52 protein-coding genes, 1 pseudogene and 1 riboswitch (2 of these 54 cut by a window edge) are annotated in these 57,671 nt (G+C 63.0%); of the genes and pseudogenes, 29 read left to right on the top strand and 24 right to left on the bottom strand.

Features of this window, described 5'->3' with window-relative positions; all coding sequences use genetic code 11:
* The 9 genes from JOE60_RS05345 to glyA all read right to left on the bottom strand — a co-directional run.
* Positions 1-336, bottom strand: partial view of a 2'-5' RNA ligase family protein gene (locus JOE60_RS05345; RefSeq protein ID WP_167264604.1) — the 5' end (the start) only. 342 nt of this gene lie to the left of the window's left edge; only the first 336 of its 678 coding nucleotides appear in the window; the start codon lies at positions 334-336; its stop codon lies off the left edge, out of view.
* Positions 337-340: 4 nt separating this feature from the next.
* Positions 341-1,462: a tryptophan--tRNA ligase gene (trpS, locus tag JOE60_RS05340; RefSeq protein ID WP_167264603.1), complete on the bottom strand. Its 1,122-nt coding sequence runs from the start codon at positions 1,460-1,462 to the stop codon at positions 341-343.
* Between the two features lie 12 nt (positions 1,463-1,474).
* Complete coding sequence (locus JOE60_RS05335; protein WP_167264602.1) at positions 1,475-2,317, bottom strand: exodeoxyribonuclease III; 843 nt, start codon at positions 2,315-2,317, stop codon at positions 1,475-1,477.
* A 10-nt stretch (positions 2,318-2,327) separates the two neighbouring features.
* Positions 2,328-2,891 (bottom strand): hypothetical protein, encoded by a 564-nt coding sequence (locus tag JOE60_RS05330; protein ID WP_167264601.1) that lies wholly within the window; start codon positions 2,889-2,891, stop codon positions 2,328-2,330.
* Positions 2,892-2,955: 64 nt separating this feature from the next.
* Positions 2,956-3,789 carry an ABC transporter permease gene (locus JOE60_RS05325; protein ID WP_167264600.1) on the bottom strand — a complete coding sequence of 278 codons (834 nt, stop codon included), beginning with the start codon at positions 3,787-3,789 and terminating at the stop codon, positions 2,956-2,958.
* Positions 3,786-4,649, bottom strand: a complete 864-nt coding sequence (locus tag JOE60_RS05320) for an ABC transporter permease (RefSeq protein ID WP_204814845.1) — start codon at positions 4,647-4,649, stop codon at positions 3,786-3,788. Before JOE60_RS05320 ends, JOE60_RS05325 begins: the two co-directional genes overlap by 4 nt.
* A 7-nt stretch (positions 4,650-4,656) precedes the next feature.
* Positions 4,657-5,637 carry an ABC transporter ATP-binding protein gene (locus JOE60_RS05315; RefSeq protein ID WP_390905109.1) on the bottom strand — a complete coding sequence of 327 codons (981 nt, stop codon included), beginning with the start codon at positions 5,635-5,637 and terminating at the stop codon, positions 4,657-4,659.
* Positions 5,638-5,851: 214 nt separating this feature from the next.
* On the bottom strand, positions 5,852-6,745 hold the full coding sequence (locus tag JOE60_RS05310; protein ID WP_167264598.1) for a bifunctional methylenetetrahydrofolate dehydrogenase/methenyltetrahydrofolate cyclohydrolase: 894 nt from the start codon (positions 6,743-6,745) through the stop codon (positions 5,852-5,854).
* A 156-nt stretch (positions 6,746-6,901) separates the two neighbouring features.
* A complete protein-coding gene (gene glyA / locus JOE60_RS05305) occupies positions 6,902-8,197 on the bottom strand; it encodes a serine hydroxymethyltransferase (protein WP_167264597.1) in 1,296 nt (431 codons plus the stop codon).
* 115 nt (positions 8,198-8,312) lie between these two features.
* Positions 8,313-8,398, bottom strand: a riboswitch (ZMP/ZTP riboswitch).
* Between the two features lie 35 nt (positions 8,399-8,433).
* Between glyA and purU the strand changes: the two genes are divergently transcribed.
* The 5 genes and pseudogenes from purU (at position 8,434) to JOE60_RS05275 (ending at position 11,788) form a co-directional block, all read left to right on the top strand.
* The gene (purU, locus tag JOE60_RS05300; RefSeq protein WP_167264596.1) at positions 8,434-9,285 is read left to right on the top strand and encodes a formyltetrahydrofolate deformylase; all 852 of its coding nucleotides are present in this window, start codon (positions 8,434-8,436) and stop codon (positions 9,283-9,285) included.
* Between the two features lie 91 nt (positions 9,286-9,376).
* Entirely contained in the window at positions 9,377-9,895 is a 519-nt protein-coding gene (locus tag JOE60_RS05295; protein ID WP_167264595.1) for a gamma carbonic anhydrase family protein, read from the top strand.
* 39 nt (positions 9,896-9,934) lie between these two features.
* Positions 9,935-10,579 (top strand): annotated as a pseudogene (locus tag JOE60_RS18300) (Pr6Pr family membrane protein).
* Positions 10,580-10,694: 115 nt separating this feature from the next.
* Positions 10,695-11,081, top strand: coding sequence for a PadR family transcriptional regulator (locus JOE60_RS05280; protein WP_167264593.1), 387 nt, complete (start codon positions 10,695-10,697; stop codon positions 11,079-11,081).
* Complete coding sequence (locus tag JOE60_RS05275; protein ID WP_167264592.1) at positions 11,078-11,788, top strand: hypothetical protein; 711 nt, start codon at positions 11,078-11,080, stop codon at positions 11,786-11,788. The genes JOE60_RS05280 and JOE60_RS05275 overlap by 4 nt, the downstream gene beginning before the upstream one ends.
* 79 nt (positions 11,789-11,867) lie before the next feature.
* Here the strand turns inward: JOE60_RS05275 and JOE60_RS05270 are convergent, their stop codons facing one another.
* Together JOE60_RS05270 and JOE60_RS05265 are read right to left on the bottom strand one after the other, a co-directional pair.
* Positions 11,868-13,571 carry a flavin monoamine oxidase family protein gene (locus JOE60_RS05270; RefSeq protein ID WP_204814843.1) on the bottom strand — a complete coding sequence of 568 codons (1,704 nt, stop codon included), beginning with the start codon at positions 13,569-13,571 and terminating at the stop codon, positions 11,868-11,870.
* Positions 13,568-14,998, bottom strand: a complete 1,431-nt coding sequence (locus tag JOE60_RS05265) for an amino acid permease (protein ID WP_239528975.1) — start codon at positions 14,996-14,998, stop codon at positions 13,568-13,570. Before JOE60_RS05265 ends, JOE60_RS05270 begins: the two co-directional genes overlap by 4 nt.
* Positions 14,999-15,192: 194 nt before the next feature.
* On the opposite strand from JOE60_RS05265, the gene alr reads away from it, so the two are divergent.
* The 3 genes from alr to sigK all read left to right on the top strand — a co-directional run bounded on the left by alr (position 15,193) and on the right by sigK (position 18,828).
* Positions 15,193-16,425 (top strand): alanine racemase, encoded by a 1,233-nt coding sequence (alr, locus tag JOE60_RS05260; RefSeq protein ID WP_208381254.1) that lies wholly within the window; start codon positions 15,193-15,195, stop codon positions 16,423-16,425.
* Positions 16,415-18,037: a PucR family transcriptional regulator gene (locus tag JOE60_RS05255; protein WP_167264589.1), complete on the top strand. Its 1,623-nt coding sequence runs from the start codon at positions 16,415-16,417 to the stop codon at positions 18,035-18,037. Before alr ends, JOE60_RS05255 begins: the two co-directional genes overlap by 11 nt.
* A gap of 68 nt (positions 18,038-18,105) precedes the next feature.
* A complete protein-coding gene (gene sigK, locus JOE60_RS05250) occupies positions 18,106-18,828 on the top strand; it encodes an ECF RNA polymerase sigma factor SigK (protein ID WP_167264588.1) in 723 nt (240 codons plus the stop codon).
* Positions 18,829-18,853: 25 nt separating this feature from the next.
* Here the strand turns inward: sigK and JOE60_RS05245 are convergent, their stop codons facing one another.
* Complete coding sequence (locus tag JOE60_RS05245) at positions 18,854-19,693, bottom strand: carbon-nitrogen hydrolase family protein (RefSeq protein WP_167264951.1); 840 nt, start codon at positions 19,691-19,693, stop codon at positions 18,854-18,856.
* A gap of 231 nt (positions 19,694-19,924) precedes the next feature.
* Between JOE60_RS05245 and JOE60_RS05240 the strand changes: the two genes are divergently transcribed.
* The 7 genes from JOE60_RS05240 (at position 19,925) to JOE60_RS05210 (ending at position 28,837) form a co-directional block, all read left to right on the top strand.
* On the top strand, positions 19,925-21,115 hold the full coding sequence (locus JOE60_RS05240; protein WP_167264587.1) for an ROK family transcriptional regulator: 1,191 nt from the start codon (positions 19,925-19,927) through the stop codon (positions 21,113-21,115).
* Positions 21,116-21,246: 131 nt separating this feature from the next.
* A complete protein-coding gene (gene mmsA / locus JOE60_RS05235) occupies positions 21,247-22,803 on the top strand; it encodes a multiple monosaccharide ABC transporter ATP-binding protein (protein ID WP_167264586.1) in 1,557 nt (518 codons plus the stop codon).
* A gap of 45 nt (positions 22,804-22,848) precedes the next feature.
* On the top strand, positions 22,849-24,117 hold the full coding sequence (gene mmsB, locus JOE60_RS05230; RefSeq protein WP_167264585.1) for a multiple monosaccharide ABC transporter permease: 1,269 nt from the start codon (positions 22,849-22,851) through the stop codon (positions 24,115-24,117).
* Positions 24,118-24,170: 53 nt separating this feature from the next.
* Positions 24,171-25,268, top strand: a complete 1,098-nt coding sequence (locus JOE60_RS05225) for a substrate-binding domain-containing protein (RefSeq protein ID WP_167264584.1) — start codon at positions 24,171-24,173, stop codon at positions 25,266-25,268.
* Between the two features lie 293 nt (positions 25,269-25,561).
* Positions 25,562-27,040 carry an FtsX-like permease family protein gene (locus tag JOE60_RS05220; RefSeq protein ID WP_167264583.1) on the top strand — a complete coding sequence of 493 codons (1,479 nt, stop codon included), beginning with the start codon at positions 25,562-25,564 and terminating at the stop codon, positions 27,038-27,040.
* 2 nt (positions 27,041-27,042) lie between these two features.
* Positions 27,043-27,735: an ABC transporter ATP-binding protein gene (locus tag JOE60_RS05215; RefSeq protein WP_167264582.1), complete on the top strand. Its 693-nt coding sequence runs from the start codon at positions 27,043-27,045 to the stop codon at positions 27,733-27,735.
* 13 nt (positions 27,736-27,748) lie between these two features.
* A complete protein-coding gene (locus JOE60_RS05210) occupies positions 27,749-28,837 on the top strand; it encodes a Gfo/Idh/MocA family protein (RefSeq protein WP_167264581.1) in 1,089 nt (362 codons plus the stop codon).
* A gap of 34 nt (positions 28,838-28,871) precedes the next feature.
* Here JOE60_RS05210 and JOE60_RS18480 read toward each other — a convergent pair whose 3' ends face one another.
* Positions 28,872-29,312, bottom strand: a complete 441-nt coding sequence (locus JOE60_RS18480) for a DoxX family membrane protein (protein ID WP_167264580.1) — start codon at positions 29,310-29,312, stop codon at positions 28,872-28,874.
* 165 nt (positions 29,313-29,477) lie between these two features.
* On the opposite strand from JOE60_RS18480, the gene JOE60_RS05200 reads away from it, so the two are divergent.
* Positions 29,478-30,587 carry an FAD-dependent oxidoreductase gene (locus tag JOE60_RS05200; RefSeq protein ID WP_167264579.1) on the top strand — a complete coding sequence of 370 codons (1,110 nt, stop codon included), beginning with the start codon at positions 29,478-29,480 and terminating at the stop codon, positions 30,585-30,587.
* A 63-nt stretch (positions 30,588-30,650) separates the two neighbouring features.
* Here the strand turns inward: JOE60_RS05200 and JOE60_RS05195 are convergent, their stop codons facing one another.
* On the bottom strand, positions 30,651-32,873 hold the full coding sequence (locus JOE60_RS05195) for an NADP-dependent isocitrate dehydrogenase (protein WP_167264578.1): 2,223 nt from the start codon (positions 32,871-32,873) through the stop codon (positions 30,651-30,653).
* A 137-nt stretch (positions 32,874-33,010) separates the two neighbouring features.
* On the opposite strand from JOE60_RS05195, the gene JOE60_RS05190 reads away from it, so the two are divergent.
* Entirely contained in the window at positions 33,011-33,613 is a 603-nt protein-coding gene (locus JOE60_RS05190; RefSeq protein WP_167264577.1) for a hypothetical protein, read from the top strand.
* Positions 33,614-33,694: 81 nt separating this feature from the next.
* On the top strand, positions 33,695-34,801 hold the full coding sequence (locus JOE60_RS05185) for a trypsin-like serine peptidase (RefSeq protein ID WP_167264950.1): 1,107 nt from the start codon (positions 33,695-33,697) through the stop codon (positions 34,799-34,801).
* A 122-nt stretch (positions 34,802-34,923) separates the two neighbouring features.
* Here the strand turns inward: JOE60_RS05185 and purH are convergent, their stop codons facing one another.
* The gene (gene purH, locus JOE60_RS05180; RefSeq protein WP_167264576.1) at positions 34,924-36,594 is read right to left on the bottom strand and encodes a bifunctional phosphoribosylaminoimidazolecarboxamide formyltransferase/IMP cyclohydrolase; all 1,671 of its coding nucleotides are present in this window, start codon (positions 36,592-36,594) and stop codon (positions 34,924-34,926) included.
* A 344-nt stretch (positions 36,595-36,938) separates the two neighbouring features.
* On the bottom strand, positions 36,939-37,868 hold the full coding sequence (locus JOE60_RS05175; protein WP_167264575.1) for an endonuclease domain-containing protein: 930 nt from the start codon (positions 37,866-37,868) through the stop codon (positions 36,939-36,941).
* A gap of 247 nt (positions 37,869-38,115) precedes the next feature.
* Here JOE60_RS05175 and JOE60_RS05170 point away from each other — a divergent pair, with 247 nt between their 5' ends.
* The 3 genes from JOE60_RS05170 to JOE60_RS05160 are packed head-to-tail and all read left to right on the top strand — an operon-like array spanning position 38,116 to position 41,372.
* The gene (locus JOE60_RS05170) at positions 38,116-39,054 is read left to right on the top strand and encodes an N-acetylglucosamine kinase (protein WP_167264574.1); all 939 of its coding nucleotides are present in this window, start codon (positions 38,116-38,118) and stop codon (positions 39,052-39,054) included.
* Positions 39,029-39,979, top strand: a complete 951-nt coding sequence (murQ, locus tag JOE60_RS05165; RefSeq protein WP_167264573.1) for an N-acetylmuramic acid 6-phosphate etherase — start codon at positions 39,029-39,031, stop codon at positions 39,977-39,979. The genes JOE60_RS05170 and murQ overlap by 26 nt, the downstream gene beginning before the upstream one ends.
* Before the next feature lie 40 nt (positions 39,980-40,019).
* Positions 40,020-41,372 (top strand): MFS transporter, encoded by a 1,353-nt coding sequence (locus JOE60_RS05160; RefSeq protein ID WP_167264572.1) that lies wholly within the window; start codon positions 40,020-40,022, stop codon positions 41,370-41,372.
* Here the strand turns inward: JOE60_RS05160 and purN are convergent.
* Positions 41,369-41,956 (bottom strand): phosphoribosylglycinamide formyltransferase, encoded by a 588-nt coding sequence (gene purN, locus JOE60_RS05155; RefSeq protein WP_167264571.1) that lies wholly within the window; start codon positions 41,954-41,956, stop codon positions 41,369-41,371. The genes JOE60_RS05160 and purN overlap by 4 nt on opposite strands.
* Before the next feature lie 11 nt (positions 41,957-41,967).
* Here purN and JOE60_RS05150 point away from each other — a divergent pair, with 11 nt between their 5' ends.
* Positions 41,968-42,417, top strand: coding sequence for a hypothetical protein (locus tag JOE60_RS05150; RefSeq protein ID WP_167264570.1), 450 nt, complete (start codon positions 41,968-41,970; stop codon positions 42,415-42,417).
* Between the two features lie 45 nt (positions 42,418-42,462).
* On the opposite strand, the gene JOE60_RS05145 is transcribed toward JOE60_RS05150, so the two are convergent.
* The 4 genes from JOE60_RS05145 to JOE60_RS05130 form a co-directional block, all read right to left on the bottom strand.
* The gene (locus tag JOE60_RS05145) at positions 42,463-43,794 is read right to left on the bottom strand and encodes a cell division protein PerM (protein ID WP_167264569.1); all 1,332 of its coding nucleotides are present in this window, start codon (positions 43,792-43,794) and stop codon (positions 42,463-42,465) included.
* A gap of 298 nt (positions 43,795-44,092) precedes the next feature.
* The gene (locus JOE60_RS05140; RefSeq protein ID WP_167264568.1) at positions 44,093-44,470 is read right to left on the bottom strand and encodes a hypothetical protein; all 378 of its coding nucleotides are present in this window, start codon (positions 44,468-44,470) and stop codon (positions 44,093-44,095) included.
* On the bottom strand, positions 44,467-44,862 hold the full coding sequence (locus JOE60_RS05135) for a J domain-containing protein (protein WP_338112524.1): 396 nt from the start codon (positions 44,860-44,862) through the stop codon (positions 44,467-44,469). The genes JOE60_RS05140 and JOE60_RS05135 overlap by 4 nt, the downstream gene beginning before the upstream one ends.
* Positions 44,863-44,950: 88 nt before the next feature.
* Positions 44,951-45,373, bottom strand: coding sequence for an Hsp20/alpha crystallin family protein (locus JOE60_RS05130; RefSeq protein WP_167264566.1), 423 nt, complete (start codon positions 45,371-45,373; stop codon positions 44,951-44,953).
* Between the two features lie 230 nt (positions 45,374-45,603).
* Here JOE60_RS05130 and JOE60_RS05125 point away from each other — a divergent pair, with 230 nt between their 5' ends.
* Together JOE60_RS05125 and JOE60_RS18575 are read left to right on the top strand one after the other, a co-directional pair.
* Entirely contained in the window at positions 45,604-45,936 is a 333-nt protein-coding gene (locus JOE60_RS05125; protein WP_239528969.1) for a MerR family transcriptional regulator, read from the top strand.
* Positions 45,937-46,061: 125 nt separating this feature from the next.
* A complete protein-coding gene (locus tag JOE60_RS18575) occupies positions 46,062-46,613 on the top strand; it encodes an HNH endonuclease (protein ID WP_204814837.1) in 552 nt (183 codons plus the stop codon).
* A gap of 67 nt (positions 46,614-46,680) precedes the next feature.
* Here the strand turns inward: JOE60_RS18575 and JOE60_RS05115 are convergent, their stop codons facing one another.
* Entirely contained in the window at positions 46,681-48,561 is a 1,881-nt protein-coding gene (locus tag JOE60_RS05115) for an FG-GAP-like repeat-containing protein (protein ID WP_167264564.1), read from the bottom strand.
* Between the two features lie 156 nt (positions 48,562-48,717).
* Between JOE60_RS05115 and JOE60_RS05110 the strand changes: the two genes are divergently transcribed.
* Entirely contained in the window at positions 48,718-49,884 is a 1,167-nt protein-coding gene (locus tag JOE60_RS05110) for a glycosyltransferase (RefSeq protein ID WP_167264563.1), read from the top strand.
* On the top strand, positions 49,881-51,269 hold the full coding sequence (locus tag JOE60_RS05105; protein ID WP_239528821.1) for a UDP-glucose dehydrogenase family protein: 1,389 nt from the start codon (positions 49,881-49,883) through the stop codon (positions 51,267-51,269). The genes JOE60_RS05110 and JOE60_RS05105 overlap by 4 nt, the downstream gene beginning before the upstream one ends.
* Positions 51,270-51,465: 196 nt before the next feature.
* Here the strand turns inward: JOE60_RS05105 and JOE60_RS05100 are convergent, their stop codons facing one another.
* Together JOE60_RS05100 and JOE60_RS05095 are read right to left on the bottom strand one after the other, a co-directional pair.
* Positions 51,466-52,722 (bottom strand): amino acid permease, encoded by a 1,257-nt coding sequence (locus JOE60_RS05100; protein WP_167264562.1) that lies wholly within the window; start codon positions 52,720-52,722, stop codon positions 51,466-51,468.
* A 71-nt stretch (positions 52,723-52,793) separates the two neighbouring features.
* Positions 52,794-55,373: a LuxR C-terminal-related transcriptional regulator gene (locus tag JOE60_RS05095; RefSeq protein ID WP_167264948.1), complete on the bottom strand. Its 2,580-nt coding sequence runs from the start codon at positions 55,371-55,373 to the stop codon at positions 52,794-52,796.
* A 611-nt stretch (positions 55,374-55,984) separates the two neighbouring features.
* On the opposite strand from JOE60_RS05095, the gene JOE60_RS05090 reads away from it, so the two are divergent.
* The 3 genes from JOE60_RS05090 to JOE60_RS05080 all read left to right on the top strand — a co-directional run.
* On the top strand, positions 55,985-56,449 hold the full coding sequence (locus tag JOE60_RS05090) for a hypothetical protein (RefSeq protein WP_239528820.1): 465 nt from the start codon (positions 55,985-55,987) through the stop codon (positions 56,447-56,449).
* A gap of 63 nt (positions 56,450-56,512) precedes the next feature.
* Entirely contained in the window at positions 56,513-57,136 is a 624-nt protein-coding gene (locus JOE60_RS05085) for an ABC transporter ATP-binding protein (RefSeq protein ID WP_275588122.1), read from the top strand.
* A gap of 1 nt (position 57,137) precedes the next feature.
* Positions 57,138-57,671, top strand: the 5' portion of a protein-coding gene (locus JOE60_RS05080; RefSeq protein ID WP_338114742.1) for a hypothetical protein. It continues 411 nt past the right edge of the window; 534 of the gene's 945 nt are visible here — the first part of the coding sequence; the start codon lies at positions 57,138-57,140; its stop codon lies off the right edge, out of view.

The following is a 57,671-nucleotide window of genomic DNA, read 5'->3' as shown; positions in this document are numbered from 1 at the left end:
GCGGAACGAACCCGTACCGGAAATGGTGATGTTGAACGGTTGCTGGGTCTTTGCCACGCCACGAACATGCTCGCGGGTAGCCTCCCAGTCCTGGGTGGGGGTAGTGGTGATCAGGGTGATGTGGGCCGGAATGACCTCGGCCATGGGATCCCCAAAGGAGGCCCGCCATTCCTGGAGCTCCCGCGCAATGTCCGGCGGGAAACCGAGGATCACGCCCACGCACATAATGTCACCGGCGCCGCAATCGACGCCGGTGACCGCAGGCTGGCGAGAATCATCCGGACCGGAGCCCTTCCGGGCGTCGGTCTGGACGTTGAGCTGGCCAGCAGAGCACATGGGGTTAGCGGACTCCTTGCTGGCCCTGGGAAGCGAGTCCCCGGTACGGGAGGAATCCCACCTTGGCGTAGACGTCGGCGAGGGTAGCTGAAGCGATCCCACGGGCCTTGTCCGCCCCGAGTGCCAGCAACCGGTCCAGCTCAGCGGGGTCCGCCAACAGTTCATTGGCGCGTTCACGGATGGGTGCCAAGTGGCCGGACACCAGTTCTGCAAGATCCACCTTGAGGTGGCCGTACATCTTTCCTTCGTAATCGGCCACGATCTTTTCCACCGGGGTGCCGCTGATGGCCGAGTAGATGGACAGGAGATTGGACACGCCCGGCTTGTTCTCGCGGTCGTAGCGGATCTCTGTTTCGGTGTCAGTCACAGCGGACTTGATCCGTTTGGCAACAGTCTTGGGATCGTCCAGGAGGTTGATCAGCCCGGCCGGGGACTCAGCCGATTTGGACATCTTGGCCGTGGGGTTCTGGAGATCGTAGATCTTGGCCGACTCCTTCTGGATGAAGGCCTCCGGCACCTGGAACGTTTCCCCGAACCGGCTGTTGAAGCGGTTTGCCAGGTCCCTGCTCAGCTCCACGTGCTGGCGCTGGTCCTCGCCTACGGGAACGCCGTGGGGCTGGTACAGGAGGATATCGGCTGCTTGCAGGATGGGGTAGGTAAACAGGCCCACGCTTGCGTGGTCCGAGCCCTGCTTCTGGGCCTTGTCCTTGAACTGGGTCATCCGGCTGGCTTCGCCCATGCCGGTGATGCAGTTCAGGACCCAGGCCAGCTGTGCGTGCTCCGGTACCTGGGACTGGACGAACAGCGTGCACTTGTCCACGTCCACGCCACCGGCAATGTACTGGGCTGCGGTGACCCGCGTTCGGCGGGCAAGTTCGGCAGGATCCTGGGGAACCGTGATGGCATGCAGGTCCGGGATGAAGTAGACGGCATCGTACTCGTCCTGCATCCGGACCCAGTTGACCAGGGCGCCCAGGTAATTGCCCAGGTGCAGGGAGTCAGCCGAGGGCTGCATTCCGGAGAGGACACGGGGCTTGGTGCCGGGCGCCAGCTTGGTGGAGGTGGCGGCGGCTGCTGATGGTGCGGCGGCGCCTGGGCCCGTTTCGGTAGCGGTGGAACTGGTCATGGAGGAAATACCTTAGGAAGCTTGGAGCTGGTAGTCGACTACCAGCGGTGCGTGGTCGGAGAAGCGGGTGTCCCACGAAGGCGCCCGGTCCACTACAGCGGATGTGGCTGCTGCCGCGAGGCCGGGAGTTGCCAGGTGGTAGTCGATGCGCCAGCCTGTGTCGGTGTCAAAGGCCTTACCGCGCTGGGACCACCAGGTGTAGGGGCCGGCGACATTTCCTGCCAGGCCCCTGTGGACATCCCTCCATCCGATGTCTTCGCCGAGGAAGCGGTCAAAGTACGCGCGCTCCTCCGGGAGGAAGCCGGCACGCTTGACGTTGCCCTTCCAGTTTTTGATATCCAGCTCGGTGTGTCCCACGTTGAGGTCGCCCACCACCAAGGCATGGTCGCTGTGTTTGGCAAGCTCCGGGAGACGGACAGCCATGGCGTCCAGGAAGCGGAATTTGTCGTCCTGCTTGGGGGTTCCCACTTCTCCGGAGTGCACATAGGCACTGACCACGGAAAGGGTTGCGGGTTCGCCTGCAGCGTCCCTGACGGAAAAATCCGCCTCGACCCAGCGGCCGGAAGTATCGAAGTAATCGTCGCCAATTCCCACGCGGGTTGCGGTGGGTTCCGTCCGGGAAGCGATGGCAACCCCGGCCCGGCCCTTTGCTTCGGCCTCTGTGTGAAGGATGTGCCAGCCTTCGCCAATCAGCTTCCGGACAATGTCATCGGGAGCGCGGACTTCCTGCAGGCAGAGAATGTCCACTTCGCGTGGCTCCAGCCATTCCGCCATGCCATTCTTGTAGGCAGCCCTCAGGCCGTTGACGTTGACTGACGCGATGCGAAGGAAGTCCTTCTTCAATGCCGTACTCACCCGCTCTACTCTAGTCGATGATGGTGCCGGCCACTGGCTCTTCGGGACCCCCGGAAGACTTGATCATGTCCCGGGCATTGGTGGCAGTAATGGCAATGGTTTCCAAGGCGCGGTTGATGGTGTCCTGGTCAGCCCCGGCACCCTTGGCGCGCTCGTCATCAACAACGCGGACCTGGACCTGGACGATCTTGAAGGAATGGTCCAGTTTGAGGTCGCGGACCTCGTCGGCCTGGTTGCGCTCGGACACTACTCGGGTGCCGCCGTTGTCAGCAACGCCCGACGGCGCGCGGCCGGTTGCGGAGTTAAACGCAGCCTGCGCTTCGCTCAGCTTGGCACCGGCACGCTGCGCGGCCTTGCGGATGCTCACCACCACGAAGGTGGCCAACGCCAGCCAGCCAAAGGCAACCACTGCCACAACCCAGCCAACAACATCGTTCTGGTTGGCAGCGAAGATAACGGCCACCAGGAAGGCGATGATGACCACGGCCATCCCCAGGCCACCGATGCGGAAGCCTCTGAACATGCCTTTGCCGGCGCTGGACGTGGACGGGTGCGGGTCACCGAGAGATTGCATGCCTCCATTCTCTCAAATGCGCAAAGGTGCCTTGTCCCGCTTCCACGGATGGCGAACACCGGAATCATTTGAGGAACAGCTGGCGCAGCCTCCCGGTGGTCAGCATAATGCCGAGGGCGATCATCACCACGTAATACCCCACGTGGATGGCGGTGGCCGGACTGAAGGAGCCCACGCTGATCTGCCGCAGCAATTCAACCCCGTGCCACAGGGGCATGGCCTGGATGAACCACTGGATCACCTGCGGGTAGACGCTCAGCGGATAGAACGTGGCGCTGAACAGGAACATGGGCAGCAGGAAGAAGTTGATCCAATCCATTTGCTGGAAGGTCTTCATGAAGCTGGTGATGCCCATGCCGAAGCTCGCGAACCCGAAAGCGATCAGGACCGATGCCGGAATGACCAGGATGGCCCACCAACTGGTGATCAAGCCCATCACCCCCATCACGGCAGTGAATCCCGTGGCATAGAGCAGACCCCTGAGGAGTGCCAGGAAGATCTCGCCAATGGCCACATCCAGCGGCCCCAGGGAGGTGTAGAGCATCCCCTGGTAGAGCTTGGCGAAGTTCATCTTGAAGAACACGTTCCATGTGGAGTCGTAGATGGCTCCGTTCATGGCCGAGACCGCAAGGAGGGCCGGGGCTATGTACGCGGCATAGCTGATTTCTTCGCCGCCGGGCCCTTGGACTGTTCCCACGATGGATCCCATACCCACGCCCATGGCCAGCAGGAACAGCACGGGCTCGAAGAACCCGGATACCAGCACCAGCCACGTACTGCTCTTGGCTGCCATGAGCCCACGGCCAACCACGGCTTTGGCATTACGGGAATAGAGCGAACCGAACTTCCGCCCGCGGGCAGCATCCGTGGCGCTGTGGCCACCCGTGAGGACACTCATGAGCCCATCCTTTTGACGAACTGCCGCCGGACCAGGATCCAGCCCACTCCGGCTGTCACCACCAGGAACAGGATATGGATGATGGTCAGCAACGGCTCCTGGTCCATGCCGTAGGTGAACACCCGGCCCAGCTCGGTTCCGTGCCACACCGGGGAAATCCAGCCAATCCAGCGGACGGCCACCGGCAGGGTGTCCAGCGGGAAAAACGTCCCGGAGAACAGGAACAGCGGCATCACAATGAAACGCTGCACCAGCGCAAACTGGCCCTTGTCCTGGGTAATGCTTGCGGCGTAGGCCATCAACGGCAGCCCGAAGGACAACGCCGCCACGGTTGCCACGATCGCAGACACCCAGCCCCACGGCCCAGGCGAAGCACCGAACATGGCCACCACCGCGAAATACACCACCGACTGCAGCAGGAACCGCACAGAGCTGGCCATGATGTGGCCGCTGGCGATTTGTTGCGGGGTCAACGGCGAGGCGTGCGGTCCGTAGAACACGCGACGCCACTTGAAGCCGTCCGTGACCGGGTACGAGAACTCCCCGGACGCGGTCATCACCGCCGCGGAGACCAACAGTGCCGGAGCCACGAACTCCAGGTAACTGACTCCGCCAAAGACAGCCCCGCTGTTGGCGTCCACCAAGCTGGCCAACCCAACACCCATGGCGAACAAGTACGCCACCGGTTGACCCACGCTGTACAGGATCACGGACCAGCCATAGTTCCGCATGACGCGGAGTACCTGCTCCGCGTAGAAGAAGGCACCCCAGCGCCGCGCCCGGGCAGCCGAAACCTCCGGCGAGTGGGCCCGCAGCGGCTGCACCGCCGTCGAGGGTTGTTTGCTCCCTGGGTCAGTCATCCCTCCCCTAGTCAACAAGGCTCCTGCCGGTCAGTCGCAGGAATACGTCTTCCAACGAGGATCGGCGCACCAGCGATGTCACGGGCCGTAGACCCCGCGAGGTGACGTGCTCCAGTGCGGCCTCGCCGTCATGGGCGTAGATGAGCACGCGGTCGGGCAGCGTTTCTAGCCGCTCTCCAATGCCTTGGAGTTCGTCGCCGATGGTCGCGTTCCGCTGGGACCCGAACCTGAGCTCCAGGACTTCACGGGACGAATGCTCCCGGATCAGCGCGGCCGGGGAACCTTCGGCCATGATCCGGCCCTTGTCCACCACGATCAGGCGGTCACAGAGTTGTTCGGCCTCGTCCATGTAGTGCGTGGTGAGGATCAGCGTCACACCGTTTTCCTTGAGCCGGAACAACCGGTCCCACAGAATGTGGCGCGCCTGCGGGTCCAGGCCCGTGGTTGGTTCATCAAGGAGGAGTATCCGGGGCTCATTGATCAGGGATCGGGCAATGGTCAACCGCCGCTTCATGCCGCCGGACAGTGCATCCACCTTGGAATTGGCTTTGTCCGTCAGCTGCGCGAATTCCAAGAGCTCGTCCGCTTTGGGACGCAGGTATTTCAAAGGCAGGCCGAAGTAACGGCCATAGACAATAAGGTTTTCGCGGACCCGCAGTTCCTCGTCCAGGTTGTCCTGCTGCGGCACCACCCCCAGGTGTGCCCGGACCTCCGGGCCGTGGGATTCGGGGTCCAAGCCCATGATGCTGAGCGTCCCGGACGTGCGCTGGGAGACGCCGCCGATCATCTTCATAGTGGTGGACTTGCCGGCACCGTTGGGGCCCAGCAGGCCGAAGGACTCCCCCGCCGGTACGTCGAAGGAGATGTTGTCCACCGCGGTGAGATCGCCGTAGGACTTGGTCAGGTTCCGGGCGCTGATGACTGTCTGCCGGTCGGTGTTCGGGCTGGTCAACGGGGAATCCACTGGTCGGGTTGCTTCGTTGTGCACCCTCAGCAGACTAGTAGGGCCAGGGAATATGTGAAATATGTATTCCGCAACTTTCTGGATTTAGCCTGGCCACCTCGTTGCGCCACAATTCTGCTGGATCATTTGCCCCGCCTCTGTCCCGCACCCCCGTTAATCCGCGGATAGGCGATGATGTTGGGTCGAATGATCCAGCAGAATTCACATCTGCGGCCGCCCTTGCCGTGTCCGGAGGGACCTAGGCGATGCCGGCCTGGCGCTCGGCGCTTTCCACCACGTTGGCGAGCAGCATGGCGCGGGTCATCGGACCCACACCACCCGGGTTCGGGGACAGCCACGCGGCGACGTCGGCAGCGGCCGGGTCCACGTCTCCGGTGACGACAGCTTTGCCGTTGCCGTCATCCACGCGGCTGACGCCGACGTCCAGCACGATTGCGCCCGGCTTAAGGTCTCCAGCCTTGATCATGTGCGGCACACCGGCAGCGGCAATCACGACGTCGGCCTGCTTGAGTTCTGCGGGCAGGTCCACCGTTCCGGTGTGGGCCAGGATCACCGTGGCGTTGACTTCCTTGCGGGTCAGCAGGAGGCCGATGGGGCGGCCGATGGTGACGCCGCGGCCCACCACCAGGACGCGCTTGCCCTTGAGTTCAATGTTGTGGCGGCGGAGCAGCTCCACACAGCCCTTGGGGGTGCAGGGCAGTGGGGACTTCATCTCGCCATTCACGTTGGCCACCAGGCGGCCAAGGTTCATGGGGTGCAGGCCGTCGGCGTCTTTCTCCGGGTCCATCGCTTCCAGGATGACGTCCTGGTCAATGTGCTTGGGGAGGGGCAGTTGGACGATGTAGCCGGTGCATTCCGGGTTGTCGTTGAGCTCGCGGACAACCTCCAGGAGGTCCTCCTGGGAGATGTCCTCGGGAAGGTCGCGGCGAATGGACTGGATGCCGACTTCGGCGCAGTCCTTGTGCTTGCCGCCCACGTACCAGGTGCTGCCGGGATCGGATCCCACCAGGATGGTGCCCAGGCCGGGGACGATTCCCTTGGCTGCCAAGGCTGCAACGCGGGTGGTCAGTTCTGCCTTGATGGCTGCGGCGGTGGCCTTGCCGTCGAGGATCTGTGCGGTGGACTGTGTCATTCCATCTGCTCTTTCTGGTGGGTGACCTGCGTGGGTGGGCCGCGGGGAGGCCCAAGCAGACGGGACCCGCTGCCGTGGAGTATGGCGGCGGGTCCCGTCAGCCCCGGTTCAATGCCCGGGTTGTGCTTGTTTACTGATTGCTGCGGGAGCCGTGGGTTACCACTGCTCGTGCTGCGGGTACAGCGGGAAGTCAGCGGCGAGCTTGTCCACGCGGGCCTGCAGCGACTCCACGTCCGCCGAGGTGCCGGCCTTGAGCGCCGTGGCGATGATCTCGGCAACTTCGGTGAACTCGGCAGCACCGAATCCGCGGGTAGCCAAGGCAGGCGTACCGATGCGGAGGCCGGAGGTGACCATCGGCGGGCGGGGATCAAACGGAACAGAGTTGCGGTTCACGGTGATGCCTGCCGAGTGCAGGAGGTCTTCGGCCTGCTGGCCATCCAGCTGCGAGTTGCGCAAGTCAACCAGGACCAGGTGAACATCCGTGCCGCCGGTGAGGACCGAGACGCCGGCCTCGGCAACATCGGCCTGGTTCAGACGGTCAGCGATGATCCTGGCACCCTCGAGGACACGCTCCTGGCGTTCCTTGAACTCTTCGCCGCCGGCGATCTTGAAAGCAACAGCTTTGGCGGCGATCACGTGCATGAGGGGTCCACCCTGCTGGCCCGGGAAGACGCTGGAGTTGAGCTTCTTGGCCCACTCCTGCTTGCCGAGGATCACACCGGAACGGGGGCCAGCCAAGGTCTTGTGGACCGTGGAGGTAACGACGTCGGAGTACGGCACCGGGCTGGGGTGCAGTCCTGCTGCGACCAGTCCGGCGAAGTGTGCCATGTCCGTCCACAAGAGCGCGCCGACTTCGTTAGCGATGGAACGGAAAGCAGCGAAGTCCAGGTGACGGGGGTACGCGGACCAGCCGGCAATGATGACCTGCGGCTTCTCGGCAATGGCCTGCTCGCGCAGCCTGTCCATGTCGATCCGGAAGTTGTCTTCTTCGACCTGGTAGGCGGCTACGTTGTACAGCTTGCCGGAGAAGTTGAGCTTCATGCCGTGGGTCAGGTGCCCACCGTGTGCCAGGGACAGGCCCAGGATCTTGTCGCCGGGAGTGATCATGGCGGAGAGGGCTGCCGCGTTGGCCTGCGCACCGGAGTGCGGTTGGACGTTGGCGTACTCGGCACCAAAGAGTTCCTTGACGCGATCGATCGCCAGCTGCTCGGCGACGTCGACGTATTCACAACCGCCGTAGTAGCGGCGGCCCGGGTAACCCTCGGCGTACTTGTTGGTCAGGACTGAGCCCTGGGCTTCCATGACGGCGCGGGGGGCGAAGTTTTCGGACGCAATCATTTCCAGGGTGCCGCGCTGGCGGCCAAGTTCCTGGTTGAGGACTGCTGCAATCTCGGGATCGAGATCGGCGAGCGACTGGTTGCTGACAGACGCGGAAGTGGTTGTGGTAGTCACGGAAATCTCCTGGCTAGGCAACGGGTGGTGCTACAGGTCAGGCTACCGGCAGCAGCATTCCCGCGTCCCGTTATTTACAGAGGGATCGGTCACGTGCGTGCAACGGTAAGACATGACCCTCGGCCCAGGCGTACGATCCGTGGTCTTCATGATTGCCGCTCCCTGGTGGTAGTCCACCCAACGCCAGTTGCGACCCGTTAACAGTACAACAAGGCAGCACAGGTAGGCTTAACCGCGTGACTGACTCCACTGCTTTCGTAGTAACACTTTCCTGCCCTGACCGCCCCGGCATCGTGCACGCGGTGGCCGGCGCCCTGCTTGAGGCAGGTTGCAATATCGCTGACTCCCAGCAGTACGGAAGCCCCAGCACCGGCAACTTTTTCATGCGGGTGGAGGCAACGACGTCGCGGTCCCAAGCGGAACTGACGGCCGCGCTGCAGCCGGTGGCCGAATCGTTCGGCATGGCGTGGCAGATCAATCCCGTGGGGCAGAAAGTGCGCACCCTGATCCTGTGTTCCAAGGACGCCCACTGCCTGAACGACCTCCTCTTTGCCCAGCGCGCCGGAACGCTGCCCATTGAGATTCCGGCAATCGTCTCCAACCACCGGGACCTGGAGTCACTGGCGGAGTTCTATGGCATTCCGTTCCACCACGTTCCCGTCACTGCCGACACCAAGGCTGACGCCGAAGCTGCGCTGCTCAAGCTCATCGACGAGCACGACGTTGAACTCACAGTCCTGGCCCGGTACATGCAGATCCTTTCCAACGACTTGTGCACAGAGTTGAACGGCCGGGCCATCAACATCCACCACTCATTCCTCCCGTCCTTCAAGGGCGCCAAGCCGTACCACCAGGCCCACGCCCGCGGCGTGAAAATCATTGGCGCGACGGCCCACTATGTGACAGCGGACCTGGATGAGGGTCCCATCATTGAGCAGGAAGTCATCCGCGTTGACCACGCCCGCACAGCCGAACAGTTCGTCCAGATGGGCCGCGACGTTGAGGGCCGCACGCTGGTGCAGGCGGTGCAGTGGCAGGCTGAGCACCGCGTGCTGCTGGACGGCACCCGGACCGTCGTCTTCAACTAACCCCGCGCTGACCCAACTGAGTCGCATTAGTGCGCGTTATGGGCGCTCATAACGCGCACTAATGCGACCTACTAGGGAATAGGCTGGGGCCATGGCTCCTTCTTACACCTTTGCCGGGGACACCCCGGCCATTCATGAGACCGCCTTTGTGGCGCCTACGGCCTCGATCATCGGCAAGGCCACCCTTGGCCAGGATTCGAGTGCGTTCTACGGTGTCTCCGTCCGCGCTGATACCGCCGCCATCACCGTAGGCGCAGGCTCGAACCTCCAGGACAACGTGGTCCTGCACGCCGACCCCGGATTTCCCTGCACCGTAGGCGAGCGCGTTTCCGTGGGACACAGCGCAGTGGTCCACGGCTGCACGGTGGAAGACGACTGCCTGATCGGCATGAGTGCCACCATCCTCAATGGCGCGGTGATCGGCACAGGTTCGCTCATTGCCGCAGGCGCCGTGGTGTTGGAGGGGACGGTGGTTCCCCCACGTTCCCTGGTGGCCGGCGTACCGGCCAAAGTCCGCCGAGAACTCACGGATGAGGAGTTTGAGGGCGTTAAGCACAACGCTGCCCACTACAAAGAGCTGGCTGCGGCACATCGGGAAATGCACTCCTAAAGCCAACGGCGGGGTCAAACCCCCGGGTAGGGTTTTGGCATGACGAAGCGAAACTTCCTGATTGCCTTCCGCCTTCTCCTGGGCATTCTTGCGTGGGCGGGTGTCATAACGCAGTTCTCCATCACCCTCACCAAGAACTACGGGATTGTGGACTTCTTCAGCTATTTCACCAATCTGTCCAACATGTTTGCTGGAACAGTCTTCATCATCAGTGCCATCAGGCTCATGCGCGGCGTGGAGGCAAGCCGGTCCGATGTCATCATTCGCGGGGCCTCTGTGGTGTACATGGCGTTTGTTGGGGTGGTTTTCAACACTCTGCTCCGGGATGCCGATCTGGGCGAACTGATGCCCTGGGTCAATCTGGTGCACCACACCGTGATGCCGGTGGCTGTCCTGCTGGACTGGATCCTCACGCCGCCCAAACACCGGATCTCACTCGCGACGGCCTTTGCGTAGCTCGCTTTCCCCGTTGCCTACGTCGCCTATTCACTGATCCGTGGTGCTGTGGTGGGTTTCTACGCCTACCCGTTCTTCAATCCAAACGTCCAGAACGGATATGTGGGCGTTGCCCTGTACTGCGCCGCCATGCTGGTGGCGTTCCTGGTGGTGAGTCTGGGAGTGCGTTATTTGGGGAACAGGACGTTGAAAAACACCGACAAGGATCCTGGCTTGGTCCGGAAGTAAAACCCGCGAATGCGAGGCCCGCTCTGCGCACTAACCCGAGGGTTTGGGGCGCAGAGCGGGCCTCGCATTGTTTAAGTGGCTTTACAGCCTAACTACTTAGAGTGACAATATAGTCATGAATGTTTCCCAACCCCCGCGAGTGACGCCTGCGGATGGTGATTGGCCAAGCGATTGGCTGCGGGCCACGCTTGGCTTCCTCGCGTTGAATGCCCTCGCTTCAGGCCCTTCCTATGGCTACGCAATCATCAGCGAACTGGAGCACCACGGTTTTGGCACCATCAAAGGCGGCACCCTCTATCCCCTCCTGACCCGCTATGAGGCAGCCGGACTGGTGACCACCGAATGGCGGGCGGGGGACGGCGGGCCGGGACGAAAGTACTTTGCACTGACTGACAGCGGGCGCTCCGAAATGAACCGGCTGGCCGCAGACTGGCGGCGATTCACTGAGCTGAGCAACGCGTACCTCAACCACGGGCAGAACACCAAGGAGATCAGGGCATGATGCAGGAAACGGCCGACAAGAAATGGTTTGACCAACTCATCCTGGAACTCCGCATGCGCCAGGTGCACGGGGACGCGATCGGGGACACGGTTGCCAGCGCCAAGGAGCTACTGGCCGATACCGGGCAGCCGGCCGAGGAGGCTTTCGGTCCAGCCCGCAGTTATGCTGCCGAGCTGGAGCTGCCCCGCGCTCCCCACCATGACTGGATAAGGAAGGCCTTGTGGCCGTCCCTGCTGGGTCTTCTGGCCTTTTTGATCTTCAATCAGGCAGTGGTTCCCTGGGTCCGTTCGGAGCCAATGCTGGTGTCACCGGCGCAGGCGGTGTTTCTCGCCGTACCGGTGGTGGTTATTGGGCTGCTTCCCCTCTATCTCGCAGCAGCCCTCCGACGCCTCTGGGTGCTGGCAGTCATGGTGGCACTCTGCGTGGCGGCCGGGGTGCTGTCCGGAATAACAGCACCCACTGTTCGAGAGGAAGCCTGGCTGGAACTGGACCCGACGCCCTGGCTGGCCGGCACCGCCGTCGTGATGGTTCTTCTGTCCATCATCAACACGGTCCGCGGCCTCGGCGCTCCGGACGACGTCCCGGATCCGCGCTCCGGCACTACGCCGGGCAGTGGTTTGGGTTCCCGGGCAGCAATGCTGATGACCAATTGGCTGTTCCCGATCTTCACCCTGGCCATGCTCGGACTCGCATTGACCTTCCGCTAAACGCGAATGCGAGGCCCGCTCTGCGTCCCAACCAAGGGTTGGGGGGCGCAGAGCGGGCCTCGCAACGCCGGAGGGGGAATCAGTCCAGGCTGATGGGCCCGAGTTCGTCCAGCAATTCTCCGGGGCCGGGGTTGCCCTCTGCGGACGAACCGCCGAGGTGGTTCACCACTCCCCACACCGCGTTCAGGCCCGTGGTCACCGCGCCCTCTGCCCATCCGGCAGTGAAGGACACATCGTCCCCGGCCAGGAAGATGCCGCGCTGGTACTCCGGCAGCTGGTCCTGCTTGAAGTGCGTGAACAGGCGCTGCTGGTAGCGGTAGTGGCCGGGCAGGTTGGCTTTGAAAGCACCCATGAAGTTGGGGTCCGCCTCCCAAGATACGGTGATGGGCTGGCCAACAATGTGGCTGGCGATGTCCACTCCCGGGTAGATCTGCTCCAGCGAGTGGAGCATGAGCTTGACGCGCTCTTCGGCGCTCAAGGCCAACCACTTCAAGGCGTCGTCGTTCCACGTGTAGGACAGGAGGATGACGGCGGGCTTGTCCGGGCCGTCGTCGAGCAGGTACGTGGCCCGGTTGAGGCGGTCGGTGAGGGTCATGGACAGGACTTCGCGGCCCGTCTCCGGGTCGATGTCCTTCCAAAACGGGCGGTCCACCATCACGAACGTCTTGGACGACTGCATGTAGTGCGAGCGCTCGATCGCGGTCCACAGCTCGGCCGGGAACAACGCTTCCTCGGTGTGGATCCGGGTGGACAGCAGCCACGACTGGCAGGTGGTTACCACGGCTTGGTACGTGGCCTCGCGCCCCCAGTTCTCACGGACCAGGAGGTCGCCGTTGTCCGCCCGGCGGATGTTGTCCACGGCTCCGCGCGGCGAACCGGAGTGCAGGGATGCCAGCGAGGTGCCTTCCGGCCAGTACTTAATGCCCGACGGCGCGTGGTTCCACAGTGCCTCGGGGAGCCTTTGCGCTCCTCCCGTCAGGGAGCGGTGCTGGTCGTCGGCGTCTGTGTACACGACGCGGAGAATTTCGAGGATGGAGTTGGGGAAGTCAGTGTCCCAACCACCGGTACCGAAGCCCACTTGGCCGAATGCCTCGCGGTGCGCAAAGCCGGCTTCCTTGAAGGACTTGCTGGCGGCGATGAAGCCATAGAACGTCTGCTCATCCAGCTCTGGAAGGAGCGCGTTCCAGAGTTCCTTGATCCTCTTGGTGTCGCGGGCCTTGATGGCTTCCTGCATTTCAGCAAAAGCAGCACCGTCGTTGACGGCGGCCTTCCAGGCATCGGCCACTTCGTGGAAGAACTCCGGCAGCTCATCGGCCGTGGTGGCGTAATGCTTCTTGCCCGCCAGTTCAATCACGGTGCTGGAGGTAGCTGGTGCCATGGGGTTGGGGAACTCCTGCGTATCCAGGCCCAGCAGGTCCACGTAATGGTAGAACGCCTTGCCGGATACCGGGAAGCGCATGCCGCCCAGGTCTGCCACCACGCCGGGCGCGGACGGGAAACTGGCTGTCCGGAGCCGTCCGCCGATCTGGTCTGCCTCGTAGATCACCGGCTTGAGGCCCAGCTTCATGAGCTCGTACGCGGTCACCAGGCCGGAGAGGCCGGCACCAATAATGGCAACCTCGGTCCCATGCAGTGATTCCGGTACTGAACCCAGCCCGGCCGGGTTGGCCAGGTAGTGATCGTAGCTGAACGGAAAGTCCGGGTTCAGCATGGTGATGGGAGCCTCGTCCGCAGCGGCCGTGCCCTGCGGATCAACAATGGGAAGTTCGGTGGCAATGGTCATGACTTTGCTGCTTTCACAGATTCCGGGCGGTGCGCCCTGGCGGTCAGTTCACGGTAGTCCTGCTCGCTGAGGGTGGCTACCTTTGAGTTCCGGCGTCCGTAGCCGAAGTAGATGGCAATGCCCACCAGCATCCAGGCGCCGAAGGTGATCCAGGTGTCTGCGCCGAGGTTGAGCATCAGGTAAGCGCACATCAGCGTGCCCAGGATGGGAGTAATAGGGTAGAGCGGCACGCGGAAGCTGCGCTCCAGGTCGGGGCGGTTGCGGCGAAGGTAAATCACTGCGACGTTTACCAGCGCGAAAGCGAACAGCGTGCCAATACTGGTGGCGTCCGCCAGCGTCCCCAAGGGAACCAACCCGGCGGTCAGCGCGACGGCGGTTCCAATGATGAGCGTTCCGGCCACCGGAGTGCCGGTGCGGGGAGAGACGCGGCCAAAGATTTTGGGCACCATGCCGTCGCGGGACATGGACAACATGATGCGGGTCTGCCCATAGAGGACAGTCAGGACAATACTGGCAATCGCCAGCACAGCGCCCACGGAGAAGACCAGCGCAATCCACGGCTGGCCGGTGATTTCGTGGAGGATCTGCACCAGGGCGGCCTCGGTGCCGTCAAACCAACCCCACGGCCGGGCGCCGATGGCTGCCACAGCAACCAGGACGTAAATACTGGTGACGATCACCATGGACAACATGATGGCGCGCGGCAGGTCCCTCTTGGGATTCCTGGCTTCCTCGCCGGCCGTGGAAGCGGCGTCGAAGCCAATGTAGGAGAAGAAGACGCTGGAGGCTGCTGCGGACACACCGGCCGCACCCATGGGCATGAGCGGCTCGAAGTTTCCTGCGTTGAAAGCGGTGAACGCCACTGCGCAGAAGAAGATGAGGATGCCTACCTTGATGATCACGATGGCCGTGTTGATCCAGGCGCTTTCGCGGGCGCCGCGGACCAGCAGCATCATGGCGAAGACCACGATCACAACAGCCGGCACGTTGACCATTCCGCCATCACCGGGTGGTTGGGAGAAGGCATCCGGGAGGAACTGACCGAAAGCTGCCAGGGTCTCGTTGACATACTGTCCTGCCCCCACGGCAACTGCTGCCACCGAGACCGCGTATTCCAGCACCAGGCACCAGCCGCAGATCCAGGCCATTCCCTCGCCCATGGTGGCGTAGGAATAGGAGTAGCTGGAGCCTGCCACGGGGACCAGACCGGCCATCTCTGCGTAGGACACGGCGGACAGCAACGCCGCGATGCCTGCTATGACAAACGAGATCCAGATCGCCGGACCGGCCAGCGGCACGGATTCGCCCAGGATGACCAGGATGCCGGTTCCCAGCGTTGCGCCCACGCTGATCATGGTCAGCTGCAGGACACCGAAGCTGCGGACAAGCTGCGTTCCGCCGTGTCCGGTTCCGGATTCACCATCCATGTGGTCGATGGGTTTCCGGCGCAGCAACTGCGCCCCGAGGCTTGGCCTCGCGGCGGCCGCACCGGCCGGGTTTTTGGTGTTCACAGGCACAGTCACCCTTGACGTCCCTTCAGAGTAGTTTCGATTTCCCCTCCACAAGACTGGCATGTGAGCCACCTCTCATCGCGGTGCAAAATGTCCTATGATGATCAACCATGAGACGTAATGCACACATTCAGGAGCCCCTGCCAGGGGCTCTTTCCGGTCAAGTCAGAGTGGACTTGACCGCCATTTCGGACAACATCACGGCACTGAAAAAGCGCACGGAAGCGCCCCATTTCATGGCTGTGGTGAAAGGCAACGCTTATGGCCACGGGCTTGTTGACGTGGCCCGTACCGCCGTGGACGCAGGTGCCACCTGGCTGGGAACTGCCCAGCTCAGTGAGGCGATCGCACTCCGCAAATCCGGCATCACTGTCCCGATTTTATCGTGGCTTTACCTGGCCTCCCAAACCAGCGAAACCATCCTCGAGGCCCTCCAGCACGGCATTGACGTTTCGTTGGGCAGCGTCCACCAACTGGAGGTCCTGGAAGGCATCGCGGCGCGCTTGGGCCGCCCCGCCGTCGTCCATCTTGAACTGGACAGCGGACTAAGCCGCGGAGGAGCCAGGAAGGAAGATTGGGGCGCCCTGGTGGCGGAGGCACGCCGGGGCGAACTCAAGGGCACGCTGCGTGTCCGCGGGCTGTGGACGCACTTGGCGTGGGCTGACATACCCGCCCACCCCGGCAACGCCGCAGCGGTGGCCGGGTTTGAGGAGGCCGTCCGCGAGGCCCGTGCGGAGGGACTCACACCGGAACTCCGGCATGTATCCAGCTCGGCCAACATCCTGGACAGGCCGGAGTTCCACTTCGACATGGTCCGGGCAGGCCTGGCAATCTACGGCCTGGCACCGGCAGACCACCTGGACCCCGCAGACTTTGGCCTGCGTCCGGCCCTGAGCGTCACCGCGCCCTTGGTGATGGTCAAAAAGGTCCCGGCGGGCACCGGCGTCAGCTACGAGCACCAGGCAATCACCCACGAACCGCGCTATCTGGGCCTTATCCCGCTGGGATACGCAGACGGCATCCCCAAGGGAATCAGCGGCCGTTCCGTGGTGCGCATTGGCGGACGCAACGTACCGGTGATCGGCAAGGTATGCATGGATCAGTTCATGGTGGACCTGGGTCCGGACGCCGGCGGAATCACCGTGGGTGACACCGCGGTACTGTTCGGCGATCCCGCCTCCGGGGCGGCGAGCGCCGACGACTGGGGAGCGGCGATCGGCAGCCACGGCGATGAGATCATCAACAGGATTGCGCCCCGGCTCCCCCGCGTCTACGCCAGCGAAGCCTACGAGTGCCCCGATTACCAGGAGCCGGAAACCGCAGGGCAGGGCAATGCTGCCTGAGAACGCCAATGCCCGCCTGAGTTTCGTCACGCTGGAACAGTTCGTGGAACAGCTGCCGCCGGAGCTGACCATGCTTCACGACGGCGGCAGCGGTGGCACCCTGCTGCGGTGGGTTGAACCCAGTGAGCTTGAGGACCCCACGCCGTACCTGCCGGAAGGTGAATTCCTCCTCACCGCCGGGCTGCCCTTCCTGGGAGAGGGCGGCTCGGCGGAGATGGTGGATGCGTACGTCCGCCGGTTGGTGGGGGCCAAAGTGGCGGCCCTGGGCTTCGGGATCCGGCCATATTTCGACGCCGTTCCGGACGTTTTGGTGGAGGCTTGCCGCAAGCAGAACCTCACCCTGTTCGAGGTCCCGGAGTCCCTGCCGTTCGCTGCGATCGGATTGTCCTTCTCGCAGCTCCTGGAGACGGACAACGCCCGGGTGTTCCGTCAGTTGGCGGAAACCAACAGGCAGCTCATGAGGGCCGTGCTCTCCCCCAGGCCGGAACACGAACTCCTGGCAGCCCTGGTCCAGCGGGTCCCGGTGTGGGCGGTGCTGGTGGGTGCGGATGGGCGGGTCCGGGCCCGCGGGAACAGTACAGGCGGGCACGGCGTCGGCGGGAGCGCCGGCGTCGGCGGCAGCACCGGCGTCGACCATTCCTTGCTCCAGCCAATGCTGGAGCGGTTGTTTTCCGGCAGCGGTCCCCGCGTGGAGATGGACGGGTTTGACCAGCCGGGGTCCGCCCTGGTGTTCGGGCACCCGCTGCGCAGCACCAAGGACGCCAACCTGGGTGCCCTGATCCTGGGCTCGGACGTTGCGCTGAGCCCTGCACAGAACAACGTGGTGCAAGCCGCCGTTGGCTTGCTTGAACTGTTGGTGCGGCAACGGACCAGCGGTTCCCTGGCCCCCAGCCAGCTGGCCACAGCCATGCTGCTGCACCCGGAGTCGTTGGCCACCGGTGGAACCCGGCACCTCAACGGCTTGAAGGATCTTTTGGCCCAGAGCCTGTCCTCGACGCGCTCGGGGCAGATGCGGGTGGTTCTGGGAATCCGGATGGAAGACGCTGCCGACGACGGTCCCGTCCGGGAGCTGCTGCAGTGGCGGCGGTTGTTCGACACCAAACTGGTGGAGCTCACCGACTACGGATTTGCGGCGATCACACGGTTCAAAGTGGACGATTCGTTGCTGGCCGACGTTGAGAGGCTCGGGTGGCGCCTGGTGATTGGCGAGCCCACGGAACTGGCTGGTTTGTCTGCGGCCTACCAGCGGGCCGGCTCCCTCCGAAGCCGTGTACTGTCCACGGGCGCCAGCGCCAGGGTGGATGAAGTGACGTGGTCCGTGGCCGGACTGTTGGGCCGGGACGCGGGGACCATGTTGGCCGAACGGCTCCTGGCTCCGGTGCTGTCCCTCGAGGCGGACCGCCGGGACCCACTGTTGGCTGTGCTCCGTGGCTGGCTTAGCGAAAACGGCAGTTGGGATGCTTCAGCCAAGATCCTGGGACTTCACCGGAACAGTGTCCGGCGGCAGATCGGCGTGCTCGGAGAGCTCCTGGACATGGACCTTAACCAGGCTCAGGCGCGGGCGGAGTTGTGGATCGCCCTGCAATATGTGGACGGGTCCGGACTTCACTAGACAGACTAGCTAGATTACCTAGTGATATGTATGCTTATGAATGTTCTTGAAGCTGCTTCCCTGGAGTTGTGAGTGTCTTGGTTATTTTCAACGAAGTTTCACCCCCAGCGCTCCCTGACGTCCGGGAAGACGGCATCGCAGTTTCCGAGAGGAAAGCGGACCCCGCCCCCTCCACCCTGGACGGCACCACAGCGCCGCAGGGCGGAAGCGAGGTCCACAGCGTCACGGCCCCCTCGCCGGACGATTCCGCAGCGCATCTCAGTGGGTTACTCCAGGAAACTGGCCAAGGCAGTCACGCTGCCTTCACGGAGTTTTACCAACGCACCTCACGCCGGGTTTTCGGGGTGGTACGCCGCGTGGTCATCGATTCCGGCCTCAGCGAGGAAGTGACCCAGGAAGTCTTCGTGGTGGCGTGGCGGGACTCGGCGAAATACGATCCCGCGCAGGGAAGCCCCATGGCCTGGCTGTTGACAATCGCGCACCGCAAAGCAGTGGACAAAGTCCGCGCCCACCAAAGCAGCACCAACCGTGACGCCAAGTGGGCCACCGCATCCTGGACCCGCCCCTATGACGAGGTACCCACGTCCCTCCTGGACCGGATGGAAGCACTGCAACTCAAGGACTCGTTGGCAACTCTGTCACCGCTGCAACGTGAAGCGATCGTGCTGGCCTATTTCGGCGCACTCACCTATCGCGAAGTGGCTGAAAAACTGTCAAAACCCTTGCCCACCATCAAGTCCCGGATACGGGATGGCTTGAATCAGCTCAGGGAAGAACTCAGGACCGCCTGAAGAAGCGGCCGCCTGCACGGGCCGCTCAAGACGCGCCCTGCTCCCACCGCCCGTAGAGATCCGGCCTGCGTTCGCGCAGGTACGGTACTTCCTCGCGGGCGGCACGGACAGCCTCAGTACCAACCTCGGCAAACAGCAGCGTGGGGGCCTCCCCCGCTGCTGCCAACAAGGTTCCGTCCGGGCCCGCGATCACGCTGCCGCCCAGGAAGTCGTACACATCCTCCTGGCCCGAATGGTTGGCGTAGGCCAGGTTGATCTGGCTCTCCAAAGCACGTGCACGGATCAGGACCTGCGGCACGTTGTCGAATCCGGCCGACAACGCAGTAGGAACCAGCAGGAGTTCAGCGCCGCGCACTGCAGCAGCCCGCACCGCCTCAGGGAACTCGACGTCGTAGCAGATCAGCATCGATGTGCGGATTCCCTGGAACTCCACGACGGCGGGAGGTTCTTGGGCGCCGATGAACGCCTTATGTTCCTCCGGACCAAAGAGGTGGACCTTGGCGTAGGTAAGGACCTCGGCGCCCGTTGCGTCCAGCAAAGTAGCCGTGATGTTCCAGGCGCTGTCAGCGCGGGGCGGCTTCGCGCCGTCGTCGTGCGTTCCGTTGACCGGCGCGGGGAGGCTGTAGACCAGGCCGATGCCGTGAGTGCGGGCAATGTCCGCGAGGCGCTCCCTGATGGACGGCAACGTGGCAGCGTCCAGTTCGGCGTGAAGACGCAGCGGCGCGTAGCCCACGGGAAAAAGCTCCGGGGTCAGGAGAATCCCGGCACCGGCATGGGACGCACGCCTGGCGGCGTCGTCGATGGTGCGCAGGTTCGCTTCCACATCCATGACAGTTGCGTTGGCTTGCAGCAGGGACAGCAGCATCTTTACCACCTTGATCAGCACGATCCCGGCTTGGTAGGCGCGGGAAGATTCCTCTACCAAGGGTATGCGCGGGCCGGACTCCTGCGGCGGGGCATTTGGACCCGGAGACGGTTCGGCCGGGACACATCGCACGTCCGCGAGGCAGTTCTTGTGTTGGAGTATGTCGGTGAGGCTTGACTCCTTGTGTTCACTTCTTGACTACAAGGTAGTTTCTGGGGCAATCTTCTTGTCATGCCCGCTACACAGCGCTCAACGAAGAGCCAACCGAGAAAACCCGGCTCGCAGTCAGCGCTCCGCCACCTGAACCAGCAGCGCATCATCGAATGCCTCCTGAACGGACCCTCCACGCAAGCAGAGCTGTCCCGGCAGACCGGACTCTCCACCGCCACGATCTCCAACATCGTCAAAATCATGCAGGACGCGGGGCTGGTGTCCACCGAACCCACCACCAGCTCCGGCCGCCGGGCAACCAACGTGAGGCTGAACAGCAACGGTGCTGTGGCGGTCGGAATCGACTTTGGCCGCCGCCACCTGCGGGTGGTCCTGGCGTCCTTGGGCTATCACGTCATAGCCGAGGAATACATAGAACTTCCCTTGGGCCATCAGGCCGAGGAAGGCATAGCCGCAGCGGTGAGGCTGCTCGGCAAACTGCTGGAGGAAAACGGCATCGACCGGACGGCCGTAGTGGGCGCAGGGGCGGGCATTCCCGGCCCTATCGACCGCCGGAGCGGCACAGTCGCGCAGGGCGCCATCCTGCCCGAGTGGGTGGGAATCGACATCCTCCGCAGGCTTGAAGAAGCCCTGAATTGCCCCGTCTTTGTTGACAACGACGCCAATCTTGGCGCCCTCTCCGAAGTCACGTGGGGACCCCACAGCGGCGTCTCAAACCTGATGTTCCTGAAGATCGGCTCCGGCATTGGTTCCGGACTGATCCTCAACGGATTTCCCTACTACGGGAACGTGGGAATCACCGGCGAAATCGGGCACGCCACCATCCATGAACTGGGCCTGGTGTGCCGCTGCGGCAACAGGGGCTGCCTCGAAACAATCGCTTCCACCACCACCATGATCGAGCTCCTGGGCAGGGGGCAGGAGACCCTGCTGACGCCGCAGGACATCGTGCGGAACTGCCTCGCCGGCGACTCCGCCACCCAGCGCGTGGTGGACGACGCCGGGCTGGCTGTCGGCCGCGCCTTGGGCAACGTCTCCAACCTGATCAATCCGGAAGTCATTGTGGTGGGCGGTCCCCTGGCCGGGCTTGGCGACCTCCTGTTGGACCCCATCAGGAGGGGCCTGGTGCGGCACGCCGTGCCCGTGGTGGGCGAGACGACCCACCTGGCAATGTCCTCCCTGGGCGCTCGCGCCGAGGCCCTGGGGGCAGCTGCATTGGTATTCCAACACGCCGGTATTACCGGCAGGTAACGAAATCGTTAGCTGGATCATGCGTTCAAGTCTTGACGACAAGCAGGGTGATCCAGTTTACTTTTTCTTCAGAACAGCTCCGCCGTTTTGCGGAGTCGACAACGAAGTCTGCATTGGAGGCGTTAGGGCTGATGACACCCCTCAACACGCAAGGTGATCCCATTCTTTTGGAGATGCGCTCAATCACCAAGGAGTTCCCGGGCGTGAAGGCCTTGTCCAACGTCAGCCTCCGGGTGATGGCCGGCGAGATCCACGCCATCTGCGGCGAAAACGGCGCAGGCAAGTCAACCCTCATGAAGGTACTCTCCGGCGTTTACCCCTACGGGAGCTACACCGGAGACATCGTCTACCAGGCCGAGACACAGCAGTTCAAGGACATCCGCGCCAGCGAGGCAGCGGGCATCGTCATCATCCACCAGGAACTGGCGCTGATCCCCGAGCTGTCCATCATGGAGAACATCTTCCTGGGCAACGAGCCCACCAAATGGGGAGTCATCGACTGGGCGGAGGCACGCAAGCGTTCCTTGGAACTGCTGGCCCGTGTAGGCCTGCGCGACGACCCCGATACCCCCATCAAGGAAATCGGCGTTGGCAAGCAGCAGCTGGTTGAAATTGCCAAGGCCCTGAACAAGTCCGTGAAGCTCCTGATTCTGGACGAGCCCACGGCGGCCCTGAACGAATCCGATTCCCAGCACCTTCTGGACCTGATTGTGGGTCTGAAGGGCAAGGGCATCACCTCGATCATCATTTCCCACAAGCTCAACGAAATTGAGCAGGTTGCCGATGAGATCACCATCATCCGTGACGGAAAGTCCATTGAAACCCTGAACGTCAAGCGGGACGGCGTGGACGAGGACCGCATCATCAAGGGCATGGTAGGGCGGACGCTCGAATCGCGCTTCCCTGACCACGAGCCCACCATCGGTGAGATCTTCTTCGAAGTGAAGGACTGGACGGTGGGGCACCCGCAGATCCAGGACCGCCTGATCTGCAAGGGATCCAACTTCTACGTACGCCGCGGCGAAATCGTTGGTTTCGCCGGGCTCATGGGTGCCGGCCGCACCGAATTGGCACGCTCCCTGTTCGGCCACTCCTACGGCCGCTTCATCAAGGGCCAGGTGTACAAGGACGGCAAGCCCGTCAACTTGCGCAGTGTCCGCGCCGCGATCGATGCCGGGCTGGGCTACGTCACCGAGGACCGGAAGTCCCTGGGCCTGAACCTCCTGGATGACATCAAGACCACCACTGTTTCCGCAGCGTTGGACAAGATCAGCCACTATTCAGTGGTCGATACCCGCCAGGAGTTCTCCGTTGCGGAGGATTACCGGAAGTCGTTGCGCACCAAGACCCCGTCGGTGGAAGAAGGCGTAGCCAAGCTCTCCGGCGGCAACCAGCAAAAAGTGGTGCTGGCCAAATGGATGTTCACTGACCCGGACCTGCTGATCCTGGACGAGCCCACCCGCGGAATCGATGTGGGCGCCAAGTACGAGATCTACGGCATCATCCAGAAGCTCGCCAACCAAGGCAAGGGAGTGATTGTCATTTCCTCGGAGCTTCCCGAGCTCCTGGGCCTGTCCGACCGCATCTACACCATCTTCGAAGGTGCCATCACCGGTGTCCTGAACAAGAACGAAGCAGACCAGGAAAGCCTCATGAAGCTCATGACTTCCGCCCGCAAAACAGCCTGACCCGCTGGCCCAGACACACCCCTTCCTGACACGAGGACCCAAACAATGAACGCGCTCAAGAAGCTATTTGGTGGCAATACCCGCCAGTTCGGCATGATCTTCGCCCTGGTGGCACTTATCGTCTTCTTCCAGATCTTCACCGAGGGACGCACGCTGACCCCCGGCAACGTGATCAACCTGTTCAACGGCAACTCCTACATTCTGATCCTGGCCATCGGCATGGTGCTGGTGATCATCGCCGGCCACATTGACCTGTCCGTGGGTTCCGTTGCAGCCTTCGTGGGCGTGTTCGTTGCCTTGGCCATGAGGGACTGGGGGCTCCCCTGGTGGGTCGGTGTCCTGTTCGGCCTGGTCCTGGGGGCGATCATCGGGGCCTGGCAAGGGTTCTGGGTAGCGTATGTGGGCATCCCCGCCTTCATCGTGACCCTGGCCGGCATGCTCCTGTTCCGCGGATTCAACCAGTTTGTGGGGAAGTCCAACACCATCCCCGTCCCCACCGAATTCCAGTTCATCGGCTCCGGCTACCTCCCCGAGATTGGTCCGAACACCGGATTCAACAACCTCACACTCCTGCTGGGCATTGTGGCCGTGGTGCTTGTTGTGATGATGTCCCTGCGGGCACGCAACAGCAGCAAGGCCCTGGGGGCGGATGTTCCCGAGCTCTGGGTTGAAGTCACCAAGCTTGTCCTGATCTGCGGCGCCATCCTCTACGCAACGTACCTGTTCGCCACCGGCCGCCCGGGCACATCCTTCCCCATCCCCGGCCTCATCCTGGCCGTCCTGGTCCTCATCTACGGCTTCATTGCGGACAAGACCGTCCTTGGACGCCACGTCTACGCAGTGGGTGGCAACCGCCACGCAGCCGAGCTCTCCGGTGTCCAGTCCAAGAAGGTCAACTTCATGGTCATGATGAACATGTCCATCCTGGCCGGCCTGGCCGGCATGATCTTCGTAGCCCGTTCCACCGCTTCCGGCCCGTTCGATGGTGTTGGTTGGGAACTGGATGCCATCGCGGCCGTATTCATCGGCGGCGCCGCCGTTACCGGTGGCGTTGGCACCGTGATCGGCTCGATCGTCGGTGGCCTGGTGATGGCCGTCCTCAACAACGGCCTGCAACTCTTGGGCGTTGGCGCCGACCTCACCCAGATCATCAAGGGGCTGGTGCTCCTGGCCGCCGTTGCCTTTGACGTCTACAACAAGTCCCAGGGCAAGCGTTCCATCACGGGGCTGCTGATGAAGAACTTCCAGCGCAACAACGAACTCAAGCCCGACGAAACCACCTCCACCAAAGAGGTCATATCCAAGGAATCCTGACCGGGTTCCGTTCGACTCGCTCCACCCCACCCACACAGAAAGTGAACCAAAATATGCGAATGTTTGGTAAAGCAGGAAAGGCAGCAGCAGTCGCTGCCATCGCGGCACTGGCGCTGACGGCCTGCGGCCGCACAGACAGCGGCTCAAGCAGCAGCACAGCAGGCGGGGAAGCGTTCCCCAAGGACTCGCTGATCGGCGTCGCACTTCCGCAGAAGACCAGTGAGAACTGGGTCCTCGCGGAGAAGCTGTTCAACGACGGCCTCACCGGCGCCGGCTTCAAGGCCGACGTCCAGTTCGCCAACGGCGGCGTGTCCGAGCAGCAGAACCAGATCAGCGCCATGGTCACCAAGGGTGCCAAGGTGATCATTGTGGGGGCCATCGATGGCGCCCAGCTGGGTACGCAGCTCAAGCAGGCCAAGGATTCCGGAGCCACGGTCATTGCTTATGACCGTCTGCTCTTGAACACCGAGAACGTGGACTACTACGTGGCCTACGACAACTTCAAGGTTGGTGTCCTCCAGGGCCAGGCCCTGCTGGACGGAATGAAGGCCAAGAAGGCAAGCGGTCCGTACAACATTGAACTGTTCGCCGGCTCCCCCGACGATGCCAACGCGAAGGTCTTCTTTGACGGCGCCATGAGTGTCCTGAAGCCGAAGATCGACGACGGCACCCTCAAGGTTGTCTCCGGACAGACCTCGTTCGAGCAGGCAGTTACCCAGGGCTGGAAGGCAGAGAACGCTCAGCGTCGCGCTGACACGCTGCTCACCGGCAGCTACGGCACCGCTTCCCTGGATGGCGTCCTGTCCCCGAACGACACCTTGGCCCGCGCTGTCCTGACCTCCGTCAAGGCTGCCGGCAAGCCGCTCCCGATCGTGACCGGCCAGGACTCCGAGGTTGAGTCCGTCAAGTCGATCCTTGCAGGTGAGCAGTACTCCACCATCAACAAGGACACCCGCAAGCTGGTTGAGCACGCCATCACCATGGTGAAGGACCTGCAGGCCGGCAAGCAGCTGGAAATCAACGACAAGGACTCCTACAACAACGGAGTCAAGACCGTTCCGGCATTCCTCCTGCCGCCACAGATCGTGACCAAGGAGAACGTCAAGACGGCTTACGTTGACGATCCCGTATTGGGCCCGATCACCAAGTAGCTCCGTTTTACAGCAAGACCTGATCCACAGGGAGCCCCGGTCCGCCAGAAGGTGGGCCGGGGCTTTTGCTGCCTCAATTCTGCTGGATCATCGCGGTGCTCGCCGGACGCAAACCCCGGAATGTCGGGGGTTCGGATGACAGCAGACGCCGATGATCCAGCAGAAAAGTTTTCACAGCCCACGCATAGCTTCGGCTGGCTTCGCGCACAGCGGCGCTCAGCAATGTTGGACACGCGGCGCGCTTGAGCGGGCCGGGGCCGCTCCCCCGGCCCACGCAGGTCCAAAGGAGAAACGTGAGCGTCCTCGCCCGAAGCGTAGGCAATGCCTTCCGCAACAAAATCAGAACGGCCGCAGTGGTGGCCGTCCTCGCCGTAGCCATCGGTTTGGCCCTGGCCATGCTGGTGGCCAACCAGGCGGTGGGCGCCAAGGTCCAGGAGCTCAACGCTTCCGTGGGCACCACGCTGACAGTTAATCCGGCTGGCGGCCAAGGCTTCGAGGGCGGTGGTGAACCGCTCACGACGGCGGAGGCCCAGACTGCTGCGTCGGTCACCAACGTGACGTCCGTGGTGGGCACAAAGGCACTGCGCCTCCAGACCGGCACCACCAGTACAACCGGAACCACGTCCGGAACCACCCAGCAGGCCGGTCCGGGTGGCGGCTTTGGCCCGGGGGGACAACAGGCCACGGTCAGCACCAACCTGACGGCAGCCGTCGACGCCGGAACGCTGGGCAACCGCAACGGTTCCGCAGGAACAACCGGCACCACAGGAACAGCTGCCCAGCCCCCGCGCACGCTCCCCATCACGGCAACGGGTATCGGCGCCGAGGTGGACACCACCGGCAAGGCACTGAACATCACCAGCGGCACCGGGCTGGGCGACTACACCACCGCGGAGGCGAAAGCGCTGGTGGGAACCTCGCTTGCAGAGAAAAACAGCCTCACCGCGGGATCCACGTTCACCATCCAGGACACTACATTCACCGTTGCCGGCATCTTCGACGCCGGGACTACGTTCGGCAACAACGCCGTCTACGTGACCCTTCCGGAGGCCCAAACCCTGGCAGACACCCCGGACGAACTCTCCACCATGATCGTGACGGTCAACAGCATGGAGAACGTTGACAGCACCAAGACCGCTGTGCAAAGCGCCCTCGGCACGGACAAGGCCGACGTCACCCAAGGCCAGCGCAACCTTGAAACAGCCGTCAGTTCGCTGGACAGCGTCAAGAACATCTCGCTGATCGCGTTCATCGCAGCCCTCGCCACCGCAGGCATCATCATCCTGCTCATCATGGTGATGCTGGTCCGCGAGCGCCGCCGGGAGATTGGTGTACTGAAGGCGATCGGAGCCCGTAACCGCACCATCGGACTGCAGTTCGTGCTGGAGTCCCTGGTGCTGGTGGCCCTGGGCAGTGTGGTGGGTGCCGTGATCGCTTCACTGGCCAGCGGCGGCATCGCTTCCGCGCTCATCAGCTCGAACACCACCACGACGGCGGCAACCACCACCCAGCGCGGCGGCGGCCTGGCTGGAGCCATGCCAAACGGTGCAGCCCCGGGTGGCGGCCTTGGTGGTGGATTCCCCGGAGCCGGAGGCCAGGGTGGTCCCTTCGGTGGCGCTTCCCAGCTGCTGACCTCCGTGACAGCCAGTGTCTCCCCCGGCATCCTCGCGGCGGGCATTGCCGCCGTCTTCGCCGTGGCAATCATCGGTGCCCTGGTACCCGCGCTGCTGACTGCCCGTATCCGTCCCATCGAAGTACTCCGAGGAGAATAGCCGTGATTGTTGTCAAGGATCTGGTCCGTCAGTTCAAGTCCGGTGACCGGACCATTAAGCCCGTCAACGGTGTGAGCTTCGAATTGCAGAAGGGCTCGCTGGCTTCCATCGTGGGCAAGAGCGGCAGTGGCAAAAGCACGCTGTTGTCCCTCCTGGGCGCGCTGGACAAGCCCACTTCCGGGGACGTGGTGGTGGATGGCGTCAGCCTGGCTGGACTCCCGGACGGGAAGCTGACTGAGTATCGCCGGCGTGATATTGGCTTCGTGTTCCAGCAATTCAACCTGATCCCCAACCTCAGCGCCGTGGACAACGTGATGCTCCCCATGGAGTTCGCCGGTGTGCGCAAAGCGGCCAGGCTTCAGCGGGCCAAAGAGCTGTTGGAGCAGGTGCAGTTGGATCCGGAGAAGCACTCGCGCCGTACCAACCGATTGTCCGGTGGCGAACAGCAGCGTGTGGCGATTGCCCGTGCTTTGGCCAACGAACCCAAGCTGATCCTCGCTGATGAGCCCACAGGAAACCTGGACGAGCAAACCGGCGAGCACATCATTGAACTCCTCAGCTCGCTGAGCCGCGACCACAACACCACCATCCTGGTGGTCACCCACGATCGCAGCCTCGCACGGAAAACTGAGCGCTGCTTCCGGCTGCAGCAGGGCAAGCTCACGGAGGAGGTCCGCACCGGACACAATGTCTGACAGGATGGCAACCATGAATCTCCCCATCGCCACGCCATGGCTGTTCGAGCAAAGCAACCAGGACCCCACCGCAGCCACCGGGCGGCCGCTGCGGTGGGGCGTGGTGTCCACAGGCAACATCGCTGCCAGCGTGTCCAAGGATCTGGCGCTGCTTGAGGATGCTGAACTGTACGCCGTCAGCTCGAGGACCCAGGCTGCCGCGGAGGCTTTCGCTACCGCTTCCGGCTTCAGCAAGGCCTACGGGGACGACGGCGGCGTCCCCGGCTACCAGCGCATGGTGGAAGATCCTGCCGTGGACGTGATCTACGTGGGGACTCCCCACGCGCAGCATTTCCAGATCGCATCGGCTGCATTGCGGGCAGGCAAGCATGTTTTGTGCGAGAAAGCCCTCACTATCAATGCCCGCGAGGCCACGGAACTGGTGGCCCTGGCCAAGGAGAACGGCGTGTTCTTCATGGAAGCCGTGTGGAGCCGCTTCCTCCCCAGCATGCAACGGGCCTTCAGCATCGCAGCGTCAGGGGAACTCGGGGAGATCCAGTGGGTAAGTGCGGACCTCGGCTTTCCGGCACCCTACGATCCCTCGGCGAGGATCTGGGCGCTCAACGACGGGGGCGGGGCGCTTCTGGACATCACGGTCTACCCGCTGCTGTGGGCCTTGGGAACGCTGGGTTTCCCGCAATCCGTGACGGCCATGGGTTCGCTGAACGGGGACGGTGTGGACACCCAGAATGCGCTCACGCTGGGATACTCCAGCGGCGCGCAAGCACAGCTCACTTCTTCCCTGATGGCCCATGGACCACGGACAGCCACGGTGGCCGGCGGACTGGGCTTCCTGCAGGCAGTGGGATCCGTGAACAACCCCCGGGAACTGCAGGTCCGCATTGGGTGGGATGAGCCCCGCACTGAACACTTTGACGTGGTGGGTACCGGCTACACCTACGAGCTCCGTGAAGTGACCCGGTGCGTCCAGCAGGGACTGGTCCAAAGCCCGGTCATGCCGTGGGAGGACTCCGTCAACGTCATGCGGCTCTTCGATGGTGTCCGCTCACAGCTGGGCATCCGGTACCCCAACGATGCCCGCAAGGCTGCAGACCAGCGGTGAGTACCGGCGTCGTGAATTAACCCGCGTGTGCTGGTCAGCGGCCTGCCCGCGACGGTTGGCGGGCAAGCTTGCGGTCCAGCGAGAACGCACCGGATCCCAGGAAAATGAAAGCCACCGAAACCGCGAAGTAGATCAGGATCAATTCCCCTGTGACACCCGCGGCATCAGTGAGAAGTGGCTTTCCGGCCTCGGTCACGAACCAGATGGACGCGAACATGATGGCGGCAAGGAATCCTGCCACCCGGGTCAGGGCGCCAAGGACCAGGAGCAGGCCAAGGCCCAGCTCGCCGGCGATCACCAACCACGCCACAATTTCGGGTTTCTGCACGCCCATGGCGGCAACCGATGCAGCAAAGGCGGCGTGCCCGGCCATGAGCTTCTGGATGCCGTGAACCATGATGAGCACACCGAACACCACGCGGAGAACAGTGACGCCGCGGGCTGAGGACTTGGGTGACGGGTGAAGGAATTTCACGGTCCCAATCTTCCATGCCCCGGCCCGCACACCAAACGTGGGCACCCGCACCTGCTCCCATGACGACGTCTGCTGTCCCCTGGTTGGGTGAGTGGGGGCAGAATGGGGGTGGGCCCATTCGCGGGCCTGCGGTTTTGACGAGGGCCAACGCGGGATGGAGCAGGCATGCAGGTAGACGTTGTAGTTGTTGGCGGAGGAGCCATGGGATCGGCGGCAGCCTGGCAACTGTCCCGCAGTGGCAAGTCGGTGGTCCTGCTGGAGCGTTTCGAGGCCGGGCACCACATGGGCGCCTCGCACGGAGCCACGCGCAACTTCAACACCGCCTATGCAGAGGCTGACTACCTGGACCTTTTGGCGGAATCCAAGACGCTGTGGGACGAGCTCGCTGCCGAGAATGGCGCGCCCCTGCTGGACCTGGTGGGGCTTGCGAACCACGGCAACGTCCCCAAGTTGGAGCTGGTCCGCGCAGCCCATGAAGAGCGCGGGATCGAAAGTTACTTCATCTCGGCCGACGACGCCGCCAACCGCTGGCAGGGCATGAACTTCGCCACCGACGTCCTGTTCGTGCCCGGTTCCGGCCGGATCCGCTCTGCCGATGCCCTGGTGGCGCTCCGCAAAAGCGCGGAGGCCCGCGGAGCCATTTTCAAGTATTCGACGCCGGTCCACGACATCCGGATCGACGGCGATGATTCCGTGGTGGTGGTGACCGAAGATACCGAGTACACCGCAAGCCGCGTGGTGGTCACTGCGGGCGCCTGGACCAACAAGCTGGTCAGCAAGCACGTGAAACTCCCCGCCTTGGTGGTCACGCAGGAGCAGCCCGCCCACTTCACCCCGGTGGATAAAACCCTGGTGTGGCCCAGTTTCAACCACAGCCCTGATCCGGACCCCAACAACGAGCTCTACGAGTACTGGTTCAGCCCGGTCTACGGGATGCTCACCCCCGGCGAAGGCGTCAAAGCGGGCTGGCACGGCGTCGGCCCGGTGATGGACCCGGACCAGCGCACTTTCGAGCCCATCCCCCAGCAGCTCGAAGCCCTGGTGCGGTACGCCGAAGAGTGGCTCCCCGGCGTCGACCCTTCCAGCGTGGTGCCCATCAGCTGCACCTACACCACCACGCCCACGGAGGATTTTGTGCTCGACGGCTTTGGCCCGCTGGTGGTGGGGGCCGGGTTCTCCGGTCACGGCTTCAAGTTCACTCCGGCCATTGGGCGGGTGCTGAAGGACATCGTCGACGGCGGCATGGCACCTGGGCGGTTCCGCGCGGACCGCTGACTACACGCTTAAAAGGAGCCGGCCCGCAGGCAATGCCTGCGGGCCGGTTCCGTTATGCCGGAACTACTTCTTCAGGGTCGCGAGGACCTTGTTGAAGGTGGCGGACGGACGCATGATCTCTGCGGCCTTGGCAGCGTCCGGACGGTAGTAGCCGCCCAGTTCGACGCCGGGGCCCTGGACTGCGGCCAGCTCGCCAACAATGGTGGCCTCGTTGGAGGTCAGTGCTTCGGCGATCGCCGCGAAGTCCTTGGCCAACTCGGCGTCGTCGGTCTGCTGTGCCAGCTCCTGTGCCCAGTACGTGGCCAGGTAGAAGTGGCTTCCACGGTTGTCCAGGTCTCCCACGCTGCGCTTCGGGGACTTGTCCTCCAGCAGGAACGTGCCCGTGGCGCGGTCCAGCGTGTCGGCCAGGACCTGGGCGCGGGCGTTGCCCGTGGTGGTGGCAAGGTGCTCGAAGCTCACGGCCAGGGCAAGGAACTCGCCCAGGCTGTCCCAGCGGAGGTGGTTTTCCTTGACCAGCTGCTGGACGTGCTTGGGAGCGGAGCCACCTGCACCGGTCTCGAACAGGCCGCCGCCGTTGATCAGCGGAACGATGGAGAGCATCTTGGCGCTGGTACCCAGTTCCAGGATGGGGAACAGGTCCGTGAGGTAGTCGCGGAGGACGTTGCCGGTGACGGAGATGGTGTCCTCGCCCTTACGGATGCGCTCCAGGGTGAAGGCCGTGGCCTCAACCGGGGAAAGGATCTCGAGCTGCAGGCCCTCGGTGTCGTGTTCCTTGAGGTACTCGTTGATCTTGGCGATCAGGTTGGCGTCGTGCGCGCGGGTCTTGTCCAGCCAGAACACGGCCGGGGTCTGGGATGCGCGGGCACGGGTAACAGCCAGCTTGACCCAGTCGCGGACCGGGACATCCTTGGTCTGGCATGCGCGCCAGATGTCACCCGGGGAGACCTGGTGCTCGATCAGGACGTTGCCGGCCTTGTTCACCAGCTGCACGGTGCCGGCTGCCTCGATCTCGAACGTTTTGTCGTGGCTGCCGTATTCCTCGGCTGCCTGTGCCATGAGGCCCACGTTGGGGACGGTGCCCATGGTGGTGGGATCGAAGGCACCGTTGGCGCGGCAGTCGTCCAGGACAACCTGGTAGATGCCGGCGTAGGAGCTGTCCGGAAGGACTGCCAGGGTGTCGGCTTCCTTGCCGTCCGGGCCCCACATGTGGCCGGAGGAACGGATCATGGCCGGCATGGAGGCGTCCACAATGATGTCCGACGGGACGTGCAGGCTGGTGATGCCCTTGTCCGAGTCCACCATTGCCAGAGCCGGGCCGTCTTCCAGGCCCTTGGTGATTGCTGCCTTGACGCCTTCGCGGACGTCCTCCGGCAGGTCTTCCAGACCGTTGAGGATGGCGGCAAGTCCGTTGTTCGGGCTGATGCCTGCTGCGGCGAGCTGCTTGCCGTAGGTCTCGAACAGTTCGGAGAAGTACGCCTTGACCACGTGGCCGAAGATGATGGGGTCGGAGACCTTCATCATGGTGGCCTTCAGGTGTGCGGAGAAGAGGATGCCCTCTTCCTTGGCGCGGGCGACCTGCGCCGCCAGGAACTCGTCCAGCGCTGAGGCGCGGAGGACGGTGCCGTCCACGATCTCGCCGGCCAGGACGGGGAAGTCCTTCTTGAGGACCTTCACGGTTCCGTCTTCACGGACCAGCTGGATGGTGAGCGCATCATCGGCTTCGATGACCACGGATTTCTCGTTGGAGCGGAAGTCGTTCTCGCCCATGGTGGCAACGTTGGTCTTGGACTCCGCGGTCCAGGCACCCATGGAGTGGGGGTTCTGGCGGGCGTAGTTCTTCACCGACAGGGGTGCGCGGCGGTCCGAGTTGCCTTCACGCAGGACCGGGTTCACAGCGGAGCCCTTGATCTTGTCGTAACGCGAGCGGATGTCCGTCTCGGTGTCGGAGGAGGGGTTGTCCGGGTAGTCCGGGAGGGCGTAGCCCTGGGCCTGGAGCTCGGCAATGGCAGCCTTGAGCTGCGGCACGGAGGCGCTGATGTTGGGCAGCTTGATGATGTTGGCTTCCGGCTGCTTTGCCAGTTCGCCGAGTTCAACAAGGGCGTTGCCCGTGCGCTGCTCTTCTGTCAGGAAATCACCGAAAACGGCGATGATGCGGCCGGCCAGCGAAATATCGCGGGTCTCCACCTCTACACCGGCGGTCGAGGCATACGCTTCCACAATCGGCAGGAATGAGTAAGTTGCCAGCATCGGCGCTTCGTCTGTGTGGGTATAGATAATCTTGGCCATTGGCGGGGTTCTCCCTGAAAAGTCTGCAGATTTCAACATCTCTAACTTACCCGAGCACACCGTTTTCACGGCTCTTCGTGTCCGGGATCACGTGTTCGTTACCACACTGCCGCGGCAAAACCGGCAATAGTGATGGCATGAGCCGCACACGTCCAGCTGCCCCGTTAACCCTGATCCTTGCCGGAGCGCTCCTGGGCCTGGCCGCCTGCACAGTTCCGGGAACACCACCCACAGCCCGGGAAACCGTCCCGCACGACGCCCCCACCGGGCAGACGCTGGCCCAGGCACGGGCGGCCATCGAATCCATTCCAGGAATAGCGGTCACGGATTTCACCGGCGGGACAGCTCCCAACATCAAGGGCAATACCGGCTACCACCTGGGTATCAGCGTGGACCCGGGCCACTCCATCCAGGCCGGCGATGCTTTGGTTGACTACATCGTCCGCACCACGTGGTCCGTGGGCGAGGGTTACAAACCCACCACCCAAATTGCTATCAGCAGCAGCACTTCGGACGGCCAACCTCCTTTCGACCTGGTGGCAGCAGGGGTGGAGTCCGGATGGACCATAAAGCAAAGCACCCCGGCCGCTGCGGCTGACCAGTACAGCAGCATTGTGGTGGAGCTGAACCCGGACGACGCGCAGGGCGCCCGTAACCTGGGCACCCTCGGAGGGGGTGACTCCTGGCCCGGCGCCGCTCCGGCACCCCTGCCCGGGACCGCCGTCGTACACCTTAATTGAGCCGCGTTTGCGCCTGTCTTTGGCGACATTTCGGTTTGGCGCATAGCTCAACAAGGAAGTGACAGCAAAATATCACAAACTCTGAAACATCTCTTTACAAAGTTGTCATACGCGGGATACCTTCGATTTCGTCAGTCGGCGGCTGCCATCACTGGCCGCCTCACTCCCTCGATAGGTAGGAACAACGTGACGAAAACCAAGACCCTGGCCACAAGCCTGCTGAGTCTGTCCGCTGCCGCAATCATGGCGTTGGTTGGAACCACCAGCGCCAACGCGGCACCGGTCACCACCACAGACTCCAGCAGCGCTGCGGTCAGCAGCCATGCAGTGTCCGACGCCGGTGCAGCGGACTACTGGACACCGGAACGTATGAAGAACGCCAAGTCCGGCGACGTCCTGGGCGCCAAGGCCCTGGAGCGCGGCAAGCTCCTGAACCTCGGCAAGGGTGCCGCCCCGGAAGCCCCGGGCGCCGTCAGCAGCATCCCCGGCCAGCAGGCCTCTGCTGATTCCAAGGTAATCGATCGCAAAGTCAACCAGAGCGAAACCCCGGTCAAGCACATCGGCAAGATCTTCTTCACCCTGGGTGGCTCCAACTACGTCTGCTCCGGCAACTCCGTAACCGCTGCGAACAAGAGCACCGTCTCCACCGCCGGCCACTGCGTCAATGAAGGACCCGGCGCCTACGCCACCAACTTCGTATTTGTCCCCGCCTACCTCAACGGCGCCGCACCCTACGGGAAGTGGACGGCAAAGGCGCTGTACTCCCCCAGCCAGTGGGCCTCCAACGGCAACATGCAGTACGACACCGCCTTCGCAGTGGTGAACACCCTCAACGGCCAGAAGCTCGCAGACGTCGTCGGGTCCTCCGGCGTCCAGTTCAACGCCGCCCGCGGCCTGAGCTACAAGTCCTTCGGCTACCCGGCAGCCTCGCCCTTCAACGGCGAATCGCTGAAGAGCTGCTCCGGCACCGCCACCAACGATCCCTACAACCCGCAGTTCAACAGCCAGGGAATCCCCTGCAACATGACCGGTGGATCTTCCGGTGGTCCGTGGTTCATCGGCAACAGCTCCACCGGATACCAGAACTCCGTGAACAGCTACGGCTACGGCACAAACTCCACGTCCATGTACGGACCGTACTGGGGCACCGTGATCCAGTCCACCTACAACACAGCCGCAGCGTCGTAACGGACTCTCTTTTGTAGGCGCGTCCCTGTTAAGTACGTGCCTTAAGCACCACGGCGGCCGTCCCCGGAAAGGGGGCGGCCGCCGTCGCGTTGCGCTTTAGTTCTTGTCCCTAGTGGATGTCCCTAGTGGAAGAAGTGGCGTGCACCGGTGAAGTACATGGTGATGCCTGCCGCGTTGGCTGCGGCGATGACTTCCTCGTCGCGGACCGAACCGCCCGGCTGGACCACGGCGCGGACACCGGCGTCGATCAGGATTTGCAGGCCGTCAGCGAACGGGAAGAACGCGTCCGACGAAGCAACTGCACCGCGGGCGCGCTCAGGTGCGTTGGCACCGCTGGCGTTGGATGCACCGCCAGCGCCTTCGACGTCGGACTCCACCGTCACGCCCAGCGTGTTGGCGCGCTCCACGGCCAGGCGGCAGGAGTCCAGGCGGTTGACCTGGCCCATGCCGATGCCCACTGCTGCACCGTGGTTGGCCAGCAGGATGGCGTTGGACTTGGCGGCGCGGCACGCGGTCCAGGCGAAAGCGAGGTCAGCGAGGGTTGCTTCGTCGGCGGCTTCGCCGGCTGCGAGGGTCCAGTTGGCGGGGTTGTCGCCGTCGGCGTCTACCTTGTCGCTCATCTGGACCAGGACGCCACCGGAAACCTGGCGCATCTCGGACGGGTAGCGGCCGTAGCCCTCAGGGAGGGCCAGCAGGCGGATGTTCTTCTTCTTGGAGAGGATTTCCACGGCTTCCGGCTCGAAGTCCGGGGCGATGACAACTTCGGTGAAGATATCGGCAACCGTTCGGGCCATGCCGGCGGTGACGGTGCGGTTGGCGGCAATCACTCCACCGAACGCGGAGACAGGGTCGCAGGCGTGGGCCTTGGCGTGGGCGTCGGCGATCGGGTCCGCGGCATCAGCGGAACCGACTGCGACACCACACGGGTTGGCGTGCTTGATGATCGCGACGGCAGGCTCGGCGAAGTCGAAGGCAGCGCGGAGGGCGGCATCGGCGTCGACGAAGTTGTTGTAGCTCATGGCCTTGCCGTGCAGCTGGTCAGCCTGGGCGATGCCGGCGGGAGCAGCCTTGTCCACGTAGAGCGCGGCCTGCTGGTGCGGGTTTTCGCCGTAGCGGAGGACCTCGGAACGCTCCAGGGCCAGGCCGGCGTAGGCGGGCCAGTCGATGATGCCGTCGCCGTCTTCGTCCAGGAACTGGCTGGCAGTCCAGGAAGCAACAGCGTTGTCGTAGCTGGCCGTGTGGGCGAAGGCCTTGGCGGCCAGGCGGCGGCGGGTGTTCAGGTCGAAACCGCCATGTGCAGCGGCGTCGACAACTGCACCGTAGAAGGTCGGGTCCGTGACGATGGCGACGGCGGCGTGGTTCTTCGCGGCCGAACGCACCATGGCGGGGCCTCCGATGTCGATCTGCTCCACCACGTCATCCTGCGCTGCGCCGGACTTCACGGTTTCCACGAACGGGTAGAGGTTCACCACCACGAGGTCGAAGGTTTCGATTTCCATACCGGCCAGGGTGTCCATGTGCGCCGGGACGCGGCGGTCAGCCAGGATGCCGCCGTGCACGCGCGGGTGCAGGGTCTTGACGCGGCCGTCCAGCATTTCCGGGGAGCCGGTGACTTCTTCGACTTCCTTGACCGGGATGCCTGCGGCGGCGATCTTCTTGGCGGTGGACCCGGTGGAGACGATTGCGACGCCTGCTGCGTGCAGGCCCTTCGCGAGCTCCTCCAGTCCCGTCTTGTCGTAAACCGAGATCAGTGCACGGCGGATGGGAACACGGTCAAGCTGCGTCAAGCTCACAAAAGTCTCCGTCTTAGTTCGCGTAGATATCGCGGGTGGTGTGGCGGGTGTGGGGATACGGGCAGTTTATCGTGTTTCGTTGTCGCCCCGCTTGTGCGTCGTCGCAGCCCCCTCCCCTGCGTTGCGAGGCCCGCTCTACGCCCTGCTCGAGGCACGAAAGGCGCACACCCGGCCCCACAAGCTCACCCGCTACGTTGTGGGGCCCGCTCTGCGTGCCACATCCCGCTCGCGGGACGCACACCCGGCCCCACAAGCTCACCCACTACGTTGTGAGGCCCACTCTGCGTCCAGCTCGAGGCACGAAAGGCGCACACCCGGCCCCACAACTCGGGGCAGACAAGACTTTACGACGCCGGGCCTCGCCACCCGCGCGAGGCCAACGCATCGCGCACCTTGCGTTCTGCGTTGGCCCATCCACCTTTCATCTGGACATCGGAGAATTTGAGCACGATCCAGCCCATAGCTCGAAGCCGGTCGTCGCGTTCGATGTCCCTGCCCCATTGCACTGGGTCGGAGCGGTGATGATCACCCTCATATTCCATGGCAATTTTGTACTCCTTGTATTGGAGATCGGGCGTCGATATGTATCTGCCGCGCTCGTCGAAGATTGGCGCGGTAATCGCTGGCTCCGGCAGTCCGGCGTCGACGATTTTCAACCGAAGCCGGGATTCCTGCGGGGAATCAACCCCCGGCCTCAGTAGCGGCAGGACCTCCCGGGCCATTCGGATTCCCTTGACTTTGGGACGCCGGTCGATGACTTCTTTGATCGCCTCAAGCGAGGACAACGGATTCTCTCGCGCCAACAGAAAATCGCCGGCTGCCACTAGCGATGACCGGCCCATGTGCCTGGCCAGGTCCACCCATGTCCATTCCGGCGACGTCAACTGACTTCCGTTCACCACACGAACGTCCCGAGCAAGCAGCGGAGCCCGATGTCCTATGACTCCCCGACGCTTGACCCTGCCGATCTCTTGCCGACGGGTCACGTGACGTAGCCCGTTCCTGCCCTCTTCCTCAAGGTAAATGGGGAGCGGCATGGACCACAACAACGCTGCCGTGACGTGACTGACTGCACAGCGAGGAGTGACGGCGGTGTGCAGCCGCCCGAGTAGTGCGAGGTCCAGTTCACCGCCCTTGGCAATACGAATGCCACGACTCGGCGTTACAAGCTCTTTCGTCTGGAGTCGCCACCGTGGCACACCGGCAGCGTAGGCGTCGGCGACGAGAAAGCCTTGGGGATCAACGTCCGTCGGCAAAGGGCTGGGATTCCGCATGGATCCATGCTTGCGGGAAACGATGGCTCACATTCGGTTATCCACAGAAATCGCCCCCGTTGGGCCCTACCACTACTCCTCCACAGAAGTAGCGCCCGCGTTGCGAGGCCCGCTCTGCGCGCTAAGCGCAACCCATACCCTGCAGATCGGGCCTCACAACGGAGAGCCCACCCGTTGCAGGGCCTACTCTGCGCCCTAAAGCGCCAACCAAACACGCAGAACGGGCCCCACAACATAGGGTGGTGCCATGGAAGCCACCGGGGTTGTTCTTGTTGCCGATGTTGGGAAGAGCCGTTGCCGCGTGGAGTTGCGCAGCGGTGATGAGTTGCTGGGTGCGGCGGACCAGCACGGCTTTCCGGGGGTGCACGTGGACAACGGACCTACCCTCGCGTTCGAGCTCCTCCTTGAAACGGTCAGCCTGTTGCCGCCCGGCCTCCCCGTCAGCACGATCACGGGCATCGGTGCCGCAGTGGCCGGGGTCGAGGCGTCCGCGGAAAAGTCTCAGGAACTCGCCACCTTGCTGGCCCAAAGGTTTGGCGTCCCTGCCGCTGTCCTCTCCGACGCAACAGCGGCCCAGCTCGGGGCACTTCACGGCGCCGCTGGCACCACGCTGATTGTGGGCACCGGAGCCGTGGCCTTCCGCTTCGATGAGGCCGGAATTCTCCACCGCGCCGACGGCTGGGGTCCCTACCTTGGTGATCGCGGCAGCGGACGATGGATCGGCCAGCAAGGTCTGCAGGCAGTTCTTGAAGCGCACGACGGCGGTCCCGCCACGTCCTTGACCGCGGCGGCCAGCACCCTGGTTGATTCGCCCGAAATGCTGCCGGGCTGGCTTGCCGGACAAGAGAACCCCTACCGCTCCATGGCCCGGTTTGCGCCTTCGGTTCTGTCCGCAGCAGAGGCAGGTGACGCCGTCGCACATGGCATCGTTGGCGAGGCGTGCCGCATCCTGACCCAGACCGTGGAGCGCGCATCAGGTGAAGAACACAGCGGGGTTGCGCTCCTGGGCGGAGTGGTGGGCTCGGACTTCTTTGCCGCGCTCTTGCGGAAGTCCCTCGCTTCGGCTGGGATTGAGGTGGTGGCCCCGTTAGGCGATGGCCTGGACGGTGCCGCCCTCGCTGCGACGCGCCGCGGGCTCATCCAGGAAAGGTACATCCACCGTGACGGAACACCCCGGCCCGACTGACGCTGACAAACTCGCGGGCCTCCGGACGGAACTCGCCGGGTTGCAGACCGAGGCAACCGCCGAAGGCCTGGAAAACCTGGACACCATGGGCGCCGGCGAACTCGTTGCCGCGATGCTTGCACACAGCGCAGGCGTGCACGCGGCCGTTGAAGCCGCGAGCCCGGCGATAGTACAAACGGTCGACACCGTTGCGGAGCGTCTCCAGCGCGGGGGGCGCCTTCTGTACGTGGGAGCGGGGACGGCGGGGCGGCTGGGCGTGCTGGATGCCAGCGAGTGCCCGCCGACGTTCGGCACCCCGCCGGGACTCGTCGTCGGGCTGATCGCGGGCGGGACCGAAGCGATTCAGAAGCCCGTGGAGTACGCGGAGGACAATGCGACTGCCGGCGCGCGGGATTTGCACCACATCAATGTCACTGAAGCTGACGCCGTCGTGGGTATCACCGCGTCCGGGAGGACGCCCTACGTGATCGGCGCGCTGGAGGAGGCCCGGAAACGGGGAGCATTCACAGCGTCCCTGGCCTGCAACAAGGGTTCGGCTGTGAGCCACGTGGCTGATGCCGCCATTGAGGTTGAGGTAGGTCCGGAGTTCATTGCCGGTTCCACCAGGCTCAATTCGGGCACCGCCCAGAAACTTGTCCTCAACATGATCAGCACATTGGTCATGGTGAAGCTGGGCAAGACGTACGGGAACCTGATGGTGGACTTGCGTGCCACGAATGAGAAGCTGCTGGCCCGTTCGCAGCGGACAGTCCAGCACGCCACCGGCGTTTCCGCGGCTGAAGCGGCTGCTGCCCTGGACTCGGTGGGTGGATCAGTAAAAGCAGCTATCTTGGTGCTCCTGACAGGCATCGACGCCAGCGAGGCAAAGGGTGCCTTGGAGGAAGCAGAGGGTTTCCTGCGTCGGGCCATCGAGGACAAGAAGTAACGTTGGCCGCCAGGGCTTAAGGTTGCATGCAGGAGGCCCAATGAATACGTACACAACCGTGCCCAGCGGCGAGCAAGTGGTGCAGGATCTGCCGTGGCGCTGGAAAGTCCAAGGCAGGATTTTCGTCATCGGCGGCCTGGGATTCATGTTCGACGCCTGGGATGTGACCCTCAACGGCATCCTGATCCCGTTGCTGTCCAAGCACTGGTCATTGCAACCGGCCGACGCTGCATGGATCGGCACGTCCAACTTGATCGGCATGGCTGTGGGCGCCTTTGCGTGGGGCACCATCGCGGACACCATCGGGCGCAAGAAGGCTTTCACGGCCACCCTCCTGATCTTCAGCATTTTCACCGTCCTTGGGGCCTTCTCCCCGGATATCGTGTGGTTCTGCATTTTCCGGTTCATGGCCGGTTTTGGCCTGGGTGGCTGTATCCCGGTGGACTACGCCCTGGTGGGTGAATTCACGCCCCGCAAACAACGGGGCAAGGTGCTCACAGCCATGGACGGTTGGTGGCCCGTGGGCGCTGCCCTGTGCGGTTTCGTGTCCGCGGGGCTGGTGGCACTGTATGGCGACTGGCGGCTCACCATGTTGGTGATGGTGATCCCCGCGCTCCTGGTGTTCTGGGTGCGGCGATCAGTCCCCGAGTCCCCGTTGTTCCTGATCCGTAAAGGTCGCCGGGCTGAAGCTGCGGCCGTCATTGACGGTTTGGTGGAGGCAACCGGAGCCGAGCCACGCGCCTACAGCCTCCCGGACGCACAGTCGGCACCCCGGCTCTCTGCAGGCAGTGCGTGGATCCAGCTGCGCAGTATCTGGACGTTCAATTGGAAGATCACCACCGCGGCGTGGGCCTTGTTCTTCTCCATCCTGCTGGTCTACTACCTGTCCTTGACGTGGATGCCGCGCATCCTGATCGGGGCCGGGTTCGAGGAGTACAAAGCCTTCGTCACAACCGCCGGGATGGCCGCCGTCGGACTTCTGGGCGTGGTGGTGGCAGCGCTGCTGGTGGAGCGGGTAGGCCGCAAGTGGATTTTGGCCATCACCGGTCCGCTGTCAGCAGTGACTCTGGTGATCGTGGCCTTGGTGGTGGATGTGCCATCGGCCGCCGTGTTCTGGCTGCTGGTGTTCGGGTTCGTGGTCCAGGTGGCCATCCCGGTGCTTTACGCCTACGTGTCTGAGCTGTACCCCACCGAACTTCGCGGATCCGGCTTCGGTTGGGCTTCGACGTTCTCCCGGATCGGTGCCGGATTCGGGCCCTTGGTATTCGCGTCCTTCTTCTGGCCCGAGTTCGGATTGGCGCAGTCCTTCGCGATGGCTGGCGGCCTGGTGCTGATCTCCGTGCTGTGGATGGCGTTCTTTGCGCCGGAAACCAAGCAGCAGATCCTCGACTAACCCCCCAGCCCAACCAGGTCGGGGGTGGCGGCGAGGTCCTTCAGGGTCTGGACCAGCAGCCTGCGCTCCACAATCTTGATGCGCTCGTGCAGGGTTTCCTCGGTGTCGTCCGGCTGGATCGCCACGGCCTCCTGGGCAATGATGGGGCCGGTGTCCACTCCGGCATCGGCCCAGTGCACGGTGCAGCCCGTGACCTTCACTCCGTACGCCATGGCATCGCGGACGCCATGCGCGCCGGGGAACGCGGGGAGCAAAGCCGGGTGTGTGTTCACGTATTTGCCACCGAAGGCCTCGATGAAGTCCGCGCTCACAATGCGCATGAATCCGGAGGAAACCACCACGTCCGGGGAGTAGGAAAGCACCTTGTCGCGCAGTGCGGCGTCCCACTCGGCGCGGGTTTGGAACGAGTTGAAGTTCACCACGAAGGTCTCGATCCCGGCTTCGTCGGAGCGCTCCACGCCATAGGTGTCGGGGCGGTCCGCGCCCACAGCGGCGATGTCCACGTCCAGATCACCCGACTTCACGGCGTCGATGACAGCCTGAAGGTTGGAACCGGTACCGGAGACGAGGACAACAATGCGCATTGCACTAGCTTATGGGCGGCTCGCGTAGGCTGGAAAACATGAATCCCGACTCCGGTCCCCAGCCGAGCCAGCAATCCCGCTCCGAGGCCGAAAAGTCTGCCCTGGGCGTGACCCAGATCCTGTTCCGTGCCTTCCTTTTGACGGCGCTGGGATCGTTCTTTGTGTTCTCGCTGAACGTGAACTACGTGTGGTTGAGCGCCATACTTACGCTCGCCGCCGGGGTACTGGGCGTGCTGGTGCTGGTGCGCACCGTGAAATACAAGCAACCCCGTTTGATCCTTTTCGGCACTATTTCCGGCCTAGTGGTCACGGCCATCATGTGCCTGCTGATATTGACGTCGGCCCTGTTCTTCAACCAGGTCAGCCAGTACCAGGACTGCTCACGGGGAGCCCTCACGGAATCCGCCAAGACACAGTGCATGACCCAGCTGGAAAACTCGCTGCCGGGCCCGCTGCGCTAGCCGCCACCGCTCCCTCAGGGCAAGCGCTGACGTGAGACGCGCCGCTTAGGCGTGTTCGTCGTCGTACGCTGCTTCATCCAGGTTGGCTTCGCGCAGCTTCTGGCGGCGTTCCAGCCAAGGTCCCACTGCGTAGCCGATCACGACGCCGATTCCCACTTCCGCAGCCAGCCAGACTGCCGTCCACACCGGGTGGGGGCCGATTTCCGTGAGCCGCCCAACACCGGCGGACCCGCGGGCGATCCACGCCAACGCGCCTCCCAGCAGCCCGGCAACGGAGCCGATGAACGCGCCCAGGAACAAAGTTGAGGCTGCGGCGGTGAACCAGCGGGCTTTGATTTTGATGGAGAGCCACTCGTCAAAGTGGTTCTCGCCTTCGCGCAGGAACCACCATCCAGCCAGGATTCCGGCCATGACCGGCAACGCCAGGGCCGCCGCGCCAAAGTCCAGCTGACCAGCGGGAAGGGCGCCCAGGATGGGGACGGCGGGAAGAGGTCCGACGGCGGTCCCCAGCGGTCCCGCTGTGGAGCCAACCCCCAGTGAGAAGCCTGCCCCGGAGGCCCAGGACAAGGCGTACACCACGAGGTTGGGCAGGAAGCCCAACTGTGCAACGGTGAGGACAGCTCCGCCCAAAGCGCCGGCCTTGATGCCCTCGTACACAGCGATGATGTCTGTCCAATGCCACACGATGGTGACGGCGAGCAGCACAGCGGATAAGGCAAGGGCGGCCATCGCAGCGACGAAGCCGGCCTTCAGCGCCGATCCCACATAGGAGCCTGCCCAGCGGGAATGCTGGCTGGTTTTGGAGAGCCACGCAACAGCGTCCACGCCGATGAGCCTGCTCCATGAGCCCGCCTCGCGTCGTGCGCCAACGAGCATTCCCAGGGCGAAGGAGATCAGCGGGATGGTCATGGCGTACCAGAGGTTGATCACCACGTCCGGCGTGCGGCAGACAAAGCCGGTGGCAGTGCCGAACGCGGCGTACACCACAAAGGCGCCCATGAGGGCTTGCCAGAGCTGGTCCGTGTAGGAGGCCCGCGCGAGCCTGCGACCGGCTCGCCAGGCAAGCAGGAACGGAATGAGCGTCAGGCCCAGCGGATGCAGGGACAACAAACCGGACCCGGGCTGGGCCGCGGTTCCGATGTCCACGTGGGCCAAGGCCAGCGGAACACCATGAATCAGCAGCCATGCCTGACCGCCGAGCCTGGCAAGAGTGTCAACATTGTGGTCCTGGAAACCGTCGGTGGCCCACACCCCCACCAGCGGCAACACCACAACAAGGGCCGAAATGAACGCCGACTGAGCCGCTTCCAAACCGCCCTGCAGCCAAAGGGGCATGGGGAGGCCACGGTTTCCGGTCTGATCAGCGCGCAGTTTCATCGTGATCTATCGTGCCACGGTGGCTGGCCCCCATCCGGCAGGCGCCCCTGAAATACCGCGAATTCCTGCGCTTTTTCGCGTGGCCCGCCGTAAGATGGGAGGTGTTCTTCGCGGGCGCCCAGCGCCCCCAACAGATGCTGAAAGACCCGGAAACAAAACCGAAGCCGGGAACTAGGAGCGGCCAATGAACAGGTGTCACAACTTTTAACAGAAAGTCGTACTAGCCGCTGGTGCAGCCACCCATGGATCTTTTCCCAGGCTGCACCAGCCTTCTGTTTGGCTAGAGCTTTCTGTTTGGCTAGAGCTGCGGCCCGTAGATGAATTCCTTGGCGTGATGCACAGCCTTCTTGAAAGCGTCGTTGCGGAGAGAAACCTGTTCCTGCGACCCACCGGCCTTGGGCTCAAGGAACGTGGTGGGTCCGGGTCGGAGCATCCAGATGTCGCCTGCGGGTGGGAGGTAGAAGACGCCGAACGAACGGTGCTCTGGATCGTCTGTCCAAATAGGAACCACCGCTACTGCGGCGCCAGTATCCGGATTGATCCATTGGGCTCTGGGCATTGGCTGTTCGAGAACCTCTGGATCCAGGAACGGCGCGGTTCCTCTCCCCCAACGTTTCTCGAAGCGCTCGTAGAACGCGGGAATAATGTGGCCGTCGTAAGGGTGCCATGCGCTCATGAATGACTCCTCGGGGTGCGGGTGTGGTGAGACGACGGGGCCCAACGTGGCGGGCCAAAGGACAGGGGCGGCAGCTCCGAATTGCCTGCTGCGGGCTTGGGCGCTGAGTGGAAGCGAACTTTCACAGGTGTTCCGGCAGCCCGGGCGGGCAAGCCGGAGCACGCACGATCGTACGCCGCCCGCTTCCTCGGATCCGACAAAACCACGTATGCCTCCATGATGGCGTGCAGTTCCTGGACGTCGGCCGCTGAGGTGGTGCCGCCGTCGTCGGCCCCTTGGCGTGTGTCCGGGTGCAGGGCCCGCAGCAGAGAGCGGTAGGCGCGGCTGATCTCCCGGGAGGTCGCGTCGGGGGCTACGTGCAAGGTGGCGTAGTGGTCAGGTTGATCGGTCACTGGAGGTTCCGAAAGAGGTGGATTGGGAGATGGCCCCCGGCCGGTGAACTTGTCCCCGGCGGAGGCCATCGGTTGCGGGAGGCCGCAGTTATGCGTTGATCTCTTGCCTGGATTCGTTGGACGAAATTTCGATGCGGCGTGGCTTCGCCTTCTCGGCGACGGGGATGCGGAGGGTGAGCACGCCCGCGTCGTAGCTTGCCTTGACGCCATCGGTATCCAGGGTGTCGCCCAGGATGAGTTGGCGACTGAAGACGCCTTGGGGCCGTTCGGCTGCGATCAGCTCCACGTTGTCACCCGCGGGCGACTTCCGTTCGGCCTTGACCGTGAGGACATTGCGTTCCACGTCGAGGTCCACGGAATCAGGACTTACTCCCGGCAAATCGAATGCGACGACAAACTCCTCGCCCTCCTGCCATGCGTCCATCGGCATGCCGGCGGGGCGTGCTGTTGTGCCAAAAACCTGTTGTGCGAGCCTGTCGAAATCGCGGAACGGGTCAGTGCGCATCAGCATGGTGTTCTCACTCCTTTGGTTGTGATGCTGATTTTCTTGTTCTCACCAGCCCGTTGGATCTGTCATGGCTGGTATAGATTTTTTATAGCACTGGTGAGAGAGTAGTGCAAGCGGGTTTTCAGAAGATTTTCGGGAGGAGTTCCATGGCTGATTCGGCAGAGGATCACGACGGCGGACTGGGCACCGGCGCTTCCGACGGAGGCACCGTTTCGGGTCAGAACCGGGACGGCATGGGCGTCTACGCGATTTCCGTCGCGGCCGAACTCGTTGGAACGGGGCAACAAAACATCCGGCAATACGAACGAAAGGGACTGCTCAACCCCGGCCGCACCGATGGTGGAACCCGGCGCTACAGCGACAACGACCTCGCTACGCTGCGACGAATCGGGACACTCCTGGAAGAAGGGTTGAACCTGGCCGGCGTGAAACTCGTGCTGGAGTTGGAAGCACGGAACCGGGGGCTCACGGAAGACAACCGAGGGTTGGCGGAGGACAACAAGGGACTCCGGGCGGACAACCGTGGGCTGCGGAAGGATCTGCGGGATGCGCGGGGTGGGGGCTGATAGTGCAGAACCGCAATGAAACAAAAGCAGCGACGCTGCCAGCAGCAACTTAGTTGTCGGTTCCATCAATTACAGTATGAGACGAAGTAACCGATCGCATTAGCGCGTACAAATATGGGGGAAAAATGCTACGGACGGCGGAGAACGTCTCGCTCTATCATCAGCCGGGATTCTGGACGGGAAAAGGTCCCGCCATCCTGACAGTTGGTCGAAATTCCTACCGTCTGAGCAAGTTTTCAAAGCAGGAGTTCGCCGATATTCAGGTTCGGCAGATGAACCAACCCGTCGCCATCACGTCGATCGGTGAGCGCAGGTACTGGCAATTTCAACATAGGTTCTACTGGGAAAATGAGGGGCTTAGATCTGGGGAAATACGCGCCCTCCTGGTAGTCAAGAACCAGCGTCGTCAGCAACAGATCGACCGAGCCCAAGCCACAGTCGCAATGGGAGCCCAGCCTCGGGGAGCTTCCGCACGGCGGGCTATTCCCGACGACGTGAAACAGTACGTCTGGACTCGCGATGAGGGCCAATGCCGTGCCTGCGGTTCTACCGGAGAACTCCAATATGACCACGTGATCCCCATATCGATGGGTGGGAGTAACAACGTTGAAAACCTGCAAATTCTCTGCGGGCCGTGCAACCGTCGCAAATCTGCAGGCCTGACAACTCGACACTGACATTCAACGACCGCGGCCGCTCCATGACAGGAGCGGCCGCGGTTGCCCATCAATTGAAGCTTCTTGACTACAGAATCGCCGTCATACCGCCCCAGCCCGTGCCCACACGCTTGGCGGTGGGCCATGCGGATCCACCCTGGCCGGAGAACAGCCAGAGCTCGCCCGAGGAGTTCCGCGCCAGGATGTCCTCGCGTCCGTCGCCGTCGAAGTCGCCGGGGCCAACCAGAGAATCCATTGCGTTCCAGCCCTGTCCGATTTGCTGCCGGGGCAGCCAGCCGCTGCTTCCCGTGGGCGGGTAAAGCCACAGGGCACCTGCACTGTCGCGGGCTACCAAATCGGTTACGCCGTCGCCGTTGAAGTCGCCAGCGCCGGTGATCTCGGACATTCCGGACCAGCCTGAGCCCACCCACATGCGGGGCAACCAGCCACCCTTGCCGTCACCGCGGTACAGCCACAGCGTGCCGACGCGGTCCCTCGCAACAACATCGCCGAAACCGTTGCCAAAGAAGTTGATGGGTTCAATTGCGCTCATCCCTTCCCATCCTTGGCCCACTTGGACGCGCGGCAACCAACCGCCTTTTCCGTTACCCGGGTAAAGCCACATGGTCCCCGAGGTATCGCGTGCCAGCAGGTCGGCGTTCGAGTCACCGTTGAAGTCGCCCGGCGCGATCATGGCGGTCATGACGTTCCAGCCCTGTCCTACCTGGACACGCTGAAGCCAGCCGCCGGACCCGTTGCCTGGGTACAGCCACAGAACTCCGGAGGCATCCCTAGCCAGGACATCAGGGAAGGAGTCACCGTTGAAGTCGTTCCGGACCGGCGCTGCAACAGAGCCGTCGATCACGGATACGGAGGCACTGTTGCTGTTGGAGACGTATACCCGGCCGGTGGTGGGGTTGACCGCCGCATCAGAGGGTTCTTGTCCGGAGAAAAGGGCCGTTGCTGTGTTGTCGCCGTCAACCACGGTCACTCCCCTGCCGCCCAGGAGCGCGTAGGCCTTGTTGCTTGCAGAGTTGACCACTATGTCCCGGATTCGGGTGGGGGTGCGAAGTTCAGCGGTCTGGGTCAGCGTTGAGGCGTCGATGACCGTCACGAAGCCGTCAAGGGAGGTGCTGTCCGCGGCGACGTAGATGGTGTTGGTCACCGGGTTCACGGCTACCTTGCCCACGTTGTTGGTGGTGGGAACAGAGCCCGTGACAGTGTCCGTGATGCCGTCGATCACCCGGACGCTGGCTCCGTACTTGCCCAGGGTGGTGAAGTAGATCTTGTTGGTTTGCTCGTTGATGGCAACATCCAAGATGCCGCCCGCGCCAATGTTGATGGTGGACGTGACCGTACCGCCGGCGCCAACCACCTTGATGATCCCGCCAGCCAGGACGTAGACCTTCCCGGTGGTGGCATTAACAAAAATCTCCTGGGCGCCCGCAAGCGGCAACGGAGTGGTTTTCAGCGTGGCACCGTCGATCATGGTGACACCGTTGTCCACCCCCACGTAAATCTTGTTGGTCACGGGGTTTACAGCGATGGTCCCCGGGGAGGAGCCCACAGGCACCGAGGTGGACGCCCGGGTGGCGCCGTCCACTACGGCAACCGATCCGCCAACCTCGCTGATGTACACCTTGTTGGTCACGGGGTTTACGGCCACATCCGAAGGCCTGTCATCGGTGTAGAGCATTCCGTCGGGCTGGCTGCCGCTCAGGATGGAGATGCCCTCCCCGGTCACGATGTACGCCTTGTCTGTCACCGGGTTGACGGCGATAGACGTCGGCCGCTCACCAACGGGAATCACGTTGGTGACGTCGTCTGCCAGCGCCGGCGACGCCGCGGTTCCCAGCATCATGCCCAGCCCCAGACCGACGGCGACAGTACCGGCCGCTGCCCGGCGTCGCCGTCGTGCGCCCTTCCGTCCTTTTTCAAGCGCGCGCGAACCATCCCCAGCAACAACCATGGCAAAACCCCCAGAACTTTCGACGCCCAGCACGTCGGATACGGGAAGTCTACGCGGGTGCCGCGACAAAAAGGCCCCCACCTGTTAACCCACTCTTCCTCCACAGGCCACCCGTTTGAACCCGCGAGGCCAACCGTCCCAACCACCGTAGGAGGCGTGAGGATCGCAATCGTCGCCGAGTCATTCCTGCCACTGATGAATGGGGTAACCCACTCCATCCTGCGGGTGCTGGAGCATCTGCAGGAGCGCGGGGATGAGGTGATGGTGATCGCGCCGTCGACGTCGGACACTGCTGTTTCGAGCGTCGAGAAAGGTGCGTATGTGCACCGGCTTCCGTCGGTGCCGCTGGCCGGATACACGAATGTGCGGGTCGCGTTGGGTGGTGTGAGTCGGGTCAAGCGAATCCTTGCCGACTTCTCCCCCGATGTTGTTCATCTTGCTTCCCCGTTCGTCCTCGGCTGGCGCGCCGTGCAGGCCGCCCACCAGCTGGGCATCCCGACTGTGGCGATCTACCAAACGGAAGTTCCCAGCTACGCAGCCCGTTATGGTGTGCCGTTCCTGGAGAACTGGGCTTGGAACCGCGTGGACAACATCCACCTCCTGGCCACCCGAACCCTTGTGCCGTCCACGTTCGCGCTGAACCAGTTGCGCGGACGCGGCATCCTGCGCGTGGACATGTGGCGCCGCGGTGTGGATACCGCACGTTTTAATCCCACCAAACGTTCGACGGCGTGGCGCAGCTCAGTAGCGCCCGACGGTCACCGGATCATCGGCTACGTCGGCCGGCTCGCCGTGGAGAAGCAGGTTGAGGATCTCGCGGTGCTGGCTGATCTGCCCAACACGAAGCTGGTGATCGTGGGTGATGGTCCGCAGCGCGCGGCCCTTAAAGCACAGCTGCCCGGTGCTGTATTTACGGGCTTCCTTGGCGGTGATGCGCTGGCCGAGGCCGTTGCCTCCTTTGACCTGTTCGTTCATCCCGGGGAGTTCGAGACCTTCTGCCAGACCATCCAGGAAGCCATGTCGTCGGGCGTTCCCGTGGTGGCGACAGGCCGCGGCGGACCCTTGGACCTCGTCGAGAACTCGCGGACCGGCTGGTTGTACGAGCCCGGGAACCTTGCCCAGCTGCGCGCTTACGTGCAGGACCTGATGGGCGACGACGCCAAGCGCCGGGCGTTCGCCGCGGCAGCGCACGCTTCGGTCCAAGGCCGGACGTGGCCCGTCCTCAGCGCCGAGTTGGTGCGTCACTACAACGACGTCATCGATTCCTTCTCCCGTGAAACCGGGCCCACCGAACTGACATCAAGCAAAGGACCCACTTCATGAAGATTTCCGTGATCGGCTGCGGCTACCTCGGCGCAGTCCACGCAGCAACGCTCGCTTCCATGGGCCACACAGTGGTGGGTATCGACGTCGATGCCTCCAAGGTTGAACAGCTCAATAAAGCGCTGGCTCCCTTCCATGAGCCAGGCCTGGACGAGCTTCTGCGCGATGGCCGAACCACTGGTCGGCTGGAATTCACCACGAACTTCGCCCTTGCCGCCGACGCTGAAGTGCACTTCCTCTGCGTGGGCACTCCACAGTCCAAGACCTCGGACACCGCGGATCTGTCCTACCTGATGGGCGCTACGAAGAGCCTGCTGCCGCATCTGGCGAGGGGCGCCGCCGTCGTCGGTAAGTCAACAGTGCCGGTAGGCACGGTGGAGAAGCTGCGCGATGTGTTGGCCCGCCGCCCGGACGTGCTGCTCGGCTGGAACCCAGAGTTCCTCCGCCAAGGCACCGCGGTGAAGGATTCCTTGGTCCCGGATCGTTTGGTGTACGGGGTCCCGGGCGGCAAGGGTGCCGCTGCCGGCGCTCCTGTCACCGCGGTTTTGGACGCTGTGTACGAGCCGTTGATCAGCGCCGGCATCCCGCGCCTGGTCTGCAATTTCGCCACTGCTGAGCTGATCAAGTCGGCCTCCAACGCCTTTCTGGCCACCAAAGTAAGCTTCATCAACGCCATGGCCGAACTCTGCGACGCGTCCGGCGCCGACGTGAGCGAACTCAGCGAAGCCATGGGCCTGGATCCGCGCATCGGAAACCGCTACCTGCACGCCGGACTGGGTTTCGGCGGAGGCTGCCTGCCCAAGGACATCCGATCCTTCCGCGCCCAGGCTCGCGGATTGTCAGTACCGTCCGTGGATGAGTGGATGGCCCTGGTGGACACCGTGAACCTGGACCAGCGTTCCCGTGCAGTGGAGATCGCCCGTGACATGTGCCGCGGCCACCTGTCCGGGCGGATGGTCACCATCCTGGGCGCAGCGTTCAAACCCGACACTGACGATATCCGTGACTCCCCCGCCTTGGACGTCGCCCAGCAACTCGCCGAAGCTGGCGCGCACGTCACCGTCACGGACCCCAAAGCCATCAACAACGCGTGGATCCGCTACCCGCAGATCCGCTTTGAAGCCTCCACCAAGCGCGCACTGGAAGGCGCCGAGCTGGTGCTGCTGCTGACGGAATGGGACGAATACGTGTCACTCTCGCCCGTTTCGGCTGGCTCACTGGTACGACGCCGGATGGTCCTGGACGCCCGCAACGTGCTGGACGCTGAGGCCTGGCGGAGTGCCGGATGGACGGTCCGCGGGTTGGGGACCGGGGCTGCTTCTGCAGAGCACGCCGACGGGGCGGGGAAGCGCAAAGCACCCGGTCAGCACGCTGTCACCACCTAGAGACTTCTCGGCGCCACTCATTTATGGCCCATGACCACCTAGCTGGCCCCGATTTCGGCACCTAATTGGTCAGTTCGAACACCTAGTGCCCCAAACAAGACCCTAGTCTCGTCTTGTGCCTCCGAACCGGAGCCTAGCGTCCGGCGGGAACCCCACCCGTCCCGGTTCCGGGGCGCTACGGCACGGCTCCATCTACCTACCCCCGGGTGGAGCCGTGCCTAACCAATCGGTACACGATGCCGACCACGAACATGAGCACACCCAGCCCAATGGACAGGGGCGGCAGCGTGGCCACCAGGACCACACAAGCGATGGCACCAGCCACCTGCAGGAATTTCGGGTAGCGACGATCTTCCGCCTGCTGGGTGAAGGCGGCCACGTTGGCCACCAAGTAATACAGCAGAACGCCGAAAGAGCTGAACCCGATCGCACCACGCAGATCCGCGACTGCAATGACCACACAGATCACCACCGCCACACTGACTTCGGCTCGGTGCGGAACCTTGTACTTGTGGTGCACGGCTGCGAGCGCAGAGGGAAGGTCATGCTTGCGGGCCATCGCCAAGCTGGTCCTTCCCAAGCCAGCGATCAGCGCCAACAGCGCCCCCAAGGAAGCGACGGCGGCCCCTACACGCACCACCGGAGCAGCCCACGCCAAGGTGCCGTTACTGACGGCGGTGGCCAACGGCGTCGTACTTTCCGCTACGCCAGCCGGACCCAAAGCTGCCAGGAGCGTGGCTGCAATGACGGCGTAGATCACGATGGCGATTCCCAAGGCAATGCCGATTGCCCGGGGAATTGTGCGCCGCGGATCGCGGACTTCTTCGCCCATAGTGGCGATCCTTGCGTAACCGGCGAATGCGAAAAACAGTAGGCCAGCCGATTGCAGGATCCCGTACCAGCCGTGCGCCAGGAGGCCGTCCCCCAGCACGTTGCTGAGCTGCGGGCCGGAGCCGCCCCACACAGCGCTCACCGCAATGGCCAGGGCAGCAAGCACGGCCACCACCAGAATTCTGGTGAGGCCCGCTGTCCGGGTTACCCCGTGGTAGTTCACCGTGGTGAGAAGGACGACGGCGGCAATCGCCACCGGGCGCTCCCACCCTGCGGGGGCTGCGTAGGCGGCGAACGTCATGGCCATGGCCGCTGCGCTGGCCGTTTTTCCGATGACGAATCCCCAACCCGCAAGGAAGCCGTACCAAGGGCCGAGCCGTTCGCGACCGTAGATGTACGTCCCGCCCGAGGTTGGGTAGGCGGCGGCAAGTTGCGCGGAGGATGTCGCATTGCAGAAGGCCACGAAGGCTGCCACCACCAAACCAACCAGCAGTCCGGAGCCCGCAGCCGTGGCCGCTGGAGTGAAGGCGGCAAAGACGCCTGCGCCGATCATCGAGCCGAGTCCGATGAGGGACGCATCAAAGGTGCCCAGTCGACGGGCCAAGGCCGGGGAATTGCTCACGTAAACCCTTCGGGATTGCGCCCTTCGGAAGGGGCAGGCTCGGAACGGAGGTGCTCCGAGCCTATCCCGGGTCAGCGTGGCGGAAGTGAATTTCCCACCAGCATGAAGAGGCTGTTCCGTGACGTTGCTCCGGTCTTCCTCAGCGCGTTGGAAATGTGGTTCTCCACTGTTCTTGCGCTGATGCCCAAATGCTCGGCGATCTCCACGTTGGTGCGGTTTCCGGCCATCACGGCAACTTCGATTTCGCGTTCGGTAAGGGGTGTGGTCCTGAAAGAGTTGAAGGACAGTTGCTCATTGGCCGTGGGAAACCGGACAGCGAACATTGACGAGGCCTGAGCCATGGCGTCTGCCGCTGCGGTGTCCCCGTTGATGACGTGGCGTTTAAGCGCGCCCCTGAGCAGCATGCCGACTTGGTAGGTATCGGCATCAGGTTCGTAGTGTTTGAGCAGCAATCCCAGCAGGCTGTGGTCTCCTTCCACCACAGCGGTGGCGATGGCCACCAGCTGATCGTGGACTGCAATCCCGCTCTCTTTCAGGATTCCCCGCAGCAAGTCAAGGACGGGGCGCCCCGGGCTGAGGCAAGTGCAGAGGAGCGCGGTCAGCATTGCTTCCAGCACATACCCGCTCTTCAGCTGGCGCCTGATGAGCTTCTCGGCCTTGCGATCAAACGTGGCGGGCGCGGCACCGTGCTGGGCGATGAGCTCGTACGCACCTCTACCGGTTCCCGGCAGGGGGCCAACGAACGGCGCCTCTGCACGGGCCTGAGTTCCGATGGACAGCGCCGGCGGGTTGGCAGTGGTGGCGTGGCGGAGGCCCGCGAGCCGCAGCATGGCGTCGTACAGGGAGTCGACAATGAAGCCTGGTTGACCCATGGCGAAGACACCGCTCATGAGGTACTCGGCCTCCTCAAAATGTCCTCTGTAAAGGAGGCCATGAGCGGCGATGTAGCTGCTGGCGATCACGCCAAAGTGGTCCAGATTCCTGCGGGATTCCGATCTCCAGTCCAAGGCGAAGACGAGCGATTCGTCCACCCGCCCGGCTGCGAAGAGAGCAAACCCTTGGATGAAGGGCCGCAGGTGCGGAAAGGCGTCGCCGTTGCCGCTGCCCTCCACGGCATCCAAAGCAGCCTCTGGCCGGAGCCGATACAAGTCCATGAGCGCAGTGATCAGCCCGCCCGTGGCCGGGCGCGTCTCTGCTTCCTTAATGGCCCTCGGGAAGCGCCCGTAGGAGGCGTTGAAGAACAGCATGGCTGCTGCAGCATCATCAGCCTGGCCAGGATTGTTGTCTGCGAACGTCCGCAGAATGTCGACGGCGGCTTCCGAGCCTTTGCCGGTGAGCAGCGCCAGCATCGCCCTGGAAAGGGTGATGAACAGCAGGTGCCGGGGGTCGGCGTCGAGCGTTGTTGTGTCTTGGCAGGCTCGGACGGCACGGTGCAGGTTGACCGGGGCTCCCCAATAGACGCGAAGCAGCGCAGCTGCGTTGGCGGCTGACTTGTCGGCTTCCCAGCGCTCCCACCGGATCCGTTCGCGGGCGGCGTTGTGCTCGTGGAAGTGGCGTGCCGTGACAGCGTCCTCGTCGCCCCTCTCCAAACGCAACGCGGACAGCGCACGGAGGAGGCAGTCAGCCGTGGTGGCCTTCTCCCGTGGGATATCCGGAGACCCCTGAAGCACGCCAGCGATCTTGCTTCGCAGCAGTTGCCTGTCCCGGAGCGTCTTGTGGCCACGGAAGTAGTCGGCAGTGACGGGTGGACTGATGGCTGCGGTTGGCCCGTTGTGGTGGTCGCTGAGGACCGAGAGGAACCCGCGGCGTTCCAGCCCTTCCAGGACCTCAGGCTCAATGACCTTGTGCAGCACATCAAGCTGGGCGGTTCCCAGTATCGCCATGATGTGCAGTCCAGTGAATTCGTCCGGGGTCAGCTCGGCCAGCAGGGACTCAAGCGTTCCGCGCAGGTGGTCGTTCCACAGTGTGGTGGAGGTCATCCGCCATTTCTTGTCCCTCAGCGCCAACAGGTTGCTGAGCGAGGCCGTCTCCGCGATCCGGACAATCAGCCGCGGATTCCCGGCCGACTTGGTGAGAATGCGGGCGGTGGTATCGGCGTCCGCCGGCGCACCGAGAACCTGGGCGACCAACGCGTGGACCTGCTCATAGTGGAGCGGGTCCAACTGCAACAAGGCTTCCCGTCCGTTGTTCAGCACGGCCAGTTGACCTTTGCTGTAGCTCCAAGGCTCCGGCGCCGTAGCGATGAGTGGGCAATCAGAGCGTTGGCGGACTGCTTCCAGGACCGCCAAGGATTCGTTGTCCACCAAGTGGATGTCGTCCACCACCAGCAGATGCTTCCCTGCGATCGCCAGATTGCTGGCCAGCACATCAGCGATGTCGAAGACACCGCTACGGCCGGGCCTCATGTCCAGCCCGAGCCCCTTGATGGCAGAGAACGGGATGGTCCGGTGGGTCCGGAGGCCCGTGATGGCGTGGACCATGACTCCGGTCTTCTCCAAGTTGGTCACCACGTTGCGGACCACGGCAGTCTTTCCGCTGCCAGCCGCTCCGATGACCCTCACTCCGATTCCGCGTGCGACAAAGTCGAGGATGCGCTGAACCTCAGATTCGAACACTCGACCCAACCTTCTGTTTCTCTGGATGACCGGCATGCGGCTCACTTCGCAGGCTAGGACCAGAAAACGCGACTAGGTGGCAAAACGGCCTTGCACAGGCCGTTTTGGGGCCTACTAGGTGGTGATTTGGGCCAAAATGAGTGTTCGCGGGCGGCGTCTAGGTGGTGGGTGGCCTTCTCGAGTCTCATGCGGTGTCCTTCGTCTCGATGGTGGATTGGTACCAACGCTACGAAGGCCGGGAGCAGAGTTACATGGGTGTAGTTTGCTATGTGGATATGTGTTCTATTCTCTAGATCATGGCTAGAACATGTTTACTACTTTTCGAGACGCATCGACGCCCGCTTGGGGCCCTGTTGGTGACGCCAGAGATTTTAGCAAGCTTCACTAATGTGACTTGACAATTCATTATTCCGGGGTTGACAGTGATCCTGAACCACTCAGCCGGGTCCGTCAATGGAGCCGTAGAGCCGGCGCCGGTTCACCTGTATTGATTGCTTTTTACGCTTTTCGGTTTGAAATGCGAGCAATTCTGATGAATCCGGATTTCATCGACGCCAGATAATCCTTTGCCTATTTCCATTGGGGGAAATACAGCTATGAAAAAACACGCTTTTATCACGGGAGCAGTACTAGCAACACTATTCTCGATGACAGCAATGCCAGCCCAAGCGGCTGAAGATCCAGGCAGTACGCAAACACTCAAGGACATAACTACTTCCAAGGCCACGTCCAGTGCTGGGCTATCCAATCAACTGAGTCTCAAGAAAGGGGAACCCACGTACTCAACCACAGCAGTGGGTTCCCGGCGTGCCAGCCTCTACTCCGGAAACTGGATGCTCTTCACGGAAGAAAACGTGGACTTCTATTACGACTGGAGCAGGGTCACCAGCAGTTATGGTTACCAGCGTGTAGGCGCCTTTGGCTTCAATACCGTGCAAGCACTGGGCATCAATCGCAGCTACACCGACAACTGGCAGCATGCCTACCGGGCACTAACCGACGCCGGCGTCGGCTCGCCCACACCGTGGGGAAACGTCAACCTTGTGCACGCCACAGTTGTTCAAGGTGCATCGGTATACGGAGATGGCGCTTGGTCGGCCTGGCAACAGTAGGGCCCAGCAACGGAAATCAGGGGCCGGTCCCAGGCGGCCGGCCCCAACCATCGATGAGGACCAATGCTACAAGTCAGCAATCTCTCGCTCATATATGGGCGCAAACCGATAGTTCAAAGCGCAACATTTTCTATCCCTTCAAAAGGAGCATTTTTGATCCTGGGTGACAACGGAGCCGGCAAGACCACGCTTCTGAAAGGTCTCGCGAGGCTTGTGCGGAGAAAAGGTGACATCACTTGGAATAACAGCCCGCTCACAGATCAGGTTGCTGTCGCTTTTGATGATAATTCAATCCACGAGCGGTTGACCGGGCTGCAGAATCTGAGCATCCTTTTGGATATACCTCCCAGTCAGCTGGGTAAGCATGCTGTCGTCAAAGACTTCCTGCCGGCAGACGTACTAAGAAAAAAGACATCATCATATTCACTTGGCCAGCGAAAGAAGTTGAAGTTGGCAGCGGCTTTTTCCGCGAAGCAACCGTGCATCCTGCTCGATGAGCCGCTCTCCGGACTCGATGATGTTGGTCGTCTTGCCTTCAGACGTGCCTTGGACTCAGCCGCAGTCAGCTCCTGTGTGGTCATCGCGGAGCATGACCGCGCCTTCTACGGGGATCTGACATCGGCGGCGTACTTGCTTCGACGAGGGAAAGTCGTGCGTCTTCACGATCAACCGGAAAGCGAGGCCTGAAGTGATCAAGAAACTCCTACGCGCCTTCCGCAGTGAGATGAAGTATCAGCTCTGGGGCGGGGCACTGCTCCTCCCCTTTGGTGGCCTCACCCTCGCGCTCGTGTTCGCTTTCACTGGAAGCATCACCAACGTGGGAGCCAGCCTGGCAAGGCTCGAAACCACCGTTGACCAAGCTGCGGCCAACGGATTCACTTTGACGCAAGCAATGGATCAGCCCAGCAGCGTCGTCATCGAAGGTGGGCAAAGGCTGTTGGATAACCCTCTACGCTTCGACTATGAGTCCGCTTTCATGGCCAATCAGGCTCTACAGGGATCAAACGCCATCGGCACGGGGCTCGAGATGATCACCTTCCTGGTCCTCCCACTGCTCTTCTTCGTTTACGGATGTGGCTTAGCCACCGGTGATGCACGGCGTCGAATACTGAAGGACCGCGTGGTCGTACACGGCTCAGGTGCCTACATCACTGCAAAGGTATTCGCAGTGGTGGTGGTTTCAGTTCTGTCCGTCGTCTGGCTGGCGTTGTTGAGTCTGACT

Origin of the sequence: Paenarthrobacter ilicis (assembly GCF_016907545.1) — a bacterium.
In the GTDB taxonomy this organism is placed as follows: Bacteria; Actinomycetota; Actinomycetes; order Actinomycetales; family Micrococcaceae; genus Arthrobacter; species Arthrobacter ilicis.
Note: the sequence above shows the minus strand (reverse complement) of the source record. Positions and strands in the feature narration are given on the sequence as shown.

Coding starts and splice junctions, on each gene's coding strand:
- JOE60_RS05310 (WP_167264598.1), bottom strand. CDS start 6,745: ATGACACAGTCCACCGCACAGATCCTCGACGGCAAGGCCACCGCCGCA.
- trpS (WP_167264603.1), bottom strand. CDS start 1,462: ATGACCAGTTCCACCGCTACCGAAACGGGCCCAGGCGCCGCCGCACCA.
- alr (WP_208381254.1), top strand. CDS start 15,193: ATGAGACGTAATGCACACATTCAGGAGCCCCTGCCAGGGGCTCTTTCC.
- JOE60_RS05090 (WP_239528820.1), top strand. CDS start 55,985: ATGACAGCAATGCCAGCCCAAGCGGCTGAAGATCCAGGCAGTACGCAA.
- JOE60_RS05280 (WP_167264593.1), top strand. CDS start 10,695: ATGAATGTTTCCCAACCCCCGCGAGTGACGCCTGCGGATGGTGATTGG.
- JOE60_RS05170 (WP_167264574.1), top strand. CDS start 38,116: ATGGAAGCCACCGGGGTTGTTCTTGTTGCCGATGTTGGGAAGAGCCGT.
- JOE60_RS05265 (WP_239528975.1), bottom strand. CDS start 14,998: ATGGATGGTGAATCCGGAACCGGACACGGCGGAACGCAGCTTGTCCGC.
- JOE60_RS05245 (WP_167264951.1), bottom strand. CDS start 19,693: ATGCTGCTGTCCCTGCTGCAAGCCAACGCAACTGTCATGGATGTGGAA.
- JOE60_RS05320 (WP_204814845.1), bottom strand. CDS start 4,649: ATGACTGACCCAGGGAGCAAACAACCCTCGACGGCGGTGCAGCCGCTG.
- mmsB (WP_167264585.1), top strand. CDS start 22,849: ATGAACGCGCTCAAGAAGCTATTTGGTGGCAATACCCGCCAGTTCGGC.
- JOE60_RS05115 (WP_167264564.1), bottom strand. CDS start 48,561: ATGGTTGTTGCTGGGGATGGTTCGCGCGCGCTTGAAAAAGGACGGAAG.
- JOE60_RS05150 (WP_167264570.1), top strand. CDS start 41,968: ATGGGCGGCTCGCGTAGGCTGGAAAACATGAATCCCGACTCCGGTCCC.
- JOE60_RS05295 (WP_167264595.1), top strand. CDS start 9,377: ATGGCTCCTTCTTACACCTTTGCCGGGGACACCCCGGCCATTCATGAG.
- JOE60_RS05105 (WP_239528821.1), top strand. CDS start 49,881: ATGAAGATTTCCGTGATCGGCTGCGGCTACCTCGGCGCAGTCCACGCA.
- JOE60_RS05210 (WP_167264581.1), top strand. CDS start 27,749: ATGAATCTCCCCATCGCCACGCCATGGCTGTTCGAGCAAAGCAACCAG.
- mmsA (WP_167264586.1), top strand. CDS start 21,247: ATGACACCCCTCAACACGCAAGGTGATCCCATTCTTTTGGAGATGCGC.
- JOE60_RS05200 (WP_167264579.1), top strand. CDS start 29,478: ATGCAGGTAGACGTTGTAGTTGTTGGCGGAGGAGCCATGGGATCGGCG.
- purN (WP_167264571.1), bottom strand. CDS start 41,956: ATGCGCATTGTTGTCCTCGTCTCCGGTACCGGTTCCAACCTTCAGGCT.
- JOE60_RS05240 (WP_167264587.1), top strand. CDS start 19,925: ATGCCCGCTACACAGCGCTCAACGAAGAGCCAACCGAGAAAACCCGGC.
- JOE60_RS05325 (WP_167264600.1), bottom strand. CDS start 3,789: ATGAGTGTCCTCACGGGTGGCCACAGCGCCACGGATGCTGCCCGCGGG.
- JOE60_RS05330 (WP_167264601.1), bottom strand. CDS start 2,891: ATGCAATCTCTCGGTGACCCGCACCCGTCCACGTCCAGCGCCGGCAAA.
- JOE60_RS18575 (WP_204814837.1), top strand. CDS start 46,062: ATGCTACGGACGGCGGAGAACGTCTCGCTCTATCATCAGCCGGGATTC.
- JOE60_RS05225 (WP_167264584.1), top strand. CDS start 24,171: ATGCGAATGTTTGGTAAAGCAGGAAAGGCAGCAGCAGTCGCTGCCATC.
- JOE60_RS05085 (WP_275588122.1), top strand. CDS start 56,513: ATGCTACAAGTCAGCAATCTCTCGCTCATATATGGGCGCAAACCGATA.
- JOE60_RS05175 (WP_167264575.1), bottom strand. CDS start 37,868: ATGCGGAATCCCAGCCCTTTGCCGACGGACGTTGATCCCCAAGGCTTT.
- JOE60_RS05125 (WP_239528969.1), top strand. CDS start 45,604: ATGGGCGTCTACGCGATTTCCGTCGCGGCCGAACTCGTTGGAACGGGG.
- JOE60_RS05160 (WP_167264572.1), top strand. CDS start 40,020: ATGAATACGTACACAACCGTGCCCAGCGGCGAGCAAGTGGTGCAGGAT.
- JOE60_RS05140 (WP_167264568.1), bottom strand. CDS start 44,470: ATGAGCGCATGGCACCCTTACGACGGCCACATTATTCCCGCGTTCTAC.
- JOE60_RS05255 (WP_167264589.1), top strand. CDS start 16,415: ATGCTGCCTGAGAACGCCAATGCCCGCCTGAGTTTCGTCACGCTGGAA.
- JOE60_RS05195 (WP_167264578.1), bottom strand. CDS start 32,873: ATGGCCAAGATTATCTATACCCACACAGACGAAGCGCCGATGCTGGCA.
- JOE60_RS05270 (WP_204814843.1), bottom strand. CDS start 13,571: ATGACCATTGCCACCGAACTTCCCATTGTTGATCCGCAGGGCACGGCC.
- JOE60_RS05130 (WP_167264566.1), bottom strand. CDS start 45,373: ATGCTGATGCGCACTGACCCGTTCCGCGATTTCGACAGGCTCGCACAA.
- JOE60_RS05190 (WP_167264577.1), top strand. CDS start 33,011: ATGAGCCGCACACGTCCAGCTGCCCCGTTAACCCTGATCCTTGCCGGA.
- JOE60_RS05275 (WP_167264592.1), top strand. CDS start 11,078: ATGATGCAGGAAACGGCCGACAAGAAATGGTTTGACCAACTCATCCTG.
- JOE60_RS05095 (WP_167264948.1), bottom strand. CDS start 55,373: ATGCCGGTCATCCAGAGAAACAGAAGGTTGGGTCGAGTGTTCGAATCT.
- JOE60_RS05145 (WP_167264569.1), bottom strand. CDS start 43,794: ATGAAACTGCGCGCTGATCAGACCGGAAACCGTGGCCTCCCCATGCCC.